The 56,000-nt window shown below is 57.9% G+C and carries 55 protein-coding genes (1 of these 55 running past the window's edge); 19 read left to right on the top strand and 36 right to left on the bottom strand.

The features are described 5' to 3' along the window. A protein-coding gene (locus tag ACWKX3_RS19010) for a 6-phospho-beta-glucosidase (protein ID WP_454542219.1) crosses the window boundary here: on the top strand, positions 1-104 show its 3' portion. The gene continues 1,321 nt to the left of window position 1, outside the view; 104 of the gene's 1,425 nt are visible here — the last part of the coding sequence; its start codon lies off the left edge, out of view; its stop codon occupies positions 102-104. Positions 105-192: 88 nt separating this feature from the next. Here ACWKX3_RS19010 and hycI read toward each other — a convergent pair whose 3' ends face one another. From hycI to hycA, 9 genes are all read right to left on the bottom strand, one after another. Continuing rightward, positions 193-648 (bottom strand): hydrogenase maturation peptidase HycI, encoded by a 456-nt coding sequence (gene hycI / locus ACWKX3_RS19005; protein ID WP_058608505.1) that lies wholly within the window; start codon positions 646-648, stop codon positions 193-195. After that, the gene (locus ACWKX3_RS19000; protein ID WP_058608506.1) at positions 641-1,051 is read right to left on the bottom strand and encodes a formate hydrogenlyase maturation HycH family protein; all 411 of its coding nucleotides are present in this window, start codon (positions 1,049-1,051) and stop codon (positions 641-643) included. The genes hycI and ACWKX3_RS19000 overlap by 8 nt, the downstream gene beginning before the upstream one ends. Next, positions 1,048-1,815: an NADH-quinone oxidoreductase subunit B family protein gene (locus tag ACWKX3_RS18995; RefSeq protein ID WP_137272776.1), complete on the bottom strand. Its 768-nt coding sequence runs from the start codon at positions 1,813-1,815 to the stop codon at positions 1,048-1,050. The genes ACWKX3_RS19000 and ACWKX3_RS18995 overlap by 4 nt, the downstream gene beginning before the upstream one ends. After that, positions 1,815-2,357, bottom strand: a complete 543-nt coding sequence (locus ACWKX3_RS18990) for a formate hydrogenlyase complex iron-sulfur subunit (protein ID WP_058608507.1) — start codon at positions 2,355-2,357, stop codon at positions 1,815-1,817. The genes ACWKX3_RS18995 and ACWKX3_RS18990 overlap by 1 nt, the downstream gene beginning before the upstream one ends. A gap of 9 nt (positions 2,358-2,366) precedes the next feature. Then, positions 2,367-4,076 (bottom strand): formate hydrogenlyase subunit HycE, encoded by a 1,710-nt coding sequence (hycE, locus tag ACWKX3_RS18985; RefSeq protein ID WP_454542218.1) that lies wholly within the window; start codon positions 4,074-4,076, stop codon positions 2,367-2,369. 15 nt (positions 4,077-4,091) lie between these two features. Then, positions 4,092-5,015 (bottom strand): respiratory chain complex I subunit 1 family protein, encoded by a 924-nt coding sequence (locus ACWKX3_RS18980; RefSeq protein ID WP_058608509.1) that lies wholly within the window; start codon positions 5,013-5,015, stop codon positions 4,092-4,094. A 1-nt stretch (position 5,016) separates the two neighbouring features. Beyond that, entirely contained in the window at positions 5,017-6,831 is a 1,815-nt protein-coding gene (hycC, locus tag ACWKX3_RS18975) for a formate hydrogenlyase subunit 3 (protein WP_454542217.1), read from the bottom strand. Then, a complete protein-coding gene (locus tag ACWKX3_RS18970; protein WP_006178192.1) occupies positions 6,828-7,436 on the bottom strand; it encodes a 4Fe-4S dicluster domain-containing protein in 609 nt (202 codons plus the stop codon). The genes hycC and ACWKX3_RS18970 overlap by 4 nt, the downstream gene beginning before the upstream one ends. A 70-nt stretch (positions 7,437-7,506) precedes the next feature. Then, a complete protein-coding gene (gene hycA / locus ACWKX3_RS18965; protein WP_042322282.1) occupies positions 7,507-7,971 on the bottom strand; it encodes a formate hydrogenlyase regulator HycA in 465 nt (154 codons plus the stop codon). Positions 7,972-8,181: 210 nt separating this feature from the next. Between hycA and hypA the strand changes: the two genes are divergently transcribed. The 10 genes from hypA to ACWKX3_RS18915 all read left to right on the top strand — a co-directional run bounded on the left by hypA (position 8,182) and on the right by ACWKX3_RS18915 (position 18,119). Then, on the top strand, positions 8,182-8,532 hold the full coding sequence (gene hypA, locus ACWKX3_RS18960; RefSeq protein ID WP_006178194.1) for a hydrogenase maturation nickel metallochaperone HypA: 351 nt from the start codon (positions 8,182-8,184) through the stop codon (positions 8,530-8,532). A gap of 3 nt (positions 8,533-8,535) precedes the next feature. Further along, positions 8,536-9,399 carry a hydrogenase nickel incorporation protein HypB gene (gene hypB, locus ACWKX3_RS18955; protein WP_088208646.1) on the top strand — a complete coding sequence of 288 codons (864 nt, stop codon included), beginning with the start codon at positions 8,536-8,538 and terminating at the stop codon, positions 9,397-9,399. Further along, positions 9,390-9,662, top strand: a complete 273-nt coding sequence (locus tag ACWKX3_RS18950; protein ID WP_088208645.1) for a HypC/HybG/HupF family hydrogenase formation chaperone — start codon at positions 9,390-9,392, stop codon at positions 9,660-9,662. The genes hypB and ACWKX3_RS18950 overlap by 10 nt, the downstream gene beginning before the upstream one ends. Before the next feature lie 3 nt (positions 9,663-9,665). After that, positions 9,666-10,787, top strand: a complete 1,122-nt coding sequence (hypD, locus tag ACWKX3_RS18945) for a hydrogenase formation protein HypD (protein ID WP_088208644.1) — start codon at positions 9,666-9,668, stop codon at positions 10,785-10,787. After that, complete coding sequence (gene hypE / locus ACWKX3_RS18940; RefSeq protein WP_454542216.1) at positions 10,784-11,794, top strand: hydrogenase expression/formation protein HypE; 1,011 nt, start codon at positions 10,784-10,786, stop codon at positions 11,792-11,794. Before hypD ends, hypE begins: the two co-directional genes overlap by 4 nt. A gap of 64 nt (positions 11,795-11,858) precedes the next feature. Beyond that, positions 11,859-13,931 (top strand): formate hydrogenlyase transcriptional activator FlhA, encoded by a 2,073-nt coding sequence (gene flhA, locus ACWKX3_RS18935; RefSeq protein ID WP_454542215.1) that lies wholly within the window; start codon positions 11,859-11,861, stop codon positions 13,929-13,931. 154 nt (positions 13,932-14,085) lie between these two features. After that, positions 14,086-15,084, top strand: coding sequence for an ABC transporter substrate-binding protein (locus tag ACWKX3_RS18930; RefSeq protein WP_454542214.1), 999 nt, complete (start codon positions 14,086-14,088; stop codon positions 15,082-15,084). Continuing rightward, positions 15,084-16,121, top strand: coding sequence for a FecCD family ABC transporter permease (locus ACWKX3_RS18925; RefSeq protein WP_454542213.1), 1,038 nt, complete (start codon positions 15,084-15,086; stop codon positions 16,119-16,121). Before ACWKX3_RS18930 ends, ACWKX3_RS18925 begins: the two co-directional genes overlap by 1 nt. Continuing rightward, a complete protein-coding gene (locus ACWKX3_RS18920; protein ID WP_202561050.1) occupies positions 16,121-16,882 on the top strand; it encodes a siderophore ABC transporter ATP-binding protein EitC in 762 nt (253 codons plus the stop codon). The genes ACWKX3_RS18925 and ACWKX3_RS18920 overlap by 1 nt, the downstream gene beginning before the upstream one ends. 16 nt (positions 16,883-16,898) lie before the next feature. Next, positions 16,899-18,119, top strand: coding sequence for an MDR family MFS transporter (locus tag ACWKX3_RS18915; RefSeq protein WP_454542212.1), 1,221 nt, complete (start codon positions 16,899-16,901; stop codon positions 18,117-18,119). Positions 18,120-18,124: 5 nt separating this feature from the next. On the opposite strand, the gene ACWKX3_RS18910 is transcribed toward ACWKX3_RS18915, so the two are convergent. Continuing rightward, positions 18,125-18,469, bottom strand: coding sequence for a nitrous oxide-stimulated promoter family protein (locus ACWKX3_RS18910; protein ID WP_058608520.1), 345 nt, complete (start codon positions 18,467-18,469; stop codon positions 18,125-18,127). 174 nt (positions 18,470-18,643) lie between these two features. Here ACWKX3_RS18910 and ACWKX3_RS18905 point away from each other — a divergent pair, with 174 nt between their 5' ends. Next, positions 18,644-18,874 carry a SymE family type I addiction module toxin gene (locus tag ACWKX3_RS18905; RefSeq protein WP_058608521.1) on the top strand — a complete coding sequence of 77 codons (231 nt, stop codon included), beginning with the start codon at positions 18,644-18,646 and terminating at the stop codon, positions 18,872-18,874. A 113-nt stretch (positions 18,875-18,987) separates the two neighbouring features. Next, on the top strand, positions 18,988-21,549 hold the full coding sequence (gene mutS, locus ACWKX3_RS18900; protein ID WP_006178215.1) for a DNA mismatch repair protein MutS: 2,562 nt from the start codon (positions 18,988-18,990) through the stop codon (positions 21,547-21,549). A 91-nt stretch (positions 21,550-21,640) separates the two neighbouring features. Here mutS and ACWKX3_RS18895 read toward each other — a convergent pair whose 3' ends face one another. From ACWKX3_RS18895 to ACWKX3_RS18885, 3 genes are read right to left on the bottom strand one after another with little or no spacing between them, the layout of a single operon-like run. Further along, on the bottom strand, positions 21,641-21,862 hold the full coding sequence (locus tag ACWKX3_RS18895; protein ID WP_014071539.1) for a non-oxidative hydroxyarylic acid decarboxylases subunit D: 222 nt from the start codon (positions 21,860-21,862) through the stop codon (positions 21,641-21,643). 10 nt (positions 21,863-21,872) lie between these two features. Further along, the gene (locus ACWKX3_RS18890) at positions 21,873-23,300 is read right to left on the bottom strand and encodes a non-oxidative hydroxyarylic acid decarboxylases subunit C (protein WP_454542211.1); all 1,428 of its coding nucleotides are present in this window, start codon (positions 23,298-23,300) and stop codon (positions 21,873-21,875) included. Beyond that, positions 23,290-23,892: a non-oxidative hydroxyarylic acid decarboxylases subunit B gene (locus tag ACWKX3_RS18885; RefSeq protein ID WP_006178219.1), complete on the bottom strand. Its 603-nt coding sequence runs from the start codon at positions 23,890-23,892 to the stop codon at positions 23,290-23,292. The genes ACWKX3_RS18890 and ACWKX3_RS18885 overlap by 11 nt, the downstream gene beginning before the upstream one ends. Positions 23,893-24,065: 173 nt before the next feature. Here ACWKX3_RS18885 and ACWKX3_RS18880 point away from each other — a divergent pair, with 173 nt between their 5' ends. Continuing rightward, positions 24,066-24,473: a MarR family winged helix-turn-helix transcriptional regulator gene (locus tag ACWKX3_RS18880; protein ID WP_137272765.1), complete on the top strand. Its 408-nt coding sequence runs from the start codon at positions 24,066-24,068 to the stop codon at positions 24,471-24,473. Here the strand turns inward: ACWKX3_RS18880 and ACWKX3_RS18875 are convergent. Further along, positions 24,470-25,357 carry a LysR family transcriptional regulator gene (locus tag ACWKX3_RS18875; RefSeq protein WP_141114611.1) on the bottom strand — a complete coding sequence of 296 codons (888 nt, stop codon included), beginning with the start codon at positions 25,355-25,357 and terminating at the stop codon, positions 24,470-24,472. The genes ACWKX3_RS18880 and ACWKX3_RS18875 overlap by 4 nt on opposite strands. Positions 25,358-25,463: 106 nt before the next feature. Here ACWKX3_RS18875 and ACWKX3_RS18870 point away from each other — a divergent pair, with 106 nt between their 5' ends. Further along, the gene (locus ACWKX3_RS18870; RefSeq protein ID WP_454542210.1) at positions 25,464-26,675 is read left to right on the top strand and encodes an MFS transporter; all 1,212 of its coding nucleotides are present in this window, start codon (positions 25,464-25,466) and stop codon (positions 26,673-26,675) included. Continuing rightward, entirely contained in the window at positions 26,672-27,049 is a 378-nt protein-coding gene (locus ACWKX3_RS18865; protein WP_454542209.1) for a DUF4440 domain-containing protein, read from the top strand. Before ACWKX3_RS18870 ends, ACWKX3_RS18865 begins: the two co-directional genes overlap by 4 nt. 52 nt (positions 27,050-27,101) lie before the next feature. Here the strand turns inward: ACWKX3_RS18865 and rpoS are convergent, their stop codons facing one another. The 13 genes from rpoS to cysG all read right to left on the bottom strand — a co-directional run bounded on the left by rpoS (position 27,102) and on the right by cysG (position 38,188). Next, on the bottom strand, positions 27,102-28,094 hold the full coding sequence (rpoS, locus tag ACWKX3_RS18860) for an RNA polymerase sigma factor RpoS (RefSeq protein ID WP_013098493.1): 993 nt from the start codon (positions 28,092-28,094) through the stop codon (positions 27,102-27,104). 59 nt (positions 28,095-28,153) lie between these two features. Continuing rightward, entirely contained in the window at positions 28,154-29,278 is a 1,125-nt protein-coding gene (gene nlpD / locus ACWKX3_RS18855; protein ID WP_042321814.1) for a murein hydrolase activator NlpD, read from the bottom strand. 115 nt (positions 29,279-29,393) lie between these two features. Continuing rightward, positions 29,394-30,020 carry a protein-L-isoaspartate(D-aspartate) O-methyltransferase gene (locus ACWKX3_RS18850; protein ID WP_006178229.1) on the bottom strand — a complete coding sequence of 209 codons (627 nt, stop codon included), beginning with the start codon at positions 30,018-30,020 and terminating at the stop codon, positions 29,394-29,396. Further along, positions 30,014-30,775, bottom strand: a complete 762-nt coding sequence (gene surE, locus ACWKX3_RS18845) for a 5'/3'-nucleotidase SurE (protein ID WP_006178231.1) — start codon at positions 30,773-30,775, stop codon at positions 30,014-30,016. The genes ACWKX3_RS18850 and surE overlap by 7 nt, the downstream gene beginning before the upstream one ends. Next, positions 30,756-31,805, bottom strand: a complete 1,050-nt coding sequence (gene truD, locus ACWKX3_RS18840; RefSeq protein WP_088208637.1) for a tRNA pseudouridine(13) synthase TruD — start codon at positions 31,803-31,805, stop codon at positions 30,756-30,758. The genes surE and truD overlap by 20 nt, the downstream gene beginning before the upstream one ends. Next, positions 31,802-32,281 (bottom strand): 2-C-methyl-D-erythritol 2,4-cyclodiphosphate synthase, encoded by a 480-nt coding sequence (gene ispF / locus ACWKX3_RS18835; protein ID WP_006178233.1) that lies wholly within the window; start codon positions 32,279-32,281, stop codon positions 31,802-31,804. Before ispF ends, truD begins: the two co-directional genes overlap by 4 nt. Then, positions 32,281-32,991, bottom strand: a complete 711-nt coding sequence (ispD, locus tag ACWKX3_RS18830) for a 2-C-methyl-D-erythritol 4-phosphate cytidylyltransferase (RefSeq protein ID WP_454542208.1) — start codon at positions 32,989-32,991, stop codon at positions 32,281-32,283. Before ispD ends, ispF begins: the two co-directional genes overlap by 1 nt. Before the next feature lie 19 nt (positions 32,992-33,010). Next, positions 33,011-33,322 (bottom strand): cell division protein FtsB, encoded by a 312-nt coding sequence (gene ftsB, locus ACWKX3_RS18825; RefSeq protein WP_003862095.1) that lies wholly within the window; start codon positions 33,320-33,322, stop codon positions 33,011-33,013. Between the two features lie 165 nt (positions 33,323-33,487). Then, positions 33,488-33,814 (bottom strand): DUF3561 family protein, encoded by a 327-nt coding sequence (locus ACWKX3_RS18820; RefSeq protein WP_006178238.1) that lies wholly within the window; start codon positions 33,812-33,814, stop codon positions 33,488-33,490. 58 nt (positions 33,815-33,872) lie between these two features. Further along, on the bottom strand, positions 33,873-34,478 hold the full coding sequence (cysC, locus tag ACWKX3_RS18815) for an adenylyl-sulfate kinase (RefSeq protein WP_153689474.1): 606 nt from the start codon (positions 34,476-34,478) through the stop codon (positions 33,873-33,875). Further along, positions 34,478-35,902 (bottom strand): sulfate adenylyltransferase subunit CysN, encoded by a 1,425-nt coding sequence (cysN, locus tag ACWKX3_RS18810; RefSeq protein ID WP_454542207.1) that lies wholly within the window; start codon positions 35,900-35,902, stop codon positions 34,478-34,480. The genes cysC and cysN overlap by 1 nt, the downstream gene beginning before the upstream one ends. Before the next feature lie 9 nt (positions 35,903-35,911). After that, positions 35,912-36,820: a sulfate adenylyltransferase subunit CysD gene (gene cysD / locus ACWKX3_RS18805; RefSeq protein ID WP_006178246.1), complete on the bottom strand. Its 909-nt coding sequence runs from the start codon at positions 36,818-36,820 to the stop codon at positions 35,912-35,914. Between the two features lie 9 nt (positions 36,821-36,829). Next, on the bottom strand, positions 36,830-38,188 hold the full coding sequence (gene cysG / locus ACWKX3_RS18800) for a siroheme synthase CysG (protein WP_454542206.1): 1,359 nt from the start codon (positions 38,186-38,188) through the stop codon (positions 36,830-36,832). Positions 38,189-38,426: 238 nt separating this feature from the next. Here cysG and ACWKX3_RS18795 point away from each other — a divergent pair, with 238 nt between their 5' ends. Further along, entirely contained in the window at positions 38,427-39,470 is a 1,044-nt protein-coding gene (locus ACWKX3_RS18795) for an aminopeptidase (RefSeq protein WP_454542205.1), read from the top strand. A 124-nt stretch (positions 39,471-39,594) separates the two neighbouring features. Here ACWKX3_RS18795 and cysH read toward each other — a convergent pair whose 3' ends face one another. The 3 genes from cysH to cysJ form a co-directional block, all read right to left on the bottom strand. Then, positions 39,595-40,329: a phosphoadenosine phosphosulfate reductase gene (gene cysH / locus ACWKX3_RS18790; RefSeq protein ID WP_006178250.1), complete on the bottom strand. Its 735-nt coding sequence runs from the start codon at positions 40,327-40,329 to the stop codon at positions 39,595-39,597. A gap of 76 nt (positions 40,330-40,405) precedes the next feature. Next, entirely contained in the window at positions 40,406-42,118 is a 1,713-nt protein-coding gene (cysI, locus tag ACWKX3_RS18785; protein ID WP_006178252.1) for an assimilatory sulfite reductase (NADPH) hemoprotein subunit, read from the bottom strand. Further along, positions 42,118-43,923 (bottom strand): NADPH-dependent assimilatory sulfite reductase flavoprotein subunit, encoded by a 1,806-nt coding sequence (gene cysJ / locus ACWKX3_RS18780; protein WP_006178253.1) that lies wholly within the window; start codon positions 43,921-43,923, stop codon positions 42,118-42,120. The genes cysI and cysJ overlap by 1 nt, the downstream gene beginning before the upstream one ends. A 305-nt stretch (positions 43,924-44,228) precedes the next feature. On the opposite strand from cysJ, the gene queD reads away from it, so the two are divergent. Further along, positions 44,229-44,594 carry a 6-carboxytetrahydropterin synthase QueD gene (queD, locus tag ACWKX3_RS18775; protein WP_167519829.1) on the top strand — a complete coding sequence of 122 codons (366 nt, stop codon included), beginning with the start codon at positions 44,229-44,231 and terminating at the stop codon, positions 44,592-44,594. An 84-nt stretch (positions 44,595-44,678) separates the two neighbouring features. Here the strand turns inward: queD and queE are convergent, their stop codons facing one another. The 6 genes from queE to rlmD form a co-directional block, all read right to left on the bottom strand. After that, positions 44,679-45,350, bottom strand: a complete 672-nt coding sequence (queE, locus tag ACWKX3_RS18770) for a 7-carboxy-7-deazaguanine synthase QueE (RefSeq protein ID WP_454542204.1) — start codon at positions 45,348-45,350, stop codon at positions 44,679-44,681. A gap of 131 nt (positions 45,351-45,481) precedes the next feature. After that, positions 45,482-46,780 carry a phosphopyruvate hydratase gene (gene eno, locus ACWKX3_RS18765; protein ID WP_006178256.1) on the bottom strand — a complete coding sequence of 433 codons (1,299 nt, stop codon included), beginning with the start codon at positions 46,778-46,780 and terminating at the stop codon, positions 45,482-45,484. An 82-nt stretch (positions 46,781-46,862) separates the two neighbouring features. Next, a complete protein-coding gene (gene pyrG, locus ACWKX3_RS18760) occupies positions 46,863-48,500 on the bottom strand; it encodes a glutamine hydrolyzing CTP synthase (protein WP_006178258.1) in 1,638 nt (545 codons plus the stop codon). 223 nt (positions 48,501-48,723) lie between these two features. Further along, a complete protein-coding gene (gene mazG, locus ACWKX3_RS18755) occupies positions 48,724-49,515 on the bottom strand; it encodes a nucleoside triphosphate pyrophosphohydrolase (RefSeq protein ID WP_137272758.1) in 792 nt (263 codons plus the stop codon). 66 nt (positions 49,516-49,581) lie between these two features. After that, a complete protein-coding gene (relA, locus tag ACWKX3_RS18750) occupies positions 49,582-51,813 on the bottom strand; it encodes a GTP diphosphokinase (RefSeq protein ID WP_006178261.1) in 2,232 nt (743 codons plus the stop codon). Positions 51,814-51,864: 51 nt separating this feature from the next. Beyond that, entirely contained in the window at positions 51,865-53,163 is a 1,299-nt protein-coding gene (rlmD, locus tag ACWKX3_RS18745; RefSeq protein ID WP_337285645.1) for a 23S rRNA (uracil(1939)-C(5))-methyltransferase RlmD, read from the bottom strand. 57 nt (positions 53,164-53,220) lie between these two features. Between rlmD and barA the strand changes: the two genes are divergently transcribed. Next, on the top strand, positions 53,221-55,980 hold the full coding sequence (gene barA / locus ACWKX3_RS18740) for a two-component sensor histidine kinase BarA (protein ID WP_006178263.1): 2,760 nt from the start codon (positions 53,221-53,223) through the stop codon (positions 55,978-55,980). Positions 55,981-56,000: the final 20 nt, after the last annotated feature.

Below are 56,000 nucleotides of genomic sequence, written 5' to 3'. Positions count from 1 at the left end.
TGGATCGCGATGATGCCGGTAACGGCACGCTGGAGCGGACGCGCAAGAAATCGTTCGGGTGGTATAAGAAGGTGATTGCGAGCAACGGGGGGGATTTGGCGTAGCCTGTTGCCCTCACCCCAGCCCTCTCCCACAGGGAGAGGGAGATGGGTTTTGTAGGCCGGGTAAGGCGAAGCCGTCACCCGGCACTGCTCAGAGTGGAGCAAAACCCCCATCCCCCACCCACTCCGCAAGGCGGGAGTAAACATCCTCCACCGCCGCTTTCACCGGTGGCGTCATCGGGTAATAAAACCCAACGATGTCCGGCTGAATACCCAAAAACAGCACCTCGCCCACGTCGTCTTTAATCTGATCGACCAGGTAGTTCAACGGCATATTGTGGGTGGTCATCATAAACATCCCGGCGATGTCGTCCGGGTCAATCAGGCGGATCTCGCCGGGGTTAAGCCCCATATCGGTAGCATCGACGATTAACAGCTTTTCAGGGCGCAGTTCGCGAATGGCAACCACGTCGTTTTCCGGGGCGCTGCCGCCGTCAATCACCACCCAGTTGCCCTGCGGGTTTGCGGCACACATCTCTGCCAGCAGCGGGCCGGCACCGTCGTCGCCCATCATGCTGTTGCCCACACACAGTAAAACGTCAGCCACGTAATCTCCTCACCATCAGGTAGATGGCGCTCTCCTGATGAATGTCGTGCAGCATGCTAAGCAGCGTTTTGCTCCATGCCTGCTGCGCCGGGGTTTGCTGGCGCAGCGCGGCGTCAAAGGCGTTGGCGAGCATCGCAATGTGGTTGGCGTCGATGACGATCTCGCCGTACTTCGGTACCCCCTCCATTTTACGCCGCGCCGCGCTGCCCTCCTCCAGCGTGCCTATCCACGCCAGATACTCCGCCCACGGGCAGCTCAGCGCTGCCTCCAGGCAGTCGATGACGCCAAGGTGGTGCCCAATCGCCAGGCTGTAATAGACCACCTGCTGCGCCGCATCCGGCGTGGCGTCGTTCTCATCAATAAACTTACGGCTCAGCTGGCTGAACACCACCGTTTCACTCATCGGATACGCGCCTCATCAACGATCTGGTTCAGGTTCGCCACGATCTCATTAAGACGTGGATCGTTTTCCGCCTCCAGCCAGCGCGCAACCTGATGGTCACCCTGCCCCAGCAGACGCAGATAGTCATCGGCAATCTGGCGGCCATAGCGATACCCCGCCAGCCTGCGCGCGGTGCGGTCAACCTTCACGCGCAGCGGCTGCACCATATCCGGATGCAAAATGGTCGCAGGCTGGCTATCACGCTCGCCGGGTTCGCGGGCGTGGATTTTCTGCTCCAGCAGGCCGAGCGCCATCGCAAAGCCGTACAGCGTGGCGGCAGGCGTCGGCGGGCAGCCTGGAATATAGACATCCACCGGTACAATTTTATCGGTCCCCCCCCAGACGCAGTACAGGTCGTGGAAGATGCCGCCGCTGTTGCCGCAGGCCCCGTAGGAGATGCAGATTTTGGGATCCGGCGCGGACTGCCAGGCGCGCAGCGCAGGGGATCGCATTGCGCGGGTGACGGCCCCGGTAAACAGCAGGATGTCCGCATGGCGCGGAGACGGCACCACTTTTATCCCGAAGCGTTCAGCGTCAAACAGCGGCGACAGCGTGGCGAAGATCTCAATCTCGCAGCCGTTGCAGCCGCCGCAGTCCACGCGGTAGACGTAGGCCGAACGTTTGATTTTTTTCAGCAGCGACGCCTTCATGCTGGCGATGGATTCGTCCACCGTCATCGGCACCGGAATGCCGTTGTCGTCGCGCGGGCCGAGTAAACTTTCCATCAGCTGGCCTCTCTCATGTGACGGGTTAAATCGATGCGGTCAGACGGCAGCAGGCATTTCTGACGCTTACATTCCGGGCAGGTTTCAAAGCCTTCGCGGTGGTGTTCCGCGCGGACATCGCCATTGTGTTTCAGCAACGCAATGGCGTAGTCGATCTCTTTTTGTACGGCAAACGGACGCTTACAGACGCGGCAGTTGCACAGCGCAAAGCGCGACTGCTGCAGGAAGTCCTCTTTTTTCCACACCGCCAGTTCGTACTCCTGGGAAAGACGAATGGCCGCCGTCGGGCAGACCTCCTCGCAGCGGCCACAGAAGATGCAGCGTCCCAGGTTAAACTGCCAGGCCAGCTCGCCGCTTTTCAGGTCGGTTTCCACCGTCAGCGCATTCGACGGGCAGGCATTGACGCAGGCCGCACAGCCGATGCACTGCTGCGGGTTATGCTCCGGCTTGCCGCGAAAGTTTTTGTCGACCGGCAGCGGCTCCAGCGGATAGCGGCTGGTCTGCGTGCCGGTTTTGATCACTTTTTTGATAAAGGTAAACATGGCGAGTCCTTATTTCAGCGGCGAGTTCTTACGCTCGATGCTGTAGCGCTCAAGCTCTTTGTACGGCACCACCTGGCTTTTCTTCTTGCGCACGTCCACCACGGTCATGCGGTCGGTGCAGGAGTAGCACGGATCGAGGCTGCCAATGATCAGCGGCGCGTCGGAGACCGTATTCCCGCGCAGCATGTAGCGCAGGGTTGGCCAGTTGGCGTAGGTCGCCGCACGGCAGCGCCAGCGGTATAGCTTCTGGTTGTCGCCGGTCATGCTCCAGTGGATATCGTCCCCGCGCGGGGCTTCGGCAAAGCCGAGGGCAAAGCGGTTTGGAATATAGGTGAAGCCTTCCACCATCAGCGGGCCGCCCGGCAGGTTATCGAGACCGAAGTCGATCATGTTCAGCGCGGTGAATACCTCGTTGATACGCACTTTGAGACGGGAGATAACGTCGCAGCCCTGCTCGCTGTGCACCTCCATCGGTAGCAGGCCATAGCCAACAAACGGGTGGTCGGCGCGGGTGTCGCGGGCGTGGCCGCTGGCGCGCACCATCGGGCCGACGTTGCTGAAGTCGCGGGCAATTTGCGGATCAAGACGACCAATGCCAACGGTGCGCTGCTCGATGTTTGGCGTGCTGAGCAGCATATCCACCAGCTCCTGCACGTCGCGACGCATCTGCTGTGCCAGTTGCCGGGTCTGGATCATGTCATCTTTCAGCAGGTCACGGCGGATCCCACCGATCAGGTTCAGGCCGTAGGTTTTACGCGCCCCGGTGAGAATTTCAGCCATCTTCATCGACGCTTCACGCACGCGGAAGAACTGCATGAACCCGGAGTCGAAACCGACAAAGTGGCAGGCCAGGCCAAGGTTCAGCAGGTGCGAGTGCAGACGCTCCACCTCCAGCAGGATGGCGCGGATCATCTGCGCGCGCTCCGGCACCACGATCCCCATCCCGTTCTCCACCGAGGTGGTGTAGGCGGTGCTGTGGGCGAAGCCGCAGATGCCGCACACGCGGTCGGAGAGGAACGTCACTTCGTTGTAGCCCATGCGGGTTTCCGCCAGTTTTTCCATGCCGCGATGGACGTAAAACAGGCGGTAGTCGGCGTCGATAATGTTCTCGCCGTCAACAAACAGGCGGAAATGGCCGGGTTCGTCAGAGGTCACGTGCAGAGGGCCGATCGGCACCACGTTGTTCTTTTTACTGCCCAGCTCGTTGATAAACTCGTAGGTCTCGCTGTCAGTGGTCGGCGCGGGGCGCTGGCGGTAGTCCATGCTGTCTTTGCGCAGTGGATAGAGTTCGTCCGGCCAGTCGTCCGGCAGCACCAGACGGCGCTCGTCAGGCAGCCCCACCGGCACCAGACCGTACATATCACGCACTTCGCGCTCGCCCCAGACCGCGGCGGGCACGCGCGGCGTGACCGACGGGTACTCCGGCTTGTTCGGATCAACCTCGACGCGCACGGTGAGCCAGCACTTCTCACCCTGCTCCATCGACATCACGTAGTACACCGCGTAGTTGCCGCACAGCTGGCGCTCGTCGTTACCGAACAGTACCGAGAGCCAGCCGCCCTGCTGGTAATAGAGAAACTCCACCACTTCCGGCAGATAATTCACCTTGACGGTGACGGTAATCTGGTCTTTGGTCTGCCAGGACTCCTCCAGCACCACGCTGGGAAAAGCCTGATGCAACGCGGCGAGATACTGCTGACCTTTCTTTTCTTCAGACATAAATACTCTCTTAAATCACGCCACCAGCAAGGAGACGAAAGCTAAAAATGCAAAACCAAAACCGGCCCACGTGATACGCGACGTCGCCGCAAAGCGCAGGCGCGCCATGCTGTTTTCAAACAGGGCAATCACCAGCACGCCAACCAGCAGTTTGAACGCCGCAATCACCACGGCCAGCACCAGGCCGCCAGCGGTGAAATGCGTCATCTGCCCCCACGGGAAGAAGACGCCAACGAACATCTGCAGCACCACCAGTTGCTTAAGGCTGATGCCCCACTTCAGTACCGCAAAGCCGTAGCCGCTGTATTCGGTGAGCGGCCCCTCCTGCAGTTCCTGCTCCGCTTCCGCGAGGTCAAAAGGCAGTTTGCCCATCTCAATAAAGGTGGCGAACGCGCAGGCGCAGAGCGCCAGGACCAGCGGAATGGTGCGGGCAACCGGCCAGTGATAAACGGTATCGGTGATAAAGCTGATGTGGGTTGAGCCGGCGACCTGTGCGGCGACCCACAGCCCGAGCAGCAGGATCGGCTCGACCAGTACCCCGAGCATGGCTTCACGGCTGGCACCGATACCGGTAAAAGGGCTACCGGTGTCGAGGCCCGCAATCGCGAAGAAAAAGCGCGCGATGGCAAAGAGGTAGATCAGGGTGATCAGATCGCCCAGCGCCGGCAGCGGCGACCCCACGGTCACCACCGGCAGCGCGGTCGCGATGGTCAGCATCACGCCCACCATCACAAAGGGCGTCAGGCGGAACACCCAGCCTGCGGCGTCCGGGGCCACGCTTTGACGCGCAAGCAGTTTGAACAGATCGCGGTACTCCTGCAGCACGCCAGGCCCGCGACGGTTGTGCATCCGGGCGCGCGCCACGCGGCTTATCCCGGAGAGCAAAGGCGCGACGGCGAATAACACCAGCGCCTGAAGTATTGCCAGAAACAGACTCATGTCAGGCTCCTCGTGAAATCACAATCACTACCAGCACCGCCAGCTCGATAACCGCCAGTCGGCGGAACAGCGCGGGCGCGGCGGCGCTCTGCCAGCCGGGCACCCGTCCTGCCGGGTTTAGCCAGTGGCGCAGCTTCAGCACGGCGGAAAAGTTTTCTTTCACCGGCATGGCAAAACCGTGCGCGGTGATCACCATCGACTGCTCATGCTCATAGCCGCAGGCCCAGGCTGCGCCGCGCGCGCGGGAACCAAGGCGGTCACGCCTGAAGAACAGCATCAGCACAAACGGCAGCAGCGGAGAGGCAATCAGCAGCAGCGCGATCATCGGTTGGGAAACTCCGGTGTGCGCCGTCGCAAGCGGCAACGGAATAACGCTTCCCAGCAGCGGGATCAGCCACGGGGCAGCGACCCCGCCCGCAATACAGCACAGCGCGAGGGCAACGACGCTTATCGTCATCAGCACGGGCGCAGCGCGGGCGGTTTCCGCTTCACGCGTGCGCGGCGCACCGAGGAAGGTGACGCCGTAGACTTTCGCCATACACATCACCGCCAGCGCGCCGGTGATCGCCAGCCCAACGGCCAGCAGCGGCCCCAGCAACCGTGCGATAAACGCCTCGCTCTGACCGAGCGCGAAGAAGGACTGATAAATCACCCACTCTCCGGCAAAACCGTTCAGCGGCGGCAGCGCGGCCATCGCCATCAGCCCCACCAGCATGGCGAGCGAAATGACCGGCATTTTTTTACCGATCCCACCGAGCTTTTCAATATCGCGATGACCGGTGCGGAACCAGACGCTGCCCGCCCCGAGGAACAGGGTGCTTTTAAACAGGCTGTGGTTGATAAGATGGTAGAGCCCGCCGATAAACCCGGCGGCAATCAGCGCCGGTTGGCTGAGCGCCAGCCCGGTGACGCCCGCGCCAAGGCCGAGCAGGATAATGCCGATGTTTTCCAGGGTGTGGTACGCCAGCAGACGCTGAATATTGTGCTCCATCAGCGCGTAAAGCCCGCCGACGAACGCGGTGATCATCCCGGCTAACAGCAGCACCACGCCCCACCACAGCGGCGGTTGGCCGCTCGTCAGCGTCAGCGTCAGAATGCCGAACAGACCAACCTTCATCACCACCGTCGAGAACAGCGCGGCAGCGGGCGCAGAGGCGTTGGCATGCGCCTGCGGCACCCAGCCGTGCAGCGGGATAATGCCCGCCAGCAGACCAAAGCCCACCACGCCCAGCAGCCAGACGTCGTTGCCCAGCGTCTGGCCGTCGAGCGCAGCGAAGTCCAGCGAGCCAAAACGCTGCCACACTAGCCAGCAGGCCAGCGCCAGCAGCAGCGTACCGAGGCGGCCCAGCGCGAACCACAGCTTGCCGGAGGCGGTGCAGCCCGTCAGGAACACGCCGCACAGGGCCATGATTTCCGCCATCATCACCAGCGCCCCAAGGTTACTGGCGGTAACCGCACAGACCGCCGTCGCCATCAGCAGATTCACCAGCAGCCCGTTGGCGCTGGCGGTCGGATGGCGGTGCCAGTCAATATTAAACACGCTGATAAACAGCCCGCACAGGCCGAACGTGATAAGCCAGATCGCGTTCAGCGGCGTGACCTGCACCGCGTGATGGACAAACGGCATCATCGTGTGAACGCGCCCGCCGCCGAGCAGCACCACGCCGCCCGCGCCCAGCGTCAGCACGCTGCCAACGGCCCCGCCGATACCGGCAATCCAGCCGCTGAACGCTGTAGAGAAGGAGAAGATCGTCGCCAGTACGGCCGCAGCAGCAAAGACCGCTACGCCGGTGTTCATCATCGTCACGGCGTTCATTGTGCCCCCTCGTTAAATGCCTGCAGCAGAGAAAGATCGCCCACGTCGGTGTTGATGGTCAGCTCGCGTTTACGCCTGCTGGTGCGGGCGATGTCGCGGATGTTGACCAGAATCAGCGCGTTGGTCGGACAGGTGCGTACGCAGGCCGGGCCTTGCTCATCAAAGCTGCACAGGTCGCACTTCACCGCGACGGCGCGCACGCCGGGCACCCAGTCCAGCAGCGTGCTTACGCGTGCCGGCGCGGGAGGCGCAGGCGGCGCTTTGGGCGAGTTGGCATTCGCCGGGATATGCAGCGGGCGGCTGCCGGAAAACTCAATCGCGCCGAACGGGCAGGCGATGCCGCACAGCTTGCAGCTCACGCACAGGCTTTCGTTCAGCTGCACGGCCCCCTCAACGCGGGTAATGGCGTTGACCGGGCAGACGCCCGCGCACGGGGCATCTTCACAGTGGTGGCAGAGCTGCGGGGCAGACTCTTTTTCATTACGCATGACGCGCAGGCGCGGCATGGACTGCAGCCCATGCAGGCGGTGCGTTTCCGAACACGCCGCTTCACAGGTTCGACAGCCAATACAGACCGTCGAGTCAGCAATTACAAAACGGTTCACCGGGCAATCCTCTGGTGATGGTCATTTTTGACGAAAAGATGTCTTCTCGACACTTCTCGACACTCGGGGATCAGGCAACGTGCGTTGACGTCGTTGCCGCCACCAGCTGTTTCAGGTTGACCGGCAGGTCATGTTCAACCGCTGCGTACAGGCCGTTGTATACCGGCTCGATTTTTTCCAGATAGTGCTCCAGCACCTGCTGGCGATCGCGGTTGGAGACGTGACCATCGATCATGCCGTCGGACATCAGCTGCGCCTGTGCAATCCGTTGTTTTTCACCCGCTTTTGTTTCGACGTAATACTCAATGGTGTGGCTGTTAAAGGTGTTCGCCAGGGTGACGAAAATCGTGAAATGGCCGAAGAGGACAAAGCGCATATCCCCCTGCGCCGCACAGCTCATGGCGTGGTGAAGACGGGCTTTCGACAGGGTAATGCCCTGAATCAGAGAGTTGCAGTACTGGTGCCATTGCTCCTGCAGCTGCTGATGACGCCGTGCGATGTAATCGGCTTTTTCGCTGATTTCCCAAATAGTCATAAAACGCATCCGGTTAGTGAAGATTTCGGCTATTAAGCAGATTCCATGCCAGTTTTTAATGTATTGATTTACATAGGCTTTAATCTGGGCAGCCCTGTCACATCGTCGGTGTCGACGTGTCATTTCGACAGCGTTGACATCGTCACCCCTTAAGGGAAATCAAGCTGGCACTGTTATTGCATTACAGGGTCAATTCATTGAGGAGGCGTCATGCACGAAATCACCCTCTGCCAGCGGGCTCTGGAACTTATCGAACAGCAGGCAGTACACAACCACGCCAAACGCGTGACGGGCGTCTGGCTGAAAGTCGGCGCATTTTCCTGCGTCGAAACCAGTGCCCTCACCTTCTGCTTTGAACTGGTGTGTCGCGGCACGCTGGCGGAAGGCTGCGAACTTCACATTGAGGAGCAGCAGGCGGAGTGCTGGTGCGAGCAGTGCCAGCAGTACGTCACCCTGCTGTCATCAAAGGTTCAGCGCTGCCCGCTCTGCCAGTGTGCGGGGCTGCGCATCGTGGCGGATGACGGCATGCAGATCCAACGCCTCGAAATTGAGAAGGAGTAAAGTATGTGCAGTACCTGCGGTTGCGCTGAAGGCAACCTGTATATTGAAGGGGATGAACACCGTCCCCACTCCGCGTTTCGCTCAGCCCCCTTTTCCCCTGCGCCGCGCCCGGCGGCGGCATTCACCGGAGTCACCTTCACGCCGAAACGGTCCGTTGAGGGCGATTTGCACTACGGACACGGCGCAGCCGGCACCCATGCTCCGGGCATCAGCCAGCGCCAGATGCTGGAGGTGGAGATCAACGTGCTCGACAAAAATAACCAGCTCGCAGCCCGCAACCGCGCCCGCTTTGATGCGCGTAACCAGCTGGTGCTGAATCTGGTCTCCAGCCCCGGCTCCGGCAAAACCACGCTGCTTACCGAAACCCTCAAACGCCTGAATGCGCGCGTATCCTGTGCGGTAATAGAGGGCGATCAGCAGACGGTGAATGACGCGGCGCGCATTCGTGAAACCGGCACGCCCGCCATTCAGGTTAATACCGGTAAAGGCTGCCACCTTGATGCGCAGATGATTGCCGACGCCGCGCCGCGTCTGCCGCTGGCGGATAACGGCATTCTGTTTATCGAGAACGTCGGAAACCTGGTCTGCCCGGCGAGCTTCGACCTGGGCGAGCGGCATAAGGTGGCCGTGCTCTCCGTCACCGAAGGGGAGGACAAACCGCTGAAATATCCGCATATGTTTGCCGCCGCCTCGCTGATGCTGCTGAACAAAGTGGATTTACTGCCTTACCTCAACTTCGACGTGGAGAAATGCCTGGCCTGTGCCCGGGAAGTGAATCCGGATATTGAGATCCTGCTGGTCTCCGCCACGCGCGGCGAGGGCATGGAACACTGGCTGAACTGGCTGGAGCGTGAACGATGTGCATAGGCGTACCCGGACAAATTCACGCCATTGACGGCAATCAGGCCAAAGTGGACGTGTGCGGTATTCTGCGCGATGTCGACCTGACGCTGGTGGGCAGCACCGATGACACCGGCGCATCACGGCTTGGTCAGTGGGTGCTGGTTCACGTTGGCTTTGCGATGAGCGTGATTAACGAAGCGGAGGCCCGGGATACGCTCGACGCGCTGCAAAACATGTTTGACGTGGAGCCGGATGTGGGCGCACTGCTGTACGGTGAGGAACGGTAATCTATGCGTTACGTTGATGAATACCGTGCCCCTGAACAGGTGATGCAGCTGATTGACCATCTGCAATCCCGCGCATTATTGCTTGAGTACACCGCCGAAAAACCGTTACGCATCATGGAAGTCTGCGGTGGACACACCCACGCTATCTTTAAGTTTGGCCTTGACCAGCTGCTGCCGAAAAACATCGAATTCATTCACGGCCCCGGCTGCCCGGTGTGCGTGTTGCCGATGGGGCGTATCGACAGCTGCCTTGAGATTGCCCACCATCCGGAGGTGATCTTCTGCACCTTCGGCGATGCGATGCGCGTGCCGGGCAAAAATGGCTCGCTGCTGCAGGCCAGAGCGCGCGGCGCGGATATCCGCATCGTTTACTCACCGATGGATGCACTGAAGCTGGCGGCCGACAATCCGACGCGAAAAGTGGTCTTTTTTGGGCTGGGTTTTGAAACCACTATGCCCGCAACGGCCATCACACTCCAGCAGGCGAAAGCCCGCAACATCGGCAATTTTTACGTTTTCTGTCAGCACATCACGCTCATTCCCACCCTTCGCAGCCTGCTTGAAGAGCCGGACAACGGTATTGATGCTTTTCTCGCGCCGGGCCATGTCAGCATGGTGATCGGTACTGAGGCGTATGGTTTTATCGCCGGGGAGTACCATCGCCCATTAGTGGTAGCTGGTTTCGAACCACTTGATCTACTACAAGGCGTGACCATGCTGGTTGAGCAGAAAATAGCGGCTCTGAGCGTCGTCGAAAATCAGTATCGCCGCGTGGTGCCGGACGAGGGGAATGTGCATGCGCAGCAGGCCATTCGCGAGGTGTTCAGGGTGGAAGGCAACAGCGAATGGCGCGGGCTGGGGCTGATTGCCGAATCCGGCGTACACCTGACGCCGCCGTATCGTTCCTTCGATGCCGAGGCGCATTTCCGCCCGCAGCCACAGCAGGTGTGCGACGATCCTGACGCCCGCTGCGGCGAGGTGCTCACCGGCAAATGCAAACCTCATCAGTGCCCGTTATTTGGCAGCACCTGTAACCCGCAAACCGCATTCGGTGCGCTGATGGTCTCCTCCGAAGGGGCCTGCGCCGCGTGGTATCAGTATCGCAATCAGGAGAGTGAAGCATGAAGACCGTCGAAATGGCGCACGGCAGCGGCGGACAGGCGATGCAGCAGCTCATCAATCAGCTGTTTATGGACGCCTTTAACAACCCCTGGCTGGCCGAGCAGGAGGATCAGGCGCGCATTGCGCTCTCCACGCTTACCGCCCAGGGCGACAGGCTGGCGTTCTCCACCGACAGCTATGTCATCGATCCACTGTTCTTCCCCGGCGGAGATATCGGCAAGCTGGCTGTCTGCGGTACCGCCAATGATGTGGCCGTCAGCGGCGCGGTGCCACGCTACCTCTCCTGCGGATTTATCCTCGAAGAGGGGCTGCCGATGGAGACGCTCAAAACGGTTGTCGCCAGCATGGCGCAGGCCGCGCGCGAGGCGGGGATCGCTATCGTCACCGGCGATACCAAGGTCGTGCAGCGCGGCGCGGCGGATAAACTGTTCATCAATACGGCAGGAATGGGGGCGATCCCGGCGGATATTCACTGGGGCGCACAGCAGCTTGCCGTGGGCGACGTGCTGTTAGTCACCGGCACGCTGGGCTGCCACGGGGCGACTATCCTTAACCTGCGCGAAGGTCTGGGGCTGGACGGTGAGCTTCGCAGCGACTGCGCGGTGCTGACGCCCCTTATCCAGACGCTGCGCACAATACCTGGGGTGAAAGCCCTGCGCGACGCCACCCGGGGCGGCGTTAATGCCGTGATGCACGAGTTCGCCGCACGCTGCGGCTGTGGAATTGAACTGAACGAGCGCAGCCTGCCCGTTAAGCCTGCCGTGCGCGGGCTTTGCGAGCTGCTGGGGCTCGATCCGCTAAACTTTGCCAATGAAGGCAAGCTGGCGATTGGCGTTGAACGCCAGGCTGCCGACGCGGTACTGGCAGAACTGCGCGCCCATCCTTTAGGGAAAGGGGCCGCCATTATTGGTGAAGTGGTTGAACGCAAAGGGGTGCGTTTGACCGGGCTTTACGGCGTGAAGCGCACGCTGGATCTGCCGCACGCCGAACCGTTACCCCGAATTTGCTAGAACCGCGCCATAAGCGGTCAGCGCTGACGTTCTCTTTTTTGCCAGTTTCTATTGGAAAGCAATAATGCCGTATACACCGATGAGCGATCTTGGACAGCAGGGCCTGTTTGACATCACACGCACTCTTTTACAGCAGCCCGATTTAGGCTCGCTGAGCGATACCCTGACGCGGCTGGTCAGGCAATCAGCGCTGGCGGACAGCGCCGCTATCGTGCTCTGGCACAGCGGGACCCAGCGGGCGAGCTACTACTCAACGCGTGATAACGGCAAAGTCTTTGAATATGAGGATGAAACCTACCTCGCCCACGGCCCGGTGCGGCGTATTCTTTCCCGTCCTGAAATCCTGCACTGCAGCGCTGAAGAGTTCCGCCAGGCCTGGCCGATGCTGGCGGATAGCAATATCTATCAGCCTTTCGGCCATTACTGCATGCTCCCTCTGGCGGTGGAAGGCCATATTTTTGGCGGCTGCGAGTTTCTGCGCACTACTGACCAGCCGTGGAGCGAGGCGGAATATGAGCGTCTGCACACCTTTACGCAAATTGTCGGCGTGGTGGCGGAGCAGATCCAGAGTCGCGTCAACAATAATGTGGATTACGATCTGCTGAGCCGCGAGCGCGACAACTTCCGTATTCTGGTGGCGATCACCAACGCCGTGCTGTCGCGCCTGGACATGGACGAGCTGGTCAGCGAGGTTTCAAAAGAGATCCATCACTACTTCAAAATCGACGCTATCAGCATTGCGCTTCGGGGCAATCGTAAGGGAAAACTCAACATTTACTCCACGCACTATCTGGATGAGGCCAACCCGGCGCACGAGCAGAGCGAAGTGGACGAAGCGGGCACCCTGTCCGAGCGGGTGTTCAAAAGTAAAGAGATCCTGCTGCTCAACCTGCACGAGCGTGACGTGCTGGCCCCCTACGAGCGGATGCTGTTTAACACCTGGGGCAATAAAATCCAGACGCTATGCCTGCTGCCGTTGATGTCGGGCAATACCATGCTTGGCGTGCTGAAGCTGGCGCAGTGCGATGAGGGCGTATTTACCACCGCCAACCTCAAGCTGCTGCGCCAGATTGCCGAACGTATCTCCATTGCCCTGGATAACGCCCTCGCCTATCAGGAGATCCATCGCCTGAAGGAGCGGCTGGTGGATGAGAACCTCGCCCTGACCGAGCAGCTCAATAACGTGGACAGCGAGTTTGGCGAAATCATTGGCCGCAGTGATGCGATGTACAGCATCCTCAAGCAGGTTGAGATGGTGGCGCAGAGCGACAGCACGGTGCTGATTCTGGGCGAGACGGGTACCGGGAAAGAGCTGATCGCCCGGGCGATCCACAACTTAAGCAACCGCAACAGCCGCCGGATGGTGAAGATGAACTGCGCCGCCATGCCTGCGGGTCTGCTGGAAAGTGACCTCTTCGGTCATGAGCGCGGCGCCTTTACCGGGGCCAGCAGCCAGCGGCTGGGCCGGTTTGAGCTGGCAGATAAAAGCTCGCTGTTCCTCGACGAAGTGGGCGATATGCCGCTGGAACTGCAGCCTAAGCTGCTGCGTGTGTTGCAGGAGCAGGAGTTTGAGCGCCTCGGCAGCAACAAGCTTATCCAGACGGACGTGCGGCTGATTGCTGCCACCAACCGGGATCTTAAAAAAATGGTCGCCGACCGCGAATTCAGAAGCGATCTCTACTATCGCCTGAACGTCTTCCCGATCTGCCTGCCCCCGCTGCGCGAGCGCCCGGAAGATATCCCTCTGCTGGTGAAAGCCTTTACCGCCAAAATTGCGCGGCGGATGGGGCGCAACATCGACAGCATTCCGGCAGAGACGCTCCGCACGCTCTCGGCGATGGAGTGGCCGGGTAACGTCCGCGAACTGGAAAACGTCATTGAGCGAGCGGTGCTGCTCACGCGCGGCAACGTGCTGCAACTCTCCCTGCCGGAGGTTTCTCTGCCTGAAACGACCATAAGCGCAGCCGAGATGGCGAAAGAGGGAGAAGATGAATACCACCTTATTCTGCGCGTGCTAAAAGAGACCAACGGTGTGGTCGCCGGGCCGAAAGGTGCAGCCCAGCGTTTAGGGTTAAAACGCACCACCCTGCTGTCGCGCATGAAGCGCCTCGGGATTGATAAAGAGAACCTGATGTAAGTCCGCACTCCGGCGGTGTTACTCTGACACCGCCTTTCGTCACCCTGCGCAATTGTCCCTCATTGACACAAAATCCTTTCCTCTGTATAAAATTCCGCCTTAATAATGAGTTTCATTTGCATCAAAAAATAATATTAATGAAGGGTAGCGTTTAATGAAAAAGGTCATCTGCGCGTTGGGCCTGGCGTTTGCGTCGGTCAGTTCTGCTCTGGCAACCACATATCCTCTGACCATTGAAAACTGTGGTTATAAAGAGACCTTCACCAAAGCGCCGGAACGCGTGGTGGCCCTGGGTCAGAATACCGTCGAAATTTTGCTCCTGCTCGGCCTGGAAGATAAGGTGAAGGCCAGCGCCTTCTGGCCAACCAAAGTGTTGCCGCAGCTGGCTGAACAGAACGCAAAAATCCAAACCCTGACGGTAGAAATCCCGACCCTTGAATCCATCCTTTCGCAAAACCCTGATTTTGTGCCTGCGCAGCTTCCCCTGTTACTCGGACCTGAAAGTAAGGTGGCGAAACGTGAAGATTTGGCCACGGTCGGTGTGAACAGCTACGTGTCACCGGGCATGTGCGCCACCAAAAAAGCCGCAGGTGATATGTACGGCAGCCGCCAGAAGCTGTGGGACATGACCTATCTTTATAAAGAGATTGAGGATTTCGCCAAAATCTTTAACGTGGAAGATCGCGGTCAGGCGGTGATTGCCGATTTCAAAAAACGTGAAGCTGACCTGCGCCAGGAGTTTGGTAAAAACAAAAAAGACCTCTCCTTTGTTTTCTGGTTCTCAAGCTCCTCTCCTTCGGCTGATGCCTATGTCGGCGGTAAAAACAGCGCCTCCGGTTTTATTGCTAACGTGCTGGGCGGGCACAACGCCATCACCTCCGAAACCGAATGGCCCACCGTGGGCTGGGAAAGCATTATTGCCGCTAATCCGGATGTGATTGTGGTTTCCAGCCTGGATCGCAACCGCTGGGCGCTGGATAACGCGGAAGAAAAAATCAAGTTCCTGAAAACCGATCCTGCCGTCAGCCAGCTGGATGCCGTCAAAAAAGGCCATATCGTGGTGATGGACGGCCAGGCGATGAACCCGACGATCCGTACGATTTACGGTGCTGAACAGGTGGGTGAGCAGCTCAGAAAACTGGGGCTGAACTGATGACAGCCGCTGTACTTCAGGCCCGCCAGGGCCTGTTCCTGACCACGTCTGCTCTGCTTGCCGTTGTATTGTTGTTTCTGGTGATCGCCCTCGGCGTCAGCGTCGGTGAGCTGTCCATCCCGCTTAATAACATGTTTTACGCCATCAGCAACAGAATGGGGCTCACCGAGGTTCCGCTCAACCGCATCTATGAGAGCGTAATCTGGGACTTCCGCCTGAGCCGTGCGCTGGTCGCAGCCTGCTGTGGTGCGGGGTTAGCCATTTGCGGTGCCGTATTGCAGAGCCTGCTGAAGAACGCCCTGGCGGAGCCCTACGTGCTGGGCGTCTCTGCCGGCGCGTCAACGGGTGCGGTTTCCGTCGTGGTGCTGGGAGTGGGGACCGGGGCCGTTTCGCTCTCAGCGGGTGCCTTCGCGGGGGCATTCGCCGCGTTTGCATTTGTCGCCTTTCTGACGAACGGCGCGCGCGGCGGCAATGAACGCACCATTCTTGCAGGCGTGGCAGCCTCTCAGCTGTTCAACGCCATTACCGCCTACACCATCAGTACGTCTGCCAGCGCACAGCAGGCGCGTGATGTGATGTTCTGGCTGCTGGGCAGTTTCAGCGGCGTACGCTGGCCTGAATTCCAGGTGGTGCTGGTTGTCGTCCTGACAGGGTTAGCCGTTTGCCTTTACTATTCCCGGGCGCTGGATGCCTTTACGTTCGGTGACGACGCAGCCGCGTCTCTGGGTATTGCCGTTCCCTGGGTGCGCCTGGCGTTGTTTATCACGACCGCACTGATCACCGCGACGATCGTCAGCATGGCGGGCTCTATCGGCTTTGTGGGGCTGGTGGTTCCGCACGTCATGCGTTTCCTGTTCGGGCCGCTGCATCGCACCCTGCTGATTGCCAGCGCGCTGGCCGGGGCGATCCTGATGGTGCTGGCAGACATTGCCTCGCGCATGCTGATTGCGCCGCAAAGCCTGCCCGTCGGCGTAGTGACCGCGCTGGTCGGTGTGCCTTTCTTTGCCGTGATTATCTACCGTTCAAGGAATAAGTGATGAGTATCTGCGCTGAAAATATCACCTGGAAGGTCGGCAAAAAAGTTATCGTCAATGACGTGTCACTGAAGGTTTCCCGGGGGGAAACCGTTGGGCTGCTGGGCCCAAACGGCTGCGGAAAGTCGTCTCTGTTGCGTATTCTGGCGGGACTGCGTCGCCCGGATGCGGGCAGCGTGACCCTGGACGGACAGGACATTTCCCGCATCGCCAAAAAGCAGCTCGCCCGCCGGGTCGCATTCGTTGAGCAGCACGGGATGACCGACGCCAACATGCGCGTGCGCGACGTGGTTAAACTCGGGCGTATTCCGCACCACTCCCCTTTTTCTAACTGGAGCAAGCAGGATGACGACACCGTCACCGCGGCCCTGCAACGTGTGGATATGCTGGACAAAAGCGACCAGGGCTGGCTAAGCCTGTCCGGCGGAGAGCGTCAGCGCGTTCACATCGCCCGTGCGCTGGCCCAGACCCCGACGGAAATCCTGCTGGATGAACCCACCAACCACCTGGACATTCATCATCAGATACAGCTGATGCATTTAATCAGCGAATTACCCGTGACCAGTATTGTCGCCATCCACGATCTCAACCACGCCTCGATGTTCTGTGACTCGCTGATTGTGATGCAGAAAGGGCAAATTGTGGCGACGGGAACCCCGCAGGACATTTTATCCGAGTCGTTGCTCTGGGATGTCTTCAGAGTCAAAACCAAAATTGAGATATCGCCGTTCCATGGCAAAAAGCACATTCACTTTATCGTGTAGGGGCGAGTAAACCACAATGCCCCTTCGCCCTGCCACCACGCTCTGGCCGCCCGTTTTACTGGGTAGCCAGTTTGTTTTTAACATCGGCTTTTACGCCGTTGTTCCTTTCCTTGCGATATTCCTGCGCGACGACATGCTGCTTTCCGGCGGGCTTATCGGGCTGATTCTGGGTCTGCGCACCTTCTCACAGCAGGGGATGTTTATCGTTGGGGGCGCACTCTCAGACCGGTTTGGCGCGAAAGTGGTCATCCTGAGCGGCTGTATTGTGCGTGTTTCGGGTTATCTGCTGCTGGCTTTCGGGAGCACTTTGTGGCCAATCATTCTGGGTGCCTGCCTGACGGGCATCGGCGGTGCACTATTCTCCCCTTCGATTGAGGCGTTGCTGGCAAAAGCGGGCACGCACAGTGAGGCGAAAGGGAAACGAAGCCGGGCGGAGTGGTTTGCGCTGTTTGCGGTCTGCGGGGAACTCGGCGCGGTACTGGGCCCGGTTGCTGGTGCCCTGCTGACGGGGCTTGGCTTCCGCCAGGTGGCGCTGGCAGGTGCCGGGGTGTTTATTGTTGCGTTAGTGGTGCTCTACTTCTGCCTCCCTGCTTCTGACCTCCGTTCACAAACGCTGAAAATACAGCCCTGGTGGACAACGTTCCGCCAGCCTCGTTTCGTCGCCTTTATCATTGCCTATAGCTCGTGGCTGTTAAGCTACAACCAGCTTTATCTGGCGCTGCCGGTAGAGATCCAACGGTCTGGCGGTAACGAGAAAGATCTCGGCCCGCTTTTTATGCTCGCCTCCGTGTTGATCATTACTCTACAGCTGCCGCTGGCACGCTTCGCCCGCCGCGTGGGCGCGGTGAGGATCCTGCCGGTAGGCTTTTTGCTGCTGTCTGCCGCCTTTGCGAGCGTGGCGATGTTTGTGGCGACTGAACCGCCGGAGGGCTGGTGGCGGCTACTGCCGTCAGTCTCATTGGTAACGCTGCTGACGCTGGGACAGATGCTGCTGGTACCCTCGGCTAAAGATCTCATTCCGCGGTTTGCTGAGGAGTCCACGTTGGGGGCGCACTACGGCGCACTCTCCACTGCCGGAGGCATTGCGGTACTTGCGGGAAATTTGTTGTTTGGCAGTCTGCTGGATCGCGCGCTGGTGCCCTCACCCCAGGCGATTTACCCCTGGCTGCTGCTGGCCCTCTTCCCGTTATGCAGCGCACTGGCCCTGAACGTGATTTGCCGTCCGCTAAGACGCTGAACGACTCACTTTTTCGGGCGATACTTTTCCGGTAATTCCGGCACCGGACGACGATCATCAATCAGATGACGAACGGTCAGGATGGGGTGACGCCATAACATGCGCGGGCCGGCCCAGCGCATTATCTGCTTCATCTCTTCACGCTTTGCAGGCTGGTAGCAGTGTACCGGGCACTGTTTACAGGCAGGCTTTTCTTCACCAAAAACACACTTGTCCAGACGCTTGTCGGCATACGCCCTGAGCGCCTGATAGTGCCCCTCTTCCTGAGAAGCCTGCGGGCACTGCTTCTCAAACAACGCGATCATTTTGGCGATCGTCTCTTTCTCTCGTGCGATACGTTTACCGGACATGGACAATGACCTCATATAAAGTGCATCCATAATACCTCTTTGCGCGTCGTTTTTCAGTCGTTGCATTTTATTTTCTGAAGACGCCTTCCAGTATTAAAGCGGCCAGACGGGTCAAACACTGGTATTTTATACAGGCAATGAGAACGCCCGTTGCCCAACTTTTTCGGAGGCCGTATGCAAGAGATCGTCATCACCCAACCCTATCGCCATTTAAAAGTGGGCTATTTCAGAAAGCGCCACGAGGATCGCCGAACCAAAATCCCGACGCGCTATAGCGTCCATGCCGCCCTCAGCCTTAAGGGCGACTGGCTGGAAAAAGCCGGATTTACCACCCATTCGCAGGTTCGGGTGGGCGTGGCACACGGGAAAATCATCATCGAACTGATGCAGGAAGGCGCCTCGTAAAGTCGCGACTTTTTTCTGCGCCGCGCCATTTTTTCATGCGACAATAGAGGAAACCTACGGCCAACGAGCCGCGTAAAGACCATTATTATCAAAGAAATGGATATCATAACTCCATGAGCACAATCGACAATTTCGACGCACATACGCCGATGATGCAGCAGTATCTGAAGCTGAAAGCGCAGCATCCGGAAATCCTGCTGTTTTACCGTATGGGCGATTTCTACGAGCTGTTTTATGACGATGCCAAACGTGCATCGCAGTTGCTCGACATTTCGCTGACCAAACGTGGCGCATCGGCAGGTGAGCCGATTCCGATGGCGGGTATCCCGCACCATGCCGTGGAAAACTACCTTGCGAAGCTGGTGAACCAGGGTGAATCCGTCGCGATCTGCGAGCAAATTGGCGATCCGGCCACCTCGAAAGGCCCGGTTGAGCGCAAGGTCGTGCGCATCGTCACACCGGGCACCATCAGTGACGAAGCCCTGCTCCAGGAGCGCCAGGATAACCTGCTGGCGGCCCTGTGGCAGGACGGCAAAGGGTTTGGCTACGCGACGCTGGACATCAGTTCCGGTCGTTTCCGCCTGAGCGAGCCCGCCGACCGTGAAACCATGGCGGCCGAGCTGCAGCGCACAAACCCTGCGGAGCTGCTGTACGCCGAAGACTTTGCAGAGACCTCGCTGATTGAAGGTCGTCGCGGCTTACGCCGCCGCCCGCTGTGGGAATTCGAAATTGATACCGCACGCCAGCAGCTGAATCTGCAGTTTGGCACCCGCGACCTGATTGGCTTTGGCGTTGAGAATGCACCGCGCGGCCTGTGCGCCGCAGGCTGTCTGCTGCAGTACGTCAAAGACACCCAGCGTACCGCCCTGCCGCACATCCGTTCGATTACGATGGAACGCCAGCAGGACAGCATCATCATGGACGCGGCAACGCGCCGTAACCTTGAGATCACCCAGAACCTGGCGGGCGGCGTCGAGAACACCCTCGCCTCGGTGCTGGACAATACGGTGACGCCGATGGGCAGCCGTATGTTGAAACGCTGGCTGCATATGCCCATTCGCGATACCCATACGCTTGTCTGCCGCCAGCAGACGATTGCCGCGTTGCAGGATCGCTACACCGAGCTGCAGCCCGTCCTGCGCCAGGTGGGCGATCTTGAGCGTATCCTTGCCCGTCTGGCATTGCGTACCGCCCGCCCCCGCGATCTTGCGCGTATGCGTCATGCTTTCCAGCAGTTACCGGAACTGCGCGCTCAGTTAAGCGACATTGACAGTGCACCCGTCCAGAAACTCCGTGAAACGATGGGCGAATTTACCGAGCTGCGCGAGCTGCTTGAGCGCGCCATTATCGATGCGCCGCCGGTTCTGGTGCGCGACGGGGGGGTCATTGCGCCGGGCTACAACGAGGAGCTGGACGAATGGCGCGCGCTGGCTGACGGTGCAACGGACTATCTCGACAAGCTTGAGATCCGCGAGCGCGAACGCCTGGGCCTCGATACCCTGAAAGTCGGCTATAACGCGGTACACGGCTACTTCATTCAGATCAGCCGTGGGCAAAGCCACCTGGCCCCTATCCACTACGTACGTCGCCAGACGCTGAAAAACGCCGAGCGCTACATTATTCCTGAGCTGAAAGAGTACGAAGATAAAGTTCTCACCTCGAAAGGCAAAGCGCTGGCGCTGGAAAAGCAGCTGTATGACGAACTGTTCGACATGCTCATGCCGCATCTCGGCGACCTGCAGCTCAGCGCGGGCGCGCTGGCAGAGCTGGATGTGCTGGTTAACCTGGCAGAGCGTGCGGAAACGCTGAACTACACCTGCCCGACCTTCATCGACAAACCGGGCATTCGCATTACCGAAGGCCGCCACCCGGTGGTGGAGCAGGTGCTGAACGAACCGTTTATCGCTAACCCGCTGAACCTGTCGCCGCAGAGAAGAATGCTGATCATTACCGGTCCGAACATGGGCGGTAAAAGCACCTATATGCGCCAGACGGCACTGATTGCGCTGCTCGCCTACATTGGCAGCTATGTCCCGGCGCAGCACGTCGAGATTGGCCCAATAGACCGCATCTTTACCCGCGTGGGCGCGGCGGACGATCTGGCAAGCGGTCGTTCAACCTTCATGGTGGAGATGACCGAAACCGCCAACATTCTGCATAACGCGACGGAACATAGCCTGGTGCTGATGGATGAAGTTGGGCGCGGAACCTCCACCTATGACGGACTGTCGCTGGCGTGGGCGTGTGCCGAAAGCCTGGCGAATAAAATCAAGGCGATGACGCTGTTTGCCACCCACTACTTCGAGCTGACGCAGTTGCCGGAAAAGATGGAAGGCGTAGCAAACGTCCACCTTGATGCGCTGGAGCACGGGGACACCATTGCGTTTATGCACTCAGTGCAGGATGGCGCAGCAAGCAAGAGCTACGGTCTGGCGGTTGCGGCGCTGGCGGGTGTGCCAAAAGAGGTGATTAAGCGCGCGCGTCAGAAGCTGCGTGAGCTGGAAAGCCTGTCACCGAATGCTGCGGCAACGCAGATTGATGGCACACAGATGTCGCTGTTGGTGCCTGCGGAAGAGACCTCTCCGGCTGTTGAAGCGCTGGAGAACCTCGATCCGGATTCCCTGACGCCACGCCAGGCGCTGGAGTGGATTTATCGGTTGAAGAATCTGGTTTAGTTCTCGGTTTTTATTGCCGGGTGGCGGCTTCGCCTTACCGGGCCTACAAAACCTTCAAGCCCGGAAAGCGGTTACGCCTCCGGGCTTATTTTTACAACAACGGCGGGATCGTCGGCACCTGCGGCGCGTCGTCAATATCCTTCTGCGTCATACGGAACGCTTCGGGATAATGCTCGCGACTGGTGCGGCGCAGGGGTTCGGTATCGCGCCAGGTATACAGGCAGTGCTGGCACTGGTAAACGGTCCAGACATCTTTCACCGGCGATGTCGCCATCACTTCGATATGCTCATCAGCACAACGTGGACAAATCATCATTTCCTCCTTATTGGCGCGCGGCCAGCATCGCGGTCAGTTTTTCAGCCCAGGCTTTGGTTTCAGGCAGATCCTGTACCGGCTGGCTATAGTGGCCGCGGTTATCCGGCGCGACGGGGGTGGTGGCATCAATAATCAGCTTGTCGGTGATCCCCGCCGGGCTGGAGCCAGGGTCAAGTTCAAGCACCGACATATTCGGCAGTTGCACCAGATCGCCTGCCGGATTGACCTTGGATGACAGCGCCCACATCACCTGCGGCAGGTTAAACGGATCGACGTCTTCATCGACCATAATGACCATCTTCACATAGCCGAGGCCGTGCGGCGTGGTCATGGCGCGTAATCCGACCGCGCGGGCAAAGCCGCCGTAGCGTTTTTTGGTAGAGATAATCGCCAGCAGGCCGTGGGTGTACATGGCGTTCACCGCCTGCACTTCCGGGAACTCCGCCTTGAGTTGCTGATAGAGCGGCACACAGGTCGCCGGGCCCATCAGATAGTCAATCTCTGTCCACGGCATGCCGAGGTAAAGAGATTCGAAAATCGGTTTGGTGCGGTAAGAGACTTTATCAATGCGCACTACCGTCATGTTGCGGCCACCGGAGTAGTGTCCGGTGAACTCCCCGAACGGTCCTTCGATTTCGCGCTTGCGGCCTTCAATAACCCCCTCGAGGATCACTTCAGAGCCCCACGGCACGTCAAAGCCGGTCAGCGGTGCGGTGGCGATCGGGTACGGGCTTTCGCGCAGGGCGCCCGCCATTTCGTACTCGGACTGATCGTACTTCAGCGGCGTGGCGCCCATCAGGGTGATAATCGGATCGTTGCCGAGGGTGATCGCAATCGGCAGATCTTCGCCGCGCTCCTCCGCCTTATGCAGATGCAGCGCGATATCGTGCATCGGCACTGGCTGCAGCCCCAGCTTGCGCTTGCCCTTCACTTCCATGCGATAAATGCCGACGTTCTGTTTGCCGAAGTGGTCCGGGTCGAGGGGATCGCGTGACACCACGCAGGCTTTATCCAGGTAGAATCCCCCGTCGCCGTCGTTCAGACGAAACAGCGGCAGAATATCGAACAGGTTAATGTCTTCTCCGTCCACCGTGTTCTCGGCCCAGGGCGGGCTGGCGCGGCGCTCCGGTGCAACCGGGAAGTTATCCCAGCGACGGATAAATTCGTCGATCTGCTTTTTCACCGGCGTATTGGGGGGAAGCCCCAGCGAAATGGCGTGGTTCTGCCACGAGCCGATGGTGTTCATCGCCACGCGGGCATCGTTAAAGCCACGAATGTTATCGAACCACAGCGCGGGCGCGCCGTCCCCGATGCGCCCGGTGGCGTTGGCGGCCGCCGCCAGATCCGGTTCGGCGTTAACCTCTTCCTCTATTTTCAGCAGTTGCCCTTGCTCATCGAGCGCCTGCAGGAAGCTTCTCAAATCATCAAATGCCATTTTTATTCTCCTGTGAAACGTGTTTCGCCTCCTGCAGACCGTTCCAGCGGCGGGCCTTTTTGTGCTCCAGACCAAACTGGTCAAGCACGCGGGTCACAATATGCTGGGTGATGTCATCAGCGGTCTGCGGGTGGTTGTAATACGCCGGCATGGGCGGGACCATTGCGACGCCCATGCGGGAAAGCGCGAGCATGTTCTCAAGGTGGATAGTGCTGAGCGGCGTCTCGCGCGGGACCAGCACCAGCTTGCGCCCCTCTTTCAGCACCACGTCTGCCGCGCGTCCGACCAGCCCTTCGGCGTAGCCCGCGCGGATCCCGGCCAGCGTTTTCATGCTGCACGGGATGACGATCATGCCGTCGGTACGAAACGAGCCTGAGGAGATGGTGGCGGCTTGATCCGCCGGGCTGTGCACGACGTCTGCCAGCGCGGCGACGTCCTGCGCGGTATAGGGGGTTTCCAGCTCTATCGTCGTTTTCGCCCACTTCGACATCACCAGATGCGTCTCTACGTCCGGCATCTCACGCAGCGCCTTGAGCAGCGCCACGCCCAGTGGAGCACCCGTCGCCCCCGTCATCCCAACAATCAGTCTCATTTATCACCTCTCAACCATTTGTTCGCATACGAACATAATGCTTACGCTACTCCCGGATTGGCTTTCTGACAAGATCGTTCGCACACGATCACATTAATTGCTAAAAAATGATGCGTTAAAATCCCGGGCAAACGGGGCTATCATAGGGGGAGAATTTTTTCGTCGGAGTGTTCATGGACCTAAGACAAGAGGCGTTTCACCTGTTACGTCAGCTTTTTCAGCAGCATACCGCCCAGTGGCAGCATGCCCTCCCGAAACTGACCAAGCCACAGTATGCGGTGTTGCGTTCGATTGCCGAGCATCCGGGGATTGAGCAGGTGGCCTTAACCGAAGTGGCCGTGAGCACCAAGGCGACGCTGGCGGAGATGCTGAGCCGCATGGAGTCCCGGGGTCTGGTAAAACGCGAGCACGATCCTGCCGACAAGCGTCGCCGCTTTGTCTTTTTAACACCGGAAGGCGAGGCGCTGCTCGCGCGCTGTCAGCCCGTCGGGAATGACGTGGATGAGGCGTTTTTAGGCCGCCTCAGCAGGGAAGAACGGGAGCAGTTCTCGGCGCTGATCAAAAAAATGATGCACAACTAGTTCACCCGGGCCCGCATAAAATCAATAAACGTGCGCACCTTCGCCGAAACATGCTGGGCATCAGGATAGACAGCATAGATGCCCTGCAGCGCAAAAGTGTATTCCGGCAACACCGGGACCAGTTGCCCGGTATCGAGCGCGTTTTGTACCAGCCACGCGGGCAACAGCGCCACACCGCTGCCGGCCAGGGCAAAGGCCATCAGCGCCTGCGCGCTGTCGGCGTATAAGCGCGGGGCTTTTTTTATCTCCAGCACAACAGTTTCACCGTCCGCCTTACGCAGCTGCCAGCGCAGCGGTGAAGCGAGACGTTCATGAATGATCCATTCGGCCTGCGCCAGCGCCTCTGGCGAATCCACGGGATGGGCGTGCAGCCACGCCGGCGACGCCACGGGCAGGATGGCAAAGTGCGAAATCAGCGCGGCGTGATAGCGCGAATCTGCTAGCGTCCCGAGCCGGATGGCGACATCAAAACGTTCTGAAATAAGATCCCTGTGCAGCGAGGATGACACCAGCCGCACGCGCAGCTCCGGGTGCAGGAGGCTAAACTCGGCCAGCAGGGGCACCACCACTTTCGCCCCATATTCCGGTGTGCTGGTAATGCGCAGTTCCCCCGTCAGCCCGGCATGGTTGGCGCGCACATCATCCGCGAGACTCTCCGCATTTTTAAGCAGCGCCAGGCTTCGCTGATAGAACAGCTCCCCGGCTTCGGTCAGGCGCAGACGGCGGGTGGAACGCAGCAGCAGCGTGACGCCCAGCTCATCTTCAAGCTGGCGAATATTAAAACTGACAACCGCTTTCGTTAGCCCAAGGGCGTCAGCGGCAGCAGTGAAGCTTCCGCTCTCGACCACCGCCACAAACATCGCCGTGCGCTGCAAATTCAACATGCTGAGCCTTTTCACTGTCAAAATTTTTTTGACAGTATATCGCGCTTTATCGCGTTTATCTGCGCCTCACCGACCGCTACGATACGCCCTCACTGGAGGAGTTCCCATGACGTATCGCACCAGGGTCGCCGTTGTGTTTCTGCTCGGCTTTTTTCTCGACCTGATTAACATGTTCATCGCCAGCGTGGCCTTTCCTGCGATGGGCCAGGCGCTACACGCCACGCCCTCCGCGCTTGCGTGGGTCAGTAATGGCTACATTGCCGGGCTGACGCTGGTCATCCCGTTCAGCGCAATGCTGGCGCGCCTGCTTGGGGCCAAACGCCTGATCCTGCTTTCGCTTTTTGTTTTTAGCGCCGCATCTGCCGCCGCGGGCCTGGCGTCGACGCTCGACAGCCTGATCGCCTGGCGTGTAATTCAGGGGCTTGGCGGCGGATTGCTGATACCGGTTGGGCAGGCGCTGGCGTGGCAGCAGTTTAAGCCGCACGAACGTGCCAGGCTCTCCTCGGCGGTCATGCTGGTGGCCCTTCTGGCACCGGCATGCTCGCCCGCGCTGGGCGGCGTGCTGGTTCAGACGCTCGGCTGGCGATGGATTTTTTTCGCTACCCTGCCCGTTGCCGCACTCGCATTTGTCCTGGCCGGGCTGTGGCTTCGCAACGAAAAGCCGCAGCAGACCCTGACAAGGCGGTTACTTCACCTCCCGCTGCTGAAGGATCCGCTGCTGCGCTTCTCCATGCTGGTCTACCTGTGCGTTCCCGGCACGTTCATCGGCGTGAACGTGATGGGCATGTTTTACCTGCAAAGCATCGCCAGGCTGACGCCTGCCGAAACCGGGGCGCTGATGCTTCCCTGGTCACTGGCCTCTTTTGTGGCCATCACGGTAACGGGGCGCTACTTCAACCATACCGGCCCACGGCCGCTCATCGTGCTCGGCTGTCTTTTGCAGGCTATCGGGATGGGGCTTCTTATCGGTATCGGGCCAGATACCCCGTTCACGCTGCCGGTGCTGGCGTTTACCCTGATGGGCGCGGGCGGTAGCCTGTGCAGCAGCACGGCGCAAAGCAGCGCGTTTTTGACAATCCCGCATGATGCGATGCCGGACGCCAGTGCGCTGTGGAACCTTAATCGTCAGCTGAGCTTTTTTCTGGGGGCGCTGGTGTTAGCCGCGCTGCTTAGCCTGGCGCAGCGCTACCTGCCGCCACTTACGGCGTGGCACGGTATCTTTCTTTTTGCCGCAGGCGTAACGTTACTGCCCCTGCTGGCCGTTATTCGTCTTAACAATGCGAAGGTGCTGAGGCAACTTCAACAGGAGAACGTATGACCCCCTACGAAACCGAAGTTATTGATCTTCACGTTGCGCTCGAACAGTGGCTGGGAGAGGGCGAAGGCGACATTAACGCCCTGCTCGCCCGCTTTCGCCCGGACTTTATGATGATTCCCCCGGGCGGTACGCATCTGGATCATGCGGCGCTGGTCAGCTTCCTGGAAAACCAGCGCGGTAGCCGCCCCGGCCTGAAAATAAGGATCGACATGCTCACCACGGTTAAGCAGTGGGACGGTGGCGCGGTGCTGCACTACCGGGAGACGCAAACCCGTCCGGATTGCCCCGTCAACGTGCGCGGGTCAACCGCGGTGCTTAATCAGGAAGGAAATACGGTGAGCTGGCGGCTGCTGCACGAAACCGCACAGGCGTAGCGCAAAAGAAAAAGGCCCGTCTCACGACGGGCCTTTTTTGACGAAAGGGTGCTTATTCGCGGAACAGCGCTTCGATATTCAGACCTTGCCCCTGCAGGATTTCACGCAGGCGACGCAGACCTTCTACCTGAATCTGACGAACACGTTCACGGGTCAGGCCAATTTCGCGGCCGACGTCTTCCAGTGTTGCAGCTTCATACCCCAGTAAACCGAAACGACGTGCCAGCACTTCACGCTGTTTGGCGTTCAGTTCGAACAGCCATTTGACGATGCTCTGTTTCATGTCATCGTCCTGCGTGGTGTCTTCCGGGCCGTTGTCTTTTTCATCGGCCAGGATGTCCAGCAGCGCTTTCTCGGAGTCGCCACCCAGCGGGGTGTCAACGGAGGTAATGCGCTCGTTGAGACGCAGCATACGGCTTACGTCATCAACCGGTTTATCCAGTTGTTCGGCAATCTCTTCAGCGCTCGGCTCGTGGTCCAGTTTATGGGACAACTCGCGCGCAGTACGCAGATATACGTTCAACTCTTTGACGATGTGGATCGGCAGTCGAATCGTACGGGTTTGGTTCATAATAGCCCGTTCGATGGTCTGACGAATCCACCAGGTTGCGTAGGTTGAGAAACGGAACCCGCGTTCCGGGTCAAACTTCTCAACTGCGCGGATGAGACCTAAGTTGCCCTCTTCAATCAGGTCAAGCAAAGCCAGACCACGATTGCCGTAACGGCGAGCAATTTTCACGACCAGACGCAAGTTACTTTCAATCATGCGACGGCGCGAGGCAACATCACCACGCAAAGCACGACGTGCGAAATAGACTTCTTCTTCGGCCGTTAACAAAGGGGAATAACCAATCTCCCCAAGGTAAAGCTGAGTCGCGTCCAGCACACGCTGTGTGGCACCCTGCGATAACAGCTCTTCTTCAGCTAAATCGTTATCACTGGGTTCCTCTTCTACTAAGGCTTTTTCGTCAAAAGCCTCTGCTCCGTTCTCATCAAATTCCGCATCTTCATTTAAATCATGAACTTTCAGCGTATTCTGACTCATAAGGTGGCTCCTACCCGTGATCCCTGGACGAGACACCCTGGCTTGCATGCCTCGTCAATTTATCGCTGCGGCAAATACTGCAGCGGGTTTACGGATTTCCCCTTGTAACGAATTTCAAAATGCAAGCGTGTAGAACTGGTTCCGGTGCTACCCATGGTAGCGATTTTTTGCCCCGCCTTAACTTCTTGTTGTTCCCGGACCAGCATAGTGTCGTTATGGGCGTAGGCACTCAGATAATCATCGTTATGTTTTATGATAATAAGATTACCGTAACCGCGCAGCGCGTTACCGGCATACACAACGCGTCCGTCTGCGGTCGCGATGATAGCCTGTCCCTTACTTCCTGCGATATCGATCCCTTTGTTACCCCCCTCTGAGGTGGCAAAGTTCTCGATAATCTTGCCATCAGTCGGCCAGCGCCATGCTGAGATAGGCGAACTGGACGTCATACTGCTGGCAGTCGGTTCGGTAGAGCTAACCACAGGTGCCGTTACCGGTGCTGTGACAACCGTCGCAGTACCTTTATTATTCGGCAACATTTTGTTAGCACTCTGATCACCTGAGTCCTCAGAATACGTAATTACCGGTTGCGAAGCAACTACCGTGCTGGTTTTTTGTGCAGGTTTAACACTGTTATTTTGCGCCGTTACGTCTGCAGCAGAAACGGTATTACCCGGCGTTAACGGTTTGCCGGTTGCATTGCCGACCTGCAGCGTTTGGCCCACTTCCAGTCCATACGGGGCCTGGACGTTATTGCGCTGTGCCAGATCGCGGAAATCGTTCCCGGTGATCCAGGCAATATAGAACAGCGTATCACCGCGCTTCACGGTGTAGGTGCTGCCGCCGGTATAGCTTCCTTTCGGAATGTTCCCATACTGGCGGTTATACACTATGCGGCCATTTTCGGTCTGCACAGGCTGTTGTACTGGCTGAATCTGCGTTGGCTGCGTAACAGGCGTCTGAACCGGCTGAATTTGTGGTGTTTGCTGCGCCGCCGTATTGCCCATCTTAGGCGGTGGCGTGATCAACATTCCGCTGGACGTGTTGCCCGAGCCGCTGCTGCCGCCCACGGAGGAAACAGGTGCAGGTGGATTATTTGAATTTGAACAGCCCGCCAGCCAGAGCGAAACCAGTGATAATGCCGCAACACGGCTGATGGTGAATTTAGGGCTTCCCGCGCTCATTTATCCCCCAGGAATGTAATGACTTTTAGTGACGAAAAATAACCGTGACGGCACGAACCTTTCGCGCCACACCATACGCTGTATTTGCCTTAATAAACCTGGAAATTTCCGAGTCTCAGGCCAGCTCCCCTTTCACAAGAGGCACGAAGCGCACGGCTTCCACGGTATCGATAATAAACTCGCCGCCGCGTCGACGAACGCGCTTTAAAAGCTGATGTTCGTCCCCGACGGGCAAGACAAGAATCCCGCCTTCATCCAGCTGCGACAGAAGCGCGGCGGGAATTTCAGGCGGTGCTGCCGTAACGATAATGGCGTCGAACGGGGCGCGAGCCTTCCAACCCTGCCAGCCATCACCGTGTCGTGTCGAAACATTATGTAAATCAAGTTGTTTCAGGCGACGACGCGCCTGCCACTGCAACCCTTTAATGCGCTCAACGGAGCAAACATGGTGCACAAGGTGCGCCAGAATGGCCGTTTGATATCCCGACCCGGTGCCAATCTCCAGCACGCGTGATTCTGGCGTCAACTCCAGAAGTTCCGTCATGCGGGCCACCATGTAGGGCTGCGAAATCGTCTGGCCTTGTCCGATAGGCAACGCCACGTTTTCCCAGGCTTTATGTTCAAACGCCTCGTCGACAAACTTCTCACGGGGAACCTGAGCAAGCGCCTCAAGCACATGCTCGTCCGCGATCCCCTGAGCGCGTAACTGTTCCAGAAGAGTTTGTACACGTTTGCTTACCATTGCGCGTTCACTCCGACCCGATCCAGCCAGTCCGATACCACATCATGCGCGCTGTAAGCGGTTAAATCTACGTGCAAAGGGGTAACGGAAACATACCCTTCATCAACGGCCGCGAAGTCGGTATCGGGTCCCGCGTCGCACTTGTCGCCAGGCGGTCCAATCCAGTACAGCGTGTTCCCGCGCGGATCTTCCTGCGGGATCACCTTATCAGCCGGATGGCGGCTGCCGCAGCGCGTCACGCGGATGCCTTTGATCTCGTCGAGAGGCAAATCAGGGACATTGATGTTGAGGATGCGCCCGGTGCGCAGCGGTTCGCGGCCAAGTGCGCGAAGAATGGAGCAGGTCACCGCCGCCGCCGTGTCGTAATGGGTATAGCCATTCAGCGACACCGCCAGCGCCGGGAACCCCAGATGACGCCCTTCCATTGCCGCCGCGACGGTACCGGAGTAGATAACGTCATCGCCGAGATTAGGCCCGGCATTGATACCCGATACCACGATATCCGGACGTGGGCGCATCAGCGCGTTCACCCCCAGAAAGACGCAGTCGGTCGGCGTGCCCATCTGCACGGCAATATCGCCGTTATCAAAGGTAAACGTCCGAAGCGACGATTCCAGCGTTAAAGAGTTAGACGCGCCACTGCGGTTACGATCGGGAGCCACGACCTGCACATCCGCAAATTCGCGGAGGTGCTTCGCCAGCGTCTGAATACCTGGCGCATGGATCCCGTCATCGTTACTCAGCAATATTCGCATAATCACCCGACGTGTTGATAAGTTCCCTGACAACACTGGTGGCAAAACTGCCTGCCGGCAGCCAGAAGCGCAACTCAACGGTTACGTCATCCCACCAGTTCCAGCTCAGCTGTTGCGGATAGAGCAGCATCGCACGGCGTGCTGCCTCGACCTTTTCCCGCACCAGCAAGGATTGTAATTCCGGCGCATCCGCGACGGCAGCCTGTTCTGCGGCCAGCGCGCTCTCCTGCGTTCCCCAGTCGCCCTTGCCGGGCAAGGCTGCGGTAATCATCAGCGTTTTGGCGTCCACGCGCGCCTGGACATCGGCCAGCTCTTCAGCCGTTGCCACAAACCAGCTCCCGCGCCCCGCTAATTGTAGCGCATCGCCGACAACAACTTGATTCGCGTCCGGTTTTTTCAACCGCTCGCTCACCATCTGATTAAACAACGCACTGCGGGCCGCAGACAACCAAAAACTGCGTTTATTCCTGTCGCGTACCGGCGCATCGCTTTGCGCCCAGCGCAGTGCGCCCTGCAGGTTGCTGCCGCCAATGCCAAAGCGCTGCGCGCCAAAGTAGTTCGGCACGCCCTGCTCGCGGATGGCGTTCAGCCGTTTTTCCACGTCATCGCGGTTTGTAACTTCGCGTAAAATCACCGTGAACGCATTGCCTTTCAGCGCGCCCAGCCGCAGCTTGCGCTTGTGGCGGGCGTACTCCAGCACTTTACAGCCTTCAAGCTCAAATTGGCTTAAATCGGGCATGGCATTGCCCGGCACACGGGCGCAGATCCACTGTTCAGTAACGGCATGTTTGTCTTTCTGCCCGGCGAAGCTCACTTCACGGGCGTGAATTTTCAGGAATTTTGCCAGCGCATCGGCGACGAAACGGGTATTGCAGCCGTTTTTCAGGATGCGAACCAGAATATGCTCACCCTCGCCGTCCGGCTCAAAACCGAGGTCTTCCACCACCACAAAATCTTCCGGACTGGCTTTCAGCAGGCCGTGGCCCTCGGGTTTTCCGTGCAGCCAGGTCAGGTTATCGAAGTCGGTCATTTTGCCGCCTTCACCAGCAGCGCCACCGCTTCACAGGCAATGCCTTCGCCGCGACCGGTAAAGCCGAGCTTCTCGGTGGTGGTCGCTTTGACGTTGACATCATCCATGTGGCAGCCGAGATCTTCGGCGATAAACACGCGCATCTGTGGAATATGCGGCAGCATTTTAGGGGCCTGGGCGATAATGGTCACGTCAACGTTGCCGAGGGTATATCCCCTGGCCTGGATGCGACGCCAGGCTTCGCGCAGCAGCTCGCGGCTGTCCGCCCCTTTAAATGCCGGATCGGTGTCCGGGAACAGTTTGCCGATATCGCCAAGCGCAGCGGCACCGAGCAGCGCGTCCGTCAGGGCATGGAGCGCGACGTCGCCATCAGAGTGCGCCAGCAGACCTTTTTCATAAGGAATGCGTACGCCGCCAATGATAATTGGGCCTTCTCCGCCAAAGGCGTGTACATCAAAACCGTGTCCAATTCGCATTATGCCTTCTCCTGAGGGGTCGAACGGGTAAGATAAAATTCCGCGAGCCGTAAATCTTCCGGGCGCGTGACTTTGATATTATCAGCGCGGCCTTCGATAAGCTCAGGGTGGAAACCGCAATACTCCAGCGCAGAGGCTTCGTCCGTAATGGTCGCACCTTCTTTGAGCGCCCGCGTCAGGCAGTCATGGAGTAATTCACGGGGGAAAAACTGCGGCGTTAACGCGTGCCATAAATCGACGCGTTCAACGGTATGGGCGATAGCCTGCTTGCCCGGTTCGGCGCGCTTCATGGTGTCGCGCACCGGGGCGGCCAGAATGCCACCGACGCGGCTGGTTTCGCTAAGCGCCAGCAGGCGCGCCAGGTCGTCCGGGTGCAGGCACGGGCGCGCGGCGTCATGCACCAGCACCCACTGCGCGTTTCTGGCGGCCTGAATGCCAGCCAGCACGGAATCGGCGCGTTCGGCACCGCCATCAACAACCGTAATCTGCGGATGATTTGCCAGCGGCAGCTGTGCAAAACGCACATCGCCCGGGCTGATTGCGATAACGACGTGGGCCACACGCGGGTGCGCCAGCAGCGCCGCCACGGCGTGCTCAAGGATCGTTTTATCGCCAATTGAGAGATACTGCTTGGGACATTCTGTCTGCATGCGCCGGCCAAAACCTGCGGCCGGCACCACGGCGCATACGTCCGAAAAAGTTACTGCCATGTCGTAATCCTGGGCCTGATTATCGATTGTTTTGTGCTGAGCCCTGATTGCGTTTAGACGCATCCGGAACCAGACGATAAAAGGTTTCGCCCGGCTTAGTCATACTGAGTTCATTGCGTGCGCGTTCCTCAATCGCCTCCTGACCGCCATTGAGGTCGTCAATTTCAGCAAAGAGTTGATCGTTTCGCGCCTTAAGTTTGGCGTTTGTTGCCTGCTGTGCCGCGACGTCATCGCTCACCCGGCTGTAATCGTGCAGTCCGTTTTTACCGAACCACAGCGAATATTGCAGCCAGACCAGCAAAGCCAGCAACAGCAGCGTTAGTTTACCCATCCTGCCCCCTGAAAAACGGCATCCTCATCCCAAAACGCCCCTGGACTCTACGCCGGGGTCACAGAGATGCCGCAATATCGCGGGCAAATGTACCACATTTTTTTTGCAGAATCGCCCTGCACAATATCGTCATACTGTTGGTTACGGTTTGAATTATGGCTGAAGTTAGCCCATGAGCCACAAAAATAACAGGCCAAACATCAGGACCACCGTCACAATCGTGACAACGGTGCTGTACAGCAGTTTGCCATTGAGCAGGGAGTGCAGCGCAATGCCGACCACCACCGCGACAGGCATCAGCGCCAGGAAGAAAGGCCAGGTGTAGAGGAAGAAGAACAGCGTGTTACCGCCGTAGATGAGAAACGGAATTCCCAGCGCCAGTAGCCACGAGACGAAGCCGACGAAAGCCCCAGGAAAGGACCAGGTCGTCTCGTCGTCGGTGGTTAACGGCTCCGACCCGGTGGTGATAATGTAGTTTTCACTGTTACGCATAGCTAATCCTGTGACCGTGACTCATCGTTCGGGAAATCGGCTCCCGAACGATACCGCCTCAGGATCTGATAATATCGTCCCGCCTGAGCAGGTCTAATAATTGGCTTACTAAATTTGTTACCAATTGTTGACCATCCAGATGAATCTCTGGGGAATCAGGCGCTTCGTAAACCGCGTCAATGCCGGTGAAATTTCGCAGTTCGCCCGCCCGCGCTTTCTTGTACAGCCCTTTCGGATCGCGCGATTCGCAAATCTCCAGCGGGGTATCGACGAACACTTCGATAAAGCGATGGTGCCCGACGCGCTCGCGTACCATCTGGCGCTCGGCGCGGTGCGGTGAGATAAACGCGGTGAGCACCACCAGCCCGGCATCTGCCATCAGGCTGGCAACTTCCCCCACACGGCGGATATTCTCCTTGCGGTCTTCATCACTGAACCCTAAATCACAGCACAGGCCGTGGCGCACGTTGTCACCATCCAGCAGGTAAGTGCTTACCCCCTGCTGATGTAACGCCTCTTCCAGCGCGCCCGCGACCGTCGATTTTCCCGAGCCGGACAGCCCGGTAAACCACAGCACAACCCCACGGTGGCCGTGGAGTTGTTCGCGCTGGGCAACGGTGACCGGATGAGGATGCCAGACGACGTTCTCATCGTGAGCGGCCATTACTTGCCTCCCAGCAAATCGCGCGCGCCCCAGTGCGGGAAGTGCTTACGCACCAGCGCGTTTAGCTCCAGCTCAAAGGCGCTGAATTCAGCGCTCACCGCAGCCTGCGCGTTTGGCTCTCGCACCATTCCGGCACCCACGGTGACGTTCGTCAGCCTGTCGATCACGATCAGCCCGCCCGTGACCGGGTTCTGCTGATAAGGATCCAGCACCAGCGGCTCGTCGAACGTGAAGTCCACCAGACCGATACCGTTCAGCGGCAGTTCATTGACGTCGCGCTGGGTCAGGTTGTTGATATCAACCTGATACTGAATACCGTCCACCCGGGCGCGGGTTTTCTTGCCCGCGATTTTGATGTCGTAGCTTTGCCCCGCGGTCAGCGGTTGCTCGGCCATCCACACCACGTCGACAGACGCGCCCTGCACCGCCGCCAGCGTTTCACTGACGTCAACCAGCAGATCGCCGCGGCTGATATCAATTTCGTCTTTCAGCACCAGCGTCACCGCTTCGCCAGCTCCCGCTTCCGGCAGGTCTCCATCGAAGGTGACGATGCGGGCAACCGTGGATTCCACGCCGGACGGCAGCACTTTTACGCGCTGGCCAACCTGCACGGTGCCGGAGGCGACCGTGCCCGAGAAGCCGCGGAAATCGAGGTTAGGCCGGTTAACGTACTGCACCGGGAAGCGCATCGGATGTGTCTCAACCACGCGCTGAATTTGCACGGTTTCAAGCATCTCCAGCAGCGTCGGGCCGGTGTACCACGGCATGCTGGCGCTCTGGGAGGCAACGTTATCCCCTTCGAGCGCGGAAAGCGGCACGAAACGAATATCGAGATTGCCCGGCAGCTGTTCGGCAAAGGTCAGATACTCTTCACGGATCCGGTTGAAGGTTTCTTCGCTGTAGTCCACCAGGTCCATTTTGTTGACCGCCACCACCAGATGTTTGATCCCCAGTAGCGTAGAGATGAAGCTGTGACGACGGGTCTGATCCAGCACGCCTTTACGGGCATCCATCAGCAGGATCGCCAGGTCGCAGGTGGATGCGCCGGTCGCCATGTTGCGGGTGTACTGCTCATGCCCCGGCGTGTCGGCAATAATAAATTTACGTTTCTCTGTAGAGAAATAGCGGTAGGCCACGTCGATGGTGATGCCCTGCTCGCGCTCCGCCTGCAGGCCGTCCACCAGCAGCGCCAGGTCGAGCTTTTCGCCCTGAGTCCCGTGACGCTTGCTGTCGTTATGCAGCGACGAGAGCTGATCTTCATAAATCTGGCGCGTGTCGTGCAGCAGGCGGCCGATCAGGGTACTTTTCCCGTCATCGACGCTGCCGCAGGTCAGAAAGCGCAACAGGCTTTTATGCTGCTGCGCGTGCAGGTAGGCTTCAACCCCGCCTTCATCGGCAATTTGTTGTGCAATCGTGGTGTTCATGGCGGCTCCTTAGAAATAACCCTGACGTTTCTTCAGCTCCATGGAGCCTGCCTGGTCGCGGTCAATCACGCGGCCCTGTCGTTCACTGGTGGTCGAGACCAGCATCTCTTCGATGATCTCCGGCAGCGTTTGCGCACTGGATTCCACCGCGCCGGTCAACGGCCAGCAGCCGAGCGTCCGGAAGCGCACCATCCGTTTTTTGATCACCTCGCCCGGCTGCAGGTCGATGCGATCGTCGTCGATCATCATCAACATGCCGTCACGCTCCAGCACCGGACGTTCGGCGGCCAGGTACAGCGGAACGATGTCGATATTTTCCAGGAAGATATACTGCCAGATATCCAGCTCGGTCCAGTTGGAGAGCGGGAAGACGCGGATGCTTTCACCTTTGTTAATCTGGCCGTTGTAGTTGTGCCACAGCTCCGGGCGCTGGTTTTTCGGGTCCCAGCGGTGGAAACGGTCGCGGAAGGAGTAGATACGCTCTTTGGCGCGGGATTTTTCTTCATCACGGCGCGCGCCGCCAAAGGCCGCGTCAAAACCGTATTTATTCAGCGCCTGCTTCAGCCCTTCGGTTTTCATGATGTCAGTGTGTTTTGCGCTGCCGTGCACGAACGGGTTAATGCCCATCGCCACCCCTTCCGGGTTTTTATGCACCAGCAGCTCGCAGCCATAGGCTTTGGCGGTACGGTCGCGGAACGCGTACATCTCACGGAATTTCCAGCCGGTATCAACGTGCAGCAGCGGGAACGGCAGCGTGCCCGGATAAAACGCTTTACGCGCCAGATGCAGCATTACGCTGGAGTCTTTGCCGATGGAGTACATCATCACCGGATTAGAGAACTCGGCCGCCACTTCGCGGATAATATGGATACTTTCCGCTTCGAGCTGCCGCAGGTGAGTAAGTCGTTTTTGGTCCATAACCGTTCCTTAAGCCAGAGTCACCACAGAAGAACGGAGGTTCTCTGCGTCTGTTGTATGTTGAAACCAGGCGAGCGTGTCGTGCAGTTGCACCACTTCCCCCACCACGATCAGGGCGGGCATGGGCGCGTCTTTCGCGAGGCGTGCAAGGTCGTGTAATGTGCCGGTCGCGACGTGCTGATCGACGCGCGTGCCGCGTGAAATCACGGCAACGGGCGTCGTGGCGTCGCGACCGTGCTGAATAAGCTGTTCGCTGATGTCGGCCGCTTTCATGGTGCCCATGTAGATCGCCAGCGTCTGACGGCTCTGGGCCAGATGCGACCAGTCAAACGGCGTGCTGTCGGCCTTGTAATGGCCGGTGACAAAGGTCACGCTCTGGGCATAATCGCGATGCGTCAGCGGAATGCCGGCGTAGGCCGTGACGGCGGACGCCGCCGTAATGCCGGGCACCACCTGGAACGGTACGCCCGCGTCGGCCGCCGCCTGCAGCTCCTCGCCGCCGCGCCCGAAGATAAAGGGATCGCCGCCCTTCAGGCGCACCACGGTTTTGCCCGCTTTTGCCGCCGCAACCAGCATTGCATTGGTTTCATGCTGCGCCACCGAGTGCTCACCAGCGCGTTTGCCCACGCAGATTTGCTCTGCGTCGCGGCGGATCAGCTCGCGCACGCCGTCGGTGACCAGATAATCGTAAAAGACGACATCCGCCTGCTGGATCACCTGCAGGCCGCGCAGGGTCAACAGCCCCGCATCGCCCGGCCCGGCACCCACCAGAATAATTTCCCCCTGCGCCTGCTCCGGCTGCGTCAGCGAGGCTTCCAGCACCTCCTCCGCCTCGCGTTCATTGCCCGCGGCCATCAGGCTGGCGAAGCGTCCCCGGAAGGCACGATCCCAGAATCGACGGCGTCCGTCGGTGGTTTTCACCTGCGTTTTGAGCCGCTCGCGGAAGTTCCCTGCCACCTCCGCCATCCGTCCGAGGCTTGCGGGAAGCAGCGCTTCAAGCTTTTCACGCAGCAGGCGCGCCAGCACGGGCGCATTCCCACCGGAGGAGATAGCAATCAGCAGCGGGGAACGATCGACAATCGAGGGAAAGATAAATGAGCAGAGCGGCTGGTCATCCACCACGTTGACCAGGCGGTGGCGCGCATTGGCAGCGTCGAAGACCCGGCGATTAACCGCGCGATCGTCGGTGGCGGCAATCACCAGCACCACGTTATCGAGCAGCGAGTCGTGAAAATCCTCGCCTTCGATCACCTGTATGCGCGCGCCAGCCCGCCGCAAAAAGGCAATTTTGCGTTCGGCGATCTCGCCCGAGCCAACAACCAGCACCGGACGATCTTTAATGGCAGCAAATAAAGGCAGGTAATCCACAACGCGACAGCTCAACTAAAAATGAGGAATAGAGGGACTATAGGGGGCGGTTTAGAACGAATGAAATTACGAATTGGAATGAGTAGTTACTCAATGGAATAACGCCTCAGAAAAGCAAATATCAAAAAGTGCTTAACTCGCGAAAATTCGGGCATTTAAGCGCAATTCAAATTGTGTATACCGGATCACAGTTTCATACTACGCGAGTTAAAATTTTGCTCTGTTTTAAGGACTCACTATGTTTTCCGCAACGCGCCGCCGTATTGCTGCTCTGGCGTTCGGCGTTTGCTTTATTTTTGCGGCTCAGGCCAAAAATACACCGCTGGGCGAAATCGCGAACCAGCAGGCGCGGCATATTGCGACGGTCTTTCCTGGCCGCATGACCGGCACGCCCGCCGAGATGCTCTCCGCCGACTATATTCGCCAGCAGTTTGCCGATATGGGCTACCAGAGCGATATCCGCTCGTTTCACAGCCGCTATATCTATACCTCGCGCAATAAAATGAAAAACTGGCACAACGTGACCGGCAGTACCGTCATTGCCGCGCATGAGGGGAAATCAGCCGAACAGATTATCATCATGGCGCATCTCGATACCTTTGCGCCGATGAGTGACGCCGACACCGATAATAATCTCGGCGGGCTGACGTTACAGGGAATTGACGATAACGCGGCGGGGCTGGGCGTCATGCTTGAGCTGGCCGAACGGCTGAAAAATATCCCGACGGAATACGGCATTCGTTTTATTGCGACCAGCGGTGAAGAGGAAGGAAAACTCGGCGCTGAGAATCTCCTTAAGCGCATGAGCAATGACGAGAAGAAAAATACGCTGCTGGTGATTAACCTCGATAATTTGATCGTTGGCGATAAGCTTTATTTCAATAGCGGACAGAGCACCCCGAGCACCGTGCGTAAATTAACGCGCGACAGGGCGCTGGCTATTGCACGCAGTCACGGGGTCTATGCCTCTACGAACCCTGGCGGTAACCCGGATTACCCTAAAGGCACCGGCTGCTGCAACGACGGTGAAGTGTTTGATAAAGCGGGGATCCCGGTCCTGTACGTCGAGGCCACCAACTGGGGGCTGGGTCAAAAAGATGGCTATCAGCAGCGCGCTAAATCAAAATCCTTCCCCGATGGAACAAGCTGGCATGACGTCAGGCTGGATAATCAGCAGCACATTGACAGTGCCCTGCCGAAGCGGATTGAGCACCGCAGCCGCGACGTCGTGAAGGTGATGCTGCCGCTGGTGAAGGAGCTGGCGAAAGCAGGGAAAGCCTGAGGTTTTTTAGCATCGTGCGGCCAGATGCCCTCACCCCAACCCTCTCCCACAGGGAGAGGGGGCAAACACCCATCGCCTGTAGGCCCGGTAAGCGCAGCACCACAGGGAGAGGGCTGAAAGCTGATCACCCTTCGTGCAACCCGCATTCGCGCTTCAGCCCGAAGAAGCGCGTCTCTTCTTCGGCCATGCCCGGCTCCCATTTACGCGTGGTGTGGGTATCCCCTACCGACAGATAGCCTTCATCCCATAGCGGATGGTATTTCAACCCGTGTTTTTGCAGATACTGATATACCGTCCGGTTATCCCAGTCGATGATTGGCAGTACCTTAAACACGCCGCGCTGCACCGCCAGTACCGGCAGCGAGGCCCTGCTGCCGGACTGCTCGCGACGCAAACCGGCAAACCAGGTTTGCGCATTCAGCTCTTTTAACGCCCGGTTCATCGGCTCGACCTTGTTAAGCTCATTGTATTTCTCAATGCCCTCAACGCCCTGCTCCCACAGCTTGCCGTAGCGTGCCTCCTGCCAGGCCGCGCTTTCCGTCGCGCGGTAGACCTTCAGGTTCAGCTTGAGCTTGTCCGTCAGCTCGTCAATAAACCGGTAGGTTTCAGGGAACAGGTAGCCGGTATCGGTGAGGATCACCGGAATGTCCGGGCGGATCTGGTTCACCAGATGCAGGCTGACCGCCGCCTGGATACCGAAGCTCGACGAGAGCACATAGTCACCCGGCAGGTTTTCCAGCGCCCACGCCACGCGCCCTTCGGCGTCCAGCGTTTCGAGATGCGCGTTGGTTTCTGCGAGAGCCAGAATACGTTCGACTTTTGGCAATGCGTTAAGCGCGTTTAGATCGAGTACGGACATAAAGACCTCGTTAGCCTGTTTTGCCGGGCGGCACGGCGTATGCCCGGCCTACAACACCTGTTAAACCGTCGGGATGTTACTCCCAAAAATCCCGTGCGGGATCGAGCACCGGGCGGATGATGCCCGCACGCACCGTAAAGTCGCCGAAGCCTTCACCCGCTTCGCGCTCTTTCGCCCAGCGCCCGACAAGCTGGTCAATGGAATCGAGAATTTCCGGCTCCGTGATGTTTTCGCGGTACATCCGTGGAATACGTGTCCCCATACGGTTACCGCCAAGGTGAACGTTGTAGCGGCCCGGCGCTTTGCCAACCAGCCCCAGCTCGGCCAGCATCGCACGGCCACAGCCGTTCGGGCAGCCGGTAACGCGCATAACAATATGCTCGTCCGGGATACCGTATTTTTGCAGAATCGCTTCGACCTTGTCGGTAAACGATGGCAGGAAGCGTTCCGCCTCGGCCATCGCCAGCGGGCAGGTCGGGAATGACACGCAGGCCATCGAGTTTTCGCGCTGCGGCTTGACGGCGTTCATCAATCCGTGTTCCCGCGCCAGCGCCTCGATCGTCGCCTTCTGGCTTTCCGGCACGCCGGCAATAATCAGGTTCTGGTTAGCGGTAATGCGGAACTCGCCCTGGTGAATTTTTGCAATTTCCAGCAGACCGGTTTTCAGCGGACGGCCCGGATAATCCAGGATACGGCCATTTTCGATAAACAGCGTCAGGTGCCAGTTATCGTCGATACCTTTCACCCAGCCAATGCGGTCGCCGCGACCGGTGAATTCATAAGGACGGATCGGTTCAAATTTAATACCTGCGCGACGCTCCACTTCCTCTTTGAACGTCTCAACGCCCACGCGCTCAAGGGTGTATTTGGTTTTGGCATTCTTACGGTCGGTACGGTTTCCCCAGTCGCGCTGGGTCGTAACCACCGCTTCCGCGACGGCCAGCGTGTGCTCCAGCGGCAGGTAGCCAAACTCACTCGCGGTACGAGCGTAGGTTTTCTTATTCCCGTGTTCAATGGAGAGACCACCGCCCACCAGCAGGTTAAAGCCGACCAGCTTGCCGTTTTCAGCGATCGCCACGAAGTTCATGTCATTGGCGTGCAGATCGATATCGTTCTGCGGCGGGATCACCACCGTGGTTTTGAACTTACGCGGCAGATAGGTCTGGCCGAGGATCGGTTCTTCGTCGGTGGTCGCGACTTTTTCCTGATCGAGCCAGATCTCCGCATAGGCACGGGTGCGCGGCAGCAGATGTTCGGAGATCTTCTTCGCCCATTCGTAGGCTTCGGCATGCAGCTCGGACTCGTACGGGTTCGAGGTGCAGAGCACGTTACGGTTCATGTCGTTGGCGGTCGCCAGCGCGTCCAGGCCCACGGAGTGCAGCATCTGATGCACCGGTTTGACGTTCTTCTTCAGAATGCCGTGGAACTGGAAGGTCTGACGGTTGGTCAGACGGATGCTGCCGTAAATAGTGTTTTCACCGGCAAACTTGTCGATCGCCTGCCACTGTTTCGTGGTGATCACCCCACCCGGCAGGCGGCAGCGCAGCAGCATCGCGTGGCGCGGCTCCAGCTTCTGCTCCGCGCGCTCGGCGCGGATATCGCGGTCGTCCTGCTGGTACATCCCGTGGAAACGGATCAGCAGGAAGTTATCGCCTTTGAAACCGCCGGTCAGACCGTCGTTCAAATCTTCGGCAATGGTGCCGCGCAGGTAGTTGCTCTCTACCTTCATGCGCTCGGCATCAGACAGTTTGCCTTCGACCACCAGTGGGCCAGGATGTTTTTCGCTCATTAGTAGACATCTCGCTGATAACGGCGCTCAACGCGCAGCTCACTTAAAAACTCGTCCGCCGTTTCGACGTCCATACCGCCGAATTCGGCAATCACTTCCAGTAACGCCTGCTCAACGTCTTTCGCCATGCGATTGGCGTCGCCGCAGACATAAATGTGGGCACCGTCATTGATCCAGCGCCACAGCTCTGCGCCCTGTTCGCGCAGTTTGTCTTGTACGTAGACTTTTTCTTTTTGGTCGCGAGACCAGGCCAGGTCGATGCGCGAGAGCACGCCCTCTTTGACATAGCGCTGCCACTCAACCTGGTAGAGGAAATCCTCGGTAAAGTGCGGGTTGCCGAAGAACAACCAGTTTTTGCCCGGTGCCTCGTCCGCCGCGCGCTGCTGCATAAAGGCGCGGAACGGCGCGATGCCGGTGCCCGGGCCAATCATAATGACCGGCGTTTCCGGGTTGGCCGGCAGGCGGAAGTTATCGTTGTGCTCAATGAACACGCGCACGTCGCCTTCTTCTTCCACGCGGTCGGCCAGGAAACTCGAGGCGCCACCAGCCCGCGCGCGGCCTTCGATGTCGTAACGCACTACGCCCACGGTGACGTGCACTTCGTTTTCCACTTCTGCCTGCGAGGAGGCAATGGAGTATAGGCGCGGCGTCAGCGGGCGCAGCAGGCCGATCAGGGCGTCGGCATCCAGCTGTGCCGGAGAAAAACGCACCATATCGACAATCGGCGTGGTCGCCGCGTAATGCTGCAGCTTCGCTTTATCGCCCACCAGCGGCAGCAGCGATTCGCTGCGCGTTAAGGTGGCGTAGTTCTCAACGATATTGGCGGTATTCACCGTCAGCTCAAAATGCCACTGCAGTGCTTCGGCAAGCGGCAGCGTTTTGCCGTCCAGGGTGACGGGTTCATCGCCCTTCAGCCACAGCAACTCCACCAGCTCATTCACTAACGCAGGGTCGTTTTGATACCAGACGCCCAGCGCATCGCCCGGCTGGTAGCGCAGGCCAGAGTCGCCGAGATCGATTTCGATATGGCGAACGTCTTTTTCAGAGTCGCGACCGGTAATTTTCTGATTAACGGAGAGGCTCGCCGTCAGCGGCTCTTCTTTGGTATACGGGCTGGTGTGAATATCGTTCACTGCGCCAGCGGCGGTAACCGCCGCCTGGGCTGGGGACTCTTGCGGGACGCGCGATTTCAACACGTCAACAATACGTGCACGCCACTCGGCCGCCGCGGGCTGGTATTCCACATCCGCATCCACGCGATCCAGCAGACGTTCTGCGCCCAGTTCCGCCAGCCTGCTGTCGAAATCTTTTCCGGACTGGCAGAAGAATTCATAGGAAGTATCGCCCAGGCCGAACACGGCAAAGGCGGTACCCTCAAGCTTAGGGGCTTTCTTCGAGAACAAGAACTTATGCAACGCTACCGCTTCTTCAGCGGGTTCACCTTCACCCTGGGTAGAGGCCACCACCACCAGCAGTTTTTCCGACGCGATTTGTTTGAATTTATACTCCCCGGCATTCACCAGGTTCACGTTCAGTTTGGCTGCCAGCAGATCATCGCGAAGCTGCTCTGCCACGCGGCGCGCGTTACCCGTCTGCGAGGCGGAAATCAGGGTAATGGCCGGGGGTTGTGCGACAGCAGCAGGCGCCGTCGCCACAGCACCAGGCTGCTGGTTCAACATTCCCCAGAAATAGCCGGAGACCCAGGCGAGCTGTGTGGGTGAAAAATCAGTGGTCGCGGCCTGAAGGCGCGCCAGTTGCTCCGGGTTTAGCGGAAGCAAGTTTGAAGGTGGGGCCTGTGTTGTCATGCGTCGTTATGTTCCAGTAGCAAAGCGGACCTTAAGCGAATAAATCCAAACTGAAGATAAGGTTAACGGCGAGGATAATAACAATTAAAGAAGGGATGGAAATAATTAATAACCAAATGAACTAACCTATTTTAGTTATCGTTCTTAACGATAAAAGCGATTAATTAAGTTACTGATATAGAAAAATAAAAACCATAATTTGGGTCACTTTTTGCAGCCGTCACTGTAAAGGCCGTTTTAGTTAATGCTAAAAAATGTGCTTTCCGGTACTATGCGGCGGTTTTTTCCGCATTATTTGAGAGTTCATGATGTCCACCACACTGTTTAAAGATTTCATCTTCGAAGCCGCACACCATCTTCCACACGTTCCCGCCGGGCACAAATGTGGCCGTCTGCACGGGCACTCTTTCATGGTGCGTCTTGAAATCACAGGTGAAGTCGATCCGCATACCGGTTGGATCATGGATTTCGCCGAGCTGAAAGCGGCGTTCAAACCGACGTACGATCGTCTGGATCACTACTATCTGAACGATATTCCGGGCCTTGAAAACCCGACCAGCGAAGTGCTGGCAAAGTGGATTTGGGATCAGGTGAAACCGCTGGTGCCGCTGCTCAGCGCGGTGATGATCAAAGAGACCTGCACGGCAGGCTGTATCTATCGCGGCGAGTGAAGCTAAGTGCCGGATGGCGACGCAAAGCGTCTTATCCGGCCTACAAAACAGACCCGGTAAGCGCTAGCGCCACCGGGCTTTTTTTTAAGCAATATTCAGGTACTTATGCGTTTGCATAGACAGACGCCAGTTACGCACAATGCAGGTTTCGATGCACAGGCGTGTGGCATCCTCTTTCTGGCTGATGGGCTGTAGCGCAATGATGCGCTGTTTTTCATCCGTCAGCGTCGCCAGCAGTTCGTCCAGGGCTTCGATATCCCGCACGCGGCCAACCGGATGTTTAATCTCATCCGCGCGCTCCAGCGCCTGAGACAGCACGTCGTATCCGCCGCGCATGTTTACCTTCGGCGAGACCGTGACCCAGGTCGTGTGAGAGCAGCGAACTTCATGGGTACCGCTGGTTTCGATCTGGCAGCTATAGCCGTTCTTCTCAAGCAGTTCGGTCAACGGCATTAAGTCGTGAATGCAGGGTTCACCGCCGGTGATCACCACATGGCGTGCCGTCCAGCCCTGACGGCCGATGATAGCCAGCAGATCTTCCGCGTTGCCCGCGCCCCACTTATCGCTCTCTTTGGTTTTCGCCAGAATGCTAAACAGCGACACTTCCCGATCTGCGAGTTTATCCCACGTATGTTTGGTATCACACCAGGCGCAGCCAACCGGGCATCCCTGTAAACGAATAAAAATAGCGGGAACGCCGGTAAAGTAACCCTCGCCTTGCAGGGTCTGGAACATCTCGTTAATCGGGTACTGCATAGTCAACTCTGTTAATGGGGTGAACACTAATTATCGCAGATGTTGCCCTCAAGGTCATGTGCGAGAGCTGCTTTAGCGCAGACATAAAAAAACCCGCCGAAGCGGGTTTTTATCAGAACGCAGGTTCAGGATTAAGCCTGACCTTTGATCTCTTTACGGCCGTTGTATGGTGCTTTTTCGCCCAGGGCTTCTTCGATACGAATCAGCTGGTTGTATTTAGCAACACGGTCAGAACGGCTCATAGAACCGGTTTTGATCTGGCCTGCAGCGGTACCCACTGCCAGGTCAGCAATGGTCGCATCTTCAGTTTCGCCAGAACGGTGAGAGATAACAGCGGTGTAGCCAGCGTCTTTCGCCATCTTGATCGCAGCCAGAGTTTCGGTCAGAGAACCGATCTGGTTGAATTTGATCAGGATGGAGTTAACGATGCCTTTCTCGATGCCTTCTTTCAGGATCTTGGTGTTGGTTACGAACAGGTCGTCACCAACCAGCTGGATTTTGTCGCCCAGTACTTTGGTCTGGTATGCGAAACCATCCCAGTCAGACTCGTCCAGACCGTCTTCGATAGAAACGATTGGGTACTGTTTGGTCAGGTCTTCCAGGAAGTGAGTGAACTCTTCGGAGGTGAACGCTTTGTTGCCTTCGCCAGCCAGAACGTATTTACCGTCTTTGTAGAATTCAGATGCTGCACAGTCCATCGCCAGGGTGATGTCTTTGCCCAGCTCGTAACCTGCTGCTTTTACCGCTTCAGCGATAACAGCCAGTGCTTCTGCGTTAGAACCCAGGTTTGGCGCGTAGCCACCTTCGTCACCTACAGCCGTGTTCATACCTTTAGCTTTCAGAACTTTCGCCAGGTTGTGGAACACTTCAGAACCCATACGTACCGCTTCTTTCAGGGTTTTCGCGCCAACTGGCTGAATCATGAATTCCTGAATATCAACGTTGTTGTCTGCGTGCTCACCACCGTTGATGATGTTCATCATTGGTACAGGCATGGAGTATTTGCCTGGGGTGCCGTTCAGTTCAGCGATGTGCTCGAACAGTGGCTGACCTTTAGCCGCAGCTGCCGCTTTGGCGTTAGCCAGAGACACGGCCAGGATTGCGTTCGCACCGAAGTTAGATTTGTTTTCAGTACCGTCCAGATCGATCATGATCTTGTCGATGCCAGCCTGGTCTTTGGCATCTTTGCCAAGGATTGCCTGAGCAATAGGGCCGTTTACAGCGCCAACAGCTTTCAGGACGCCTTTGCCCATGAAGCGGGATTTGTCGCCATCGCGCAGTTCCAGCGCTTCGCGGGAACCCGTAGAAGCACCTGATGGAGCAGCTGCCATACCGACGAAACCACCTTCCAGATGAACTTCAGCTTCAACGGTCGGGTTACCACGGGAGTCGATAATTTCACGACCGATGACTTTAACGATTTTGGACATTAGATTTTCCTCAGTACAAGTTAAACTAAAACTCCAGACAAACAACGCGTACCAAAGGTACGCGTTGCCGTTCTAACTTTTTTTACTTCGCCTGACGCTTCTGGTAATCGCTGGCGGCTTTCACGAAACCTGCAAACAGCGGATGCCCGTCACGCGGCGTTGAAGTAAATTCCGGGTGGAATTGGCAGGCAACGAACCACGGATGGTTTGGCACCTCGATGATCTCGACTAACTGATCGTCCCCGGAGCGGCCCGCAACGCGCAGGCCCGCAGCTTCAATCTGTTTCAACAACATGTTGTTGACTTCATAGCGGTGACGATGGCGCTCGGTAATGGTCGGTTCACCATACAGCTTGCGAACCACGCTATCGTCGGACAGCTGGCAGGCCTGTGCGCCAAGACGCATAGTGCCACCCAGATCGCTCTTCTCGGTACGGACTTCGACGTTACCTTCTTCGTCACGCCATTCAGTGATAAGCGCCACGACAGGGTACTTACAGTCTGGCACAAATTCCGTAGAGTTCGCGTTTTCCATCCCCGCGACGTTGCGCGCAAATTCAATCAGCGCAACCTGCATACCCAGGCAAATGCCGAGGTAAGGAATATTGTTTTCACGCGCATAGCGCGCGGTGGCGATCTTGCCTTCTACACCGCGGTAGCCGAAGCCGCCAGGGATCAGAATCGCATCCAGATCTTTCAGGATTTCGACGCCACGCGTTTCAACATCCTGCGAATCAATCAGCTTGATGTTCACAGAAACGCGGTTCTTCAGACCACCGTGTTTCAGCGCTTCGATAACTGACTTATAGGCATCTGGCAGTTCAATGTACTTACCTACCATGCCGATAGTCACTTCGCCTGCCGGGTTCGCTTCTTCATAAATAACCTGTTCCCATTCAGACAGGTTAGCTTCCGGACAGTTCAAGCTGAATCGTTTACAAATATAATCGTCCAGGCCCTGTGATTTCAACAGGCCCGGGATTTTATAAATGGAATCGACGTCTTTCATTGAAATAACGGCTTTTTCCGGCACGTTACAGAACAATGCAATTTTCGCACGTTCGTTCGCTGGCACCGCGCGATCGGAGCGGCACACCAGGATATCTGGCTGAATACCAATAGAAAGCAGTTCTTTTACCGAGTGCTGCGTCGGTTTGGTTTTCACTTCACCTGCGGCTGCCATGTAAGGCACCAGCGTCAGGTGCATGAACAGCGCGTGCTCACGACCAATATCCACCGCCAGCTGGCGAATCGCTTCCAGGAACGGCAGGGATTCGATATCACCTACGGTACCGCCGATTTCAACCAGCACCACGTCATGGCCTTCGCCACCGGCGACAATGCGCTCTTTGATGGCATTGGTAATGTGCGGGATAACCTGAACGGTCGCGCCAAGATAGTCGCCACGGCGCTCTTTACGCAGAACGTCAGAGTAGATGCGGCCAGTCGTGAAGTTGTTACGACGGGTCATTTTGGTGCGGATGAAACGCTCGTAGTGGCCAAGATCCAGATCGGTTTCAGCGCCGTCTTCAGTAACGAACACTTCCCCGTGTTGGATTGGACTCATGGTGCCCGGATCGACGTTGATGTACGGATCCAGTTTCATCATGGTCACATTGAGGCCACGGGCTTCAAGAATGGCTGCGAGGGAGGCTGCGGCAATGCCTTTACCCAGAGAGGATACGACCCCGCCGGTCACAAAAATATAGTTCGTTGTCATGCTGAACCTGAGAAGTTAGGGTGAAACGATGGAATAACCAGGACGGGAAAGTAGTATACCCGAACACGGCGAGCGCCACAAACATTCATTCTCCGTCTCCATTCCAGGCCATGACAAACATAAGGTGTGAGAAAATAGCCCCTTTTGGGTAAATGTTTTTGACGCAAATCAAGCGCTTGTCATTTAAAAAATCACACAAATTGCGCTTGATCGCAAAATACCGTTAGAGATCAGATTCCTGGCGTTTTACTTCCTGCCACACCTCTTCCATCACATCAAGGTCAATCCCGGTCATTTCCAGGCCGCGCGAGGCCACAATGCGTTCGACTTCACGAAAGCGTCGTTCAAACTTTATGTTGGCTTTTTGCAGCGCGGTTTCCGCTTTTACCCCCAGGTGGCGTGAAAGATTGACGGTGGCAAACAGCAGATCGCCCATCTCCTCCTCGAGTTTCGCCTCATCCACCACGGCCTGCTGCGCTTCGTGCATCACTTCATCAATTTCTTCATGCACTTTATCCAGCACCGGGCCGAGAGAGGTCCAGTCAAAGCCAACGGCAGAACAGCGTTTCTGAATTTTATGGGCGCGCATCAGCGCGGGCAGGTTCAGCGGGATGTCGTCCAGCGCAGAGTGTTGGGATTTTTCCGCGCGTTCGGCGCTTTTGATCGCTTCCCAGCGCGCCAGCACTTCCGTGCTGTTGCCCGCGGTGGCATCGCCAAAAATGTGCGGATGACGGCGCTCCAGCTTGTCGCTGATGGCGGCGCAGATATCGTCAAAGTTAAAACGCCCCTCTTCCTGCGCCATTTGGGCGTAGAACACCACCTGGAACAGCAGATCGCCCAGCTCGCCGCGCAGGTCGTCAAAATCTTCGCGAGAAATGGCGTCCAGCACTTCATAGGTCTCTTCAAGCGTGTACGGGGCGATGGTCGCGTATGTCTGCTCTTTGTCCCACGGGCAGCCGTTTTCCGGGTCGCGCAGGCGTTTCATGATGCCGAGCAGGCGGTCGATTTGCGTCATAGTCTTTTCCATTAAAAAATAAGCCGGGTGGCGGCGAAGCCTTACCCGGCCTGCAGAAGAGTGTGTTTAACCGCCGTGAAGACGACGGGCGTCAATCACATCCGGCACCTGGTTCAGTTTGCCGAGCACGCGGCCCAGCACCTGCAGGTTGTAGATTTCGATAGTCATATCGATAGTGGCAAGCTGCTCGCGGGTATCACTGCGGCTGGCAACGCCCAGCACGTTCACCTTCTCGTTGGCGAGAATGGTCGTGATATCGCGCAGCAGGCCGCTGCGGTCGTTTGCGGTGACACGGACCACCAGCGAATACCCGGCGGAGTAGCTTTCGCCCCAGACGGCCTCCACGATGCGCTCCGGCGCGTGCGATTGCAGCTCGGCGAGCTGGTCGCAGTCGGAGCGGTGGATAGAGATCCCACGCCCCTGCGTAATAAAGCCGACGATATCGTCGCCAGGGATCGGCTGACAGCAGCGGGCAATGTGGTGCATCAGGTTACCTACCCCTTCAACCACCACCCGGCCATTGTCTTTGCTGCGCTGCTGCGGGGCGTAGGTTTTCTGCTGAAGCTGCTTGAGCGCCGCCGCGTCCTGCTCTTCCGCACTCGGCTTGTTGAACTGCGCCTGCAGGAAGTTGACCATCTGGTTGAGACGGATATCCCCGCCGCCAATCGCCGCCAGCAGCTCGTCAAGCTCGTTAAAGTTGTAGCGCGGCAGCAGGAATTTCTCCGCCTCTTTCAGGCTGATGCCGATATGTTCCAGCTCGTCGTCAAGGATCTGGCGACCGGCAAGAATGTTTTTGTCACGATCCTGCTTGCGGAACCAGGCGTGAATTTTAGACCGTCCGCGGCTGGTGGTGACATAGCCCAGGTTCGGGTTAAGCCAGTCCCGGCTCGGGTTCGGCTGCTTCTGGGTGATGATTTCGATCTGGTCACCCATCTGCAGCTGATAGGTGAACGGCACAATGCGCCCGCCGATTTTCGCGCCGATGCAGCGGTGCCCCACATCGCTGTGAATGTGATAGGCAAAGTCGAGCGGCGTAGAGCCCGCCGGCAGATCGACAACGTCGCCTTTCGGCGTAAAGACGTACACCCGGTCGTCAAAGACCTGGCTGCGAACTTCGTCGAGCATTTCACCGGAATCGGCCATCTCTTCCTGCCACGCAATCAGCTTGCGCAGCCAGGCGATGCGGTCTTCATGGCCGGAGCGCGCTCCGCCAGAGGTGCCCTCTTTGTACTTCCAGTGCGCGGCCACGCCCAGTTCGGCTTCTTCGTGCATCTGTTTGGTACGGATCTGGATTTCAACCGTCTTGCCGCCCGGGCCAAGCACCACGGTATGAATGGACTGATAGCCGTTCGGTTTCGGGTTGGCGACGTAGTCATCAAACTCGTCCGGCAGATGGCGGAAGTGAGTATGCACTATCCCCAGAGCGGCATAGCAGTCCTGCAGGCGCTCCGCCACGATCCGCACGGCGCGCACGTCAAACAACTCGTCAAAGGCGAGATGTTTTTTCTGCATTTTGCGCCAGATACTGTAGATGTGTTTCGGGCGGCCATACACTTCAGCCCGCACGTTCTCTTCTTTCATCGACTTGCGTAAGCCGCCGACAAACTCTTCGATGTAGTGCTCGCGATCGATACGGCGCTCATGCAGCAGTTTCGCAATGCGCTTGTACTCCGCCGGGTGCAGATAGCGGAAGCAGTAATCTTCCAGTTCCCACTTCAGCTGGCCGATACCCAGGCGGTTGGCCAGCGGCGCATAAATATTGGTGCACTCCTTCGCGGCGAGCACGCGCTCGTCTTCCGGGGCATCTTTCACCTCGCGCAGGTGGGCAATCCGCTCCGCCAGCTTAATCACCACGCAGCGGAAATCATCCACCATCGCCAGTAGCATTCTACGCACGTTATCGACTTGATCCGACGAGACTGAATCGGTTTGCGCCGCTTTAAGCTGGCGAATGGCCGCCATATCCCGCACGCCGTGAATCAATGACACCACGGGTTTTCCGACGCTTTCAACCAGCACGTCTTCACTGACCACGTCCGCGTCTGCCAGCGGGAACAGTAGCGCTGCCTGCAGCGTTTCGATATCCATGTTCAGCATGGACAGGATTTCGACCATTTCGATGCCGCGCCACAGCAGGAGTTCGGCGTCAGGGTGCCCTGTGGTGGTGCGAAGACAATAGGCCCAGGTTTCGGTTAAGCGTTCACACGACTGCTGGCTGGAAATTCCCAGACTTGCGATCCATTTCTGTGGGTCAAACTCACCAGCTTTATTAAGATGTGCACTTCTTACCGCAACCATCGTCCTCTCCTTTAGGGACCAGGGCCTGTCGAAGTCGACAAGCCAAACTCATTAGATGTGCTCAAACAACACGATCGATTCCAGATGACCAGTGTGCGGGAACATGTCCAGCATTGCCAGACGCTGAATCTGGTAACCCCCGCTCACTAATGCTTCGCTGTCTCTGGCAAGCGTTGCCGGATTACAGGAAACATAGACCACACGCTTTGGCGCGAGTTTAATAATATGTTGCATGACTCCCGGCGCACCGGCGCGGGCCGGGTCGAGCAGGATCTTGTCAAAGCCCTGTCTTGCCCAGGGTTGTTGCGTGACATCATCCTCAAGATTTTGATGAAAGAATGTCACATTTTGCAACCCGTTCTCTCGGGCATTTTCCTGGCCTTTCGCCACCAGCGCCTCAACGCCCTCCACGCCAACCACGCTGGCAGCTTGCTGCGCCAGCGGCAGGGTGAAGTTCCCCATTCCGCAGAACAGGTCGAGCACGCGGTCGCTCTGTTGCACGTCCAGCCAGGCCAGTGCGGTAGCGATCATCTGCTGATTCACCCCGTCATTCACCTGGATGAAATCCCGTGGGCTGAACGTTAAGCGTAGCCCGTTTGAGGCGTACCAGGGGGCCTCTCCCGTAACCTGCTCCAGTATCTCGCTTTGCGGCGCAAGGAACAGGGCGAGATCCTGTGAATGCGAAAAGCGTTCCAGTTTTTCGCGATCTTTTTTCGACAGCGCAGCGGTATGGCGAAGCACCATCAGCGGACCGTTGTTCGCCAGCACCAGTTCGATATGTCCCAGATGACGTACGCCGTCTAGCGTAGAGAGACAAGCGTGCACGTCCGGGAGCAATGCCTCAAGACGGGGCACCAAAATGGGGCATTGCCTGATATCCACGATATCGCTGGAGGCCGCTTTACGAAAACCCATCTCCAGACGTGCTGTTTTGGGCTGGTAGCTGAGGCTCAGACGGGCACGGCGGCGGTAGCCCCAGGGCTGGTCGGCGATAATCTCGTCAACATCGTGTTTGATAAGGCGCGCCAGCGCGCGGCTTTTGCTCTCCTGCTGAAGGGCAACGCTCGCATGCTGCTGCTGACAGCCACCGCAGACGCCAAAGTACGGGCAACGTGGTGCGCGGCGTTCAGGGCTATCATTCAAACGGCGTTTCACCTGCCCACGGGCATACTGGCGCTTATCTTCCGTCAGAGTGATTTCTGCTCGTTCCGATGGCAGCAAACCTGCTATAAACAGAGCCTTGCCATTGTGCCGTGCAACCCCCTGACCGAAGGGATCAAGTTCGGTGGCTTCAACAGTTATGATCTGACGCGTCGTCACGCGTCGCTTTGCAGAGTAGAATTGCGCCATTGCCGAGATTTTTCTCAAATAAACATAATTGTCCTAATTGTCCCATAACGGAACGCCATGACCAACTACAGCCTGCGTGCGCGCATGATGATTTTGATCCTCGCCCCGACCGTTCTCATCGGTTTGCTGCTGAGCATCTTCTTTGTCGTCCACCGCTATAACGATTTACAGCGGCAGCTGGAAGATGCGGGAGCGAGCATCATTGAGCCGCTCGCCGTCTCCAGCGAGTATGGGATGAACCTGCAAAACCGTGAATCCATCGGCCAGCTCATCAGCGTGCTGCATCGCCGCCACTCCGAGATCGTGCGCGCCATATCCGTGTATGACGAGCACAACCGTCTGTTCGTCACGTCGAATTTTCATCTCGATCCTGCCGAGCTGAAAATCCCGGACGGTTCTCCCTTCCCCCGCCATCTCACCGTGCTCCGGCGGGGCGATATTATGATCCTGCGCACGCCCATTATCTCAGAGAGCTATTCGCCGGATGAATCAGCCCTGTCTGACGCCAAGTCCAGCAGCAATATGCTGGGCTACGTGGCGCTGGAGCTTGATCTGAAATCGGTCCGGCTGCAGCAGTACAAAGAGATTTTTATCTCGGGCCTGATGATGCTGTTCTGCATTGGCATCGCCCTGATTTTTGGCTGGCGGCTGATGCGCGACGTCACGGGGCCTATCCGCAACATGGTCAACACCGTTGACCGCATTCGCCGCGGCCAGCTCGACAGCCGCGTGGAAGGCTTTATGTTGGGCGAGCTGGATATGCTCAAAAACGGCATTAACTCAATGGCGATGTCGCTGGCGGCCTATCACGAAGAGATGCAGCATAACGTCGACCAGGCGACCTCCGATTTGCGCGAGACGCTGGAGCAGATGGAGATCCAGAACGTTGAGCTGGATCTCGCCAAAAAGCGCGCCCAGGAAGCGGCGCGTATCAAGTCTGAGTTCCTTGCCAATATGTCGCACGAGCTGCGTACTCCGCTCAATGGCGTGATCGGCTTTACCCGCCTGACGCTCAAAAGCGAGCTGAACCCCACCCAGCGCGATCACCTGCACACCATCGAACGGTCGGCCAATAACCTGCTGACCATCATCAACGACGTGCTGGACTTCTCAAAGCTGGAAGCCGGGAAGCTGATCCTTGAGAGCATTCCTTTCCCGCTGCGCAGCACGTTGGATGAAGTGGTGACGCTGCTTGCCCATTCATCGCACGATAAAGGGCTGGAGCTGACGCTCAACATCAAGAACGACGTGCCGGACAACGTGATTGGCGACCCGCTGCGTCTGCAGCAGGTCATCACCAACCTGGTGGGGAACGCCATTAAGTTTACCGAAAGCGGCAACATCGACATTCTGGTCGAGAAGCGGGCGCTGAGTAACAACAAAGTGCAGATTGAGGTGCAGATCCGTGACACCGGCATCGGCATTCCGGAGCGCGATCAGTCGCGCCTGTTCCAGGCGTTCCGCCAGGCAGATGCGAGTATTTCCCGCCGTCATGGCGGCACCGGGCTGGGGCTGGTCATCACTCAAAAACTGGTCAAAGAGATGGGAGGAGATATCTCCTTCCACAGCCAGCCGAATAAAGGCTCCACTTTCTGGTTCCACATTAACCTTGACCTGAACCCTAACGTGCTGACGGACGGCCCGATCACCGACTGCCTGAAAGGGATGCGTCTGGCCTACGTTGAGCCAAACGCGGCAGCCGCCCAGTGTACGCTGGACGTGCTAAGCACCACGCCGCTGGAGGTGATTTACAGCCCGACCTTCTCCGCGCTCGCCGTTGAACATTACGATATTTTGCTGATGGGTATTCCTGTCACCTTTACCGGTGAGTTGACCATGCAGCAGGAGCGCCTGGCAAAAGCCGCGGCGATGACCGACTACCTGCTGCTGGCGCTGCCCTGCCACGCGCAAATTAACGCGGAAGAGCTTAAAAACGACGGGGCCGCCGCCTGCCTTCTGAAACCGCTCACCGCCACACGTCTGCTGCCTGCGTTAACGGAATATTGTCGCCTGAGCAACCAGCCCCTGCCGCTGGTTAACGACGAACACAAATTGCCGATGACCGTGATGGCAGTGGACGACAACCCGGCAAACCTGAAGCTGATTGGCGTGCTGCTGGAAGATCAGGTGCAGCACGTTGAACTGTGCGACAGCGGTGCACAGGCGGTTGAACAGGCTAAACAGATGCAGTTCGATCTGATCCTGATGGACATTCAGATGCCGGGCATGGACGGCATTCGCGCCTGCGAACTGATCCGCCAGCTTCCACACCAGCAGCAGACGCCGGTCATTGCCGTCACCGCTCATGCGATGGCCGGGCAGAAAGAGAAACTCCTCAGCGCCGGGATGAATGATTATCTTGCAAAACCGATCGACGAAGAGAAGCTGCACAGCCTGCTGCTGCGCTATAAGCCCGGGCATATCGGCGGAACCTATACGTTTTCAGCCGAGCCCGCAGAGATTAGCGTCAATCAAAACGCGACCTTCGACTGGCAGCTGGCGCTGCGACAGGCGGCGGGTAAACCGGATCTGGCCCGCGAGATGCTGCAGATGCTGGTCGCCTTCCTGCCGGAAATTCGCAATAAAGTGGAAGAACAACTGGTTGGCGAAAATCCTGACGGCCTGCTTGAGGCTATTCACAAGCTGCACGGGAGCTGCGGCTACAGCGGCGTACCGAGGCTGAAAAACCTGTGCCAGCTGCTGGAGCAGCAATTGCGGGCAGGTACGCCAGAATCGGAGCTTGAGCCAGAATTCCTGGAACTGCTGGATGAGATGGATAACGTCACGCGGGAAGCGATGAAGCTGTTGGGGAACTGAGGTAAAAGCCCGGTGGCGCT

It is taken from the genome of Enterobacter sp. UPMP2052, from assembly GCF_053709675.1.
The sequence above is the reverse complement of the archived record's forward strand: the minus strand, read 5'-3'. Positions and strand labels throughout refer to the sequence as shown.

What these genes read in the sequence shown, in the direction of transcription:
- ACWKX3_RS19000 (WP_058608506.1), bottom strand. Translation starts at nt 1,051, where the DNA reads ATGAGTGAAACGGTGGTGTTCAGCCAGCTGAGCCGTAAGTTTATTGAT.
- ACWKX3_RS18995 (WP_137272776.1), bottom strand. Translation starts at nt 1,815, where the DNA reads ATGGAAAGTTTACTCGGCCCGCGCGACGACAACGGCATTCCGGTGCCG.
- ACWKX3_RS18990 (WP_058608507.1), bottom strand. Translation starts at nt 2,357, where the DNA reads ATGTTTACCTTTATCAAAAAAGTGATCAAAACCGGCACGCAGACCAGC.
- hycE (WP_454542218.1), bottom strand. Translation starts at nt 4,076, where the DNA reads ATGTCTGAAGAAAAGAAAGGTCAGCAGTATCTCGCCGCGTTGCATCAG.
- ACWKX3_RS18980 (WP_058608509.1), bottom strand. Translation starts at nt 5,015, where the DNA reads ATGAGTCTGTTTCTGGCAATACTTCAGGCGCTGGTGTTATTCGCCGTC.
- hycC (WP_454542217.1), bottom strand. Translation starts at nt 6,831, where the DNA reads ATGAACGCCGTGACGATGATGAACACCGGCGTAGCGGTCTTTGCTGCT.
- hycA (WP_042322282.1), bottom strand. Translation starts at nt 7,971, where the DNA reads ATGACTATTTGGGAAATCAGCGAAAAAGCCGATTACATCGCACGGCGT.
- hypA (WP_006178194.1), top strand. Translation starts at nt 8,182, where the DNA reads ATGCACGAAATCACCCTCTGCCAGCGGGCTCTGGAACTTATCGAACAG.
- hypB (WP_088208646.1), top strand. Translation starts at nt 8,536, where the DNA reads ATGTGCAGTACCTGCGGTTGCGCTGAAGGCAACCTGTATATTGAAGGG.
- ACWKX3_RS18950 (WP_088208645.1), top strand. Translation starts at nt 9,390, where the DNA reads ATGTGCATAGGCGTACCCGGACAAATTCACGCCATTGACGGCAATCAG.
- hypD (WP_088208644.1), top strand. Translation starts at nt 9,666, where the DNA reads ATGCGTTACGTTGATGAATACCGTGCCCCTGAACAGGTGATGCAGCTG.
- hypE (WP_454542216.1), top strand. Translation starts at nt 10,784, where the DNA reads ATGAAGACCGTCGAAATGGCGCACGGCAGCGGCGGACAGGCGATGCAG.
- flhA (WP_454542215.1), top strand. Translation starts at nt 11,859, where the DNA reads ATGCCGTATACACCGATGAGCGATCTTGGACAGCAGGGCCTGTTTGAC.
- ACWKX3_RS18930 (WP_454542214.1), top strand. Translation starts at nt 14,086, where the DNA reads ATGAAAAAGGTCATCTGCGCGTTGGGCCTGGCGTTTGCGTCGGTCAGT.
- ACWKX3_RS18925 (WP_454542213.1), top strand. Translation starts at nt 15,084, where the DNA reads ATGACAGCCGCTGTACTTCAGGCCCGCCAGGGCCTGTTCCTGACCACG.
- ACWKX3_RS18920 (WP_202561050.1), top strand. Translation starts at nt 16,121, where the DNA reads ATGAGTATCTGCGCTGAAAATATCACCTGGAAGGTCGGCAAAAAAGTT.
- ACWKX3_RS18915 (WP_454542212.1), top strand. Translation starts at nt 16,899, where the DNA reads ATGCCCCTTCGCCCTGCCACCACGCTCTGGCCGCCCGTTTTACTGGGT.
- ACWKX3_RS18910 (WP_058608520.1), bottom strand. Translation starts at nt 18,469, where the DNA reads ATGTCCGGTAAACGTATCGCACGAGAGAAAGAGACGATCGCCAAAATG.
- ACWKX3_RS18905 (WP_058608521.1), top strand. Translation starts at nt 18,644, where the DNA reads ATGCAAGAGATCGTCATCACCCAACCCTATCGCCATTTAAAAGTGGGC.
- mutS (WP_006178215.1), top strand. Translation starts at nt 18,988, where the DNA reads ATGAGCACAATCGACAATTTCGACGCACATACGCCGATGATGCAGCAG.
- ACWKX3_RS18895 (WP_014071539.1), bottom strand. Translation starts at nt 21,862, where the DNA reads ATGATTTGTCCACGTTGTGCTGATGAGCATATCGAAGTGATGGCGACA.
- ACWKX3_RS18890 (WP_454542211.1), bottom strand. Translation starts at nt 23,300, where the DNA reads ATGGCATTTGATGATTTGAGAAGCTTCCTGCAGGCGCTCGATGAGCAA.
- ACWKX3_RS18885 (WP_006178219.1), bottom strand. Translation starts at nt 23,892, where the DNA reads ATGAGACTGATTGTTGGGATGACGGGGGCGACGGGTGCTCCACTGGGC.
- ACWKX3_RS18880 (WP_137272765.1), top strand. Translation starts at nt 24,066, where the DNA reads ATGGACCTAAGACAAGAGGCGTTTCACCTGTTACGTCAGCTTTTTCAG.
- ACWKX3_RS18875 (WP_141114611.1), bottom strand. Translation starts at nt 25,357, where the DNA reads ATGTTGAATTTGCAGCGCACGGCGATGTTTGTGGCGGTGGTCGAGAGC.
- ACWKX3_RS18870 (WP_454542210.1), top strand. Translation starts at nt 25,464, where the DNA reads ATGACGTATCGCACCAGGGTCGCCGTTGTGTTTCTGCTCGGCTTTTTT.
- ACWKX3_RS18865 (WP_454542209.1), top strand. Translation starts at nt 26,672, where the DNA reads ATGACCCCCTACGAAACCGAAGTTATTGATCTTCACGTTGCGCTCGAA.
- rpoS (WP_013098493.1), bottom strand. Translation starts at nt 28,094, where the DNA reads ATGAGTCAGAATACGCTGAAAGTTCATGATTTAAATGAAGATGCGGAA.
- nlpD (WP_042321814.1), bottom strand. Translation starts at nt 29,278, where the DNA reads ATGAGCGCGGGAAGCCCTAAATTCACCATCAGCCGTGTTGCGGCATTA.
- ACWKX3_RS18850 (WP_006178229.1), bottom strand. Translation starts at nt 30,020, where the DNA reads ATGGTAAGCAAACGTGTACAAACTCTTCTGGAACAGTTACGCGCTCAG.
- surE (WP_006178231.1), bottom strand. Translation starts at nt 30,775, where the DNA reads ATGCGAATATTGCTGAGTAACGATGACGGGATCCATGCGCCAGGTATT.
- truD (WP_088208637.1), bottom strand. Translation starts at nt 31,805, where the DNA reads ATGACCGACTTCGATAACCTGACCTGGCTGCACGGAAAACCCGAGGGC.
- ispF (WP_006178233.1), bottom strand. Translation starts at nt 32,281, where the DNA reads ATGCGAATTGGACACGGTTTTGATGTACACGCCTTTGGCGGAGAAGGC.
- ispD (WP_454542208.1), bottom strand. Translation starts at nt 32,991, where the DNA reads ATGGCAGTAACTTTTTCGGACGTATGCGCCGTGGTGCCGGCCGCAGGT.
- ftsB (WP_003862095.1), bottom strand. Translation starts at nt 33,322, where the DNA reads ATGGGTAAACTAACGCTGCTGTTGCTGGCTTTGCTGGTCTGGCTGCAA.
- ACWKX3_RS18820 (WP_006178238.1), bottom strand. Translation starts at nt 33,814, where the DNA reads ATGCGTAACAGTGAAAACTACATTATCACCACCGGGTCGGAGCCGTTA.
- cysC (WP_153689474.1), bottom strand. Translation starts at nt 34,478, where the DNA reads ATGGCCGCTCACGATGAGAACGTCGTCTGGCATCCTCATCCGGTCACC.
- cysN (WP_454542207.1), bottom strand. Translation starts at nt 35,902, where the DNA reads ATGAACACCACGATTGCACAACAAATTGCCGATGAAGGCGGGGTTGAA.
- cysD (WP_006178246.1), bottom strand. Translation starts at nt 36,820, where the DNA reads ATGGACCAAAAACGACTTACTCACCTGCGGCAGCTCGAAGCGGAAAGT.
- ACWKX3_RS18795 (WP_454542205.1), top strand. Translation starts at nt 38,427, where the DNA reads ATGTTTTCCGCAACGCGCCGCCGTATTGCTGCTCTGGCGTTCGGCGTT.
- cysH (WP_006178250.1), bottom strand. Translation starts at nt 40,329, where the DNA reads ATGTCCGTACTCGATCTAAACGCGCTTAACGCATTGCCAAAAGTCGAA.
- cysI (WP_006178252.1), bottom strand. Translation starts at nt 42,118, where the DNA reads ATGAGCGAAAAACATCCTGGCCCACTGGTGGTCGAAGGCAAACTGTCT.
- cysJ (WP_006178253.1), bottom strand. Translation starts at nt 43,923, where the DNA reads ATGACAACACAGGCCCCACCTTCAAACTTGCTTCCGCTAAACCCGGAG.
- queD (WP_167519829.1), top strand. Translation starts at nt 44,229, where the DNA reads ATGATGTCCACCACACTGTTTAAAGATTTCATCTTCGAAGCCGCACAC.
- queE (WP_454542204.1), bottom strand. Translation starts at nt 45,350, where the DNA reads ATGCAGTACCCGATTAACGAGATGTTCCAGACCCTGCAAGGCGAGGGT.
- eno (WP_006178256.1), bottom strand. Translation starts at nt 46,780, where the DNA reads ATGTCCAAAATCGTTAAAGTCATCGGTCGTGAAATTATCGACTCCCGT.
- pyrG (WP_006178258.1), bottom strand. Translation starts at nt 48,500, where the DNA reads ATGACAACGAACTATATTTTTGTGACCGGCGGGGTCGTATCCTCTCTG.
- mazG (WP_137272758.1), bottom strand. Translation starts at nt 49,515, where the DNA reads ATGACGCAAATCGACCGCCTGCTCGGCATCATGAAACGCCTGCGCGAC.
- relA (WP_006178261.1), bottom strand. Translation starts at nt 51,813, where the DNA reads ATGGTTGCGGTAAGAAGTGCACATCTTAATAAAGCTGGTGAGTTTGAC.
- rlmD (WP_337285645.1), bottom strand. Translation starts at nt 53,163, where the DNA reads ATGGCGCAATTCTACTCTGCAAAGCGACGCGTGACGACGCGTCAGATC.
- barA (WP_006178263.1), top strand. Translation starts at nt 53,221, where the DNA reads ATGACCAACTACAGCCTGCGTGCGCGCATGATGATTTTGATCCTCGCC.